Below are 54,898 nucleotides of genomic sequence, written 5' to 3'. Positions count from 1 at the left end.
TTCACCCGTCGCGGCCAGCCGCGCCGTCGGGTCGGGGTCGGTGAGGATCGTGGCGGTCCAGGCGCGGAACGCGGCCCTGTCCAGCATCGGCACGCCGAGCAACTCGCAGATCACCGAGATCGGCAGCGGAAACGAGAGTGCCTCGACCAGTTCGGCCCGCCCTTCCGGAAGCGCCACCATCGCGTCGAGCAACTCGTCGGTGATCTGCCGCACGCGCGGCGCGAGCTGCTCTATCCGGCGCGGAGTGAACTCGCGGACGACCAACTTCCGCAGCCGCTCATGGTCCGGCGGGTCGGAGTTGAGCATGTGTGGCCCCGCAGACGGACTGGGGATCGGAAAGGAGGGAGAAGCGTTCTTCCACTGCTTGGACAATCGCGGATCCACGAGCGCGGCCCGCCCGGCCTCGTACCCGACGACGAGCCAGGCCTCCGCACCCTCCGGAATCCGTACCTTGTGCACGGGTCCGCGCTCGCGCAGCGCCGCGTAAACCGGATACGGATCGCGGACGAAGTCCTCGCCCATCGCCACCAGATCGATCACCTCGGCTGCCGCCATCGCCTGCCCCCTGTCTCCCGGTTCGCCCCGACGCTAGCGGTGGGCGGCGTCTCGGCGAAGGACGCATCCAGCCGAACCGGGCGGGGAAATCCGGCCCGACGCGGACGACGAAGGCGAGCACGGCGACCGTCATGAGCCCGAAGACCACGGTGGCCGAGTGGGGCAGCGGCGGCTGGGTGTCGGTGGGTGATGAGACAGCAGGCGAGTTAAAGGATCGTGTGACCACTCGAGGTGAAAACCGTCCGCGTTTCCGTATGAGCTCACCGAGTGGGGAAGGTGAGCCGCAGAACGATCTCGCCGTCGTCGATCTCCCCGGTGGGCTCGAACCCGAACTTACGGTAGAAGGGCCAGGGTTCGCCGTCGCCGGGCTCGTAGCTGGTCAGTAGCTCGGTGGCGCCGTCCGCGCGAACCAGGGCGGCGATTTGTGTGAGCGCCTCCCGGCCGATCCCTCGCCCCTGGTACCGCTTGTCGACGAGGAGGCGCCAGAGGAAGTGCCGCCCCTTGTAAGGACCAGCCGGCGGTTTCCACGACAGCATCACGAAGCCGACTGGCTCGTCGCCGCGGTACACGGCGCGGTACCAGGGATTGGCCTTCGGTTTCTTTGCCGCCTCCTTGAGCGACGTGGACACGGAGGCGACGAACTGCTTCTGGTCACCTCGGACGCGGAGGGCACGAACGGCTTCCCGGTTGTCGTCGGTGATCTCCCGTAGGTGCACGCCTGGGGATCTCATGTCACGCCCCTTCCGCATCCGGCAGCTGCGCCATCCGGGCCTACGTGGAGAGCCGCCACCGGGCGGCATTCCCATGCGTAAGCGCTATCGAAGATGTCAGGTTCGACGTCTTCGCAGCGTATTCGACAAGGGGAATCTGGAGCGGGACTGGCACGCCGGTCTGTGACCGCGCCCGAGGCAGCTCCTAGTGAAGGGACATTCGGCCTGAGGTGGCGATGCACATGCTGAGAGCCCAAAGTGCCAGGAGTCAGGAACGTCGGTTGCTTGATCATCTGAGCTGAGAAGGGGTCGCAGGCCCATTCGTCAGCTACTTGGGCCGACCTGGCAAACGCCCCAAGATCCTGGGTGCCCCCGAACCCGGCCGGCGCCACGGACCTGGCCGAGATCGCGGCGACCGCGAGCACCACGATGCCGATCACGTTCCAGCCGAGGGCGGCGTACTCCAGGGCGAAGCCGCGGCGCATAAGCGTCTGGTGGGCGGTGTCATCAGTGCTGGTCACGGCGAGATCTTTCCAGACCTGCCCGTCGGCCTGGAAGGCGCATGGGGCAGTGTCGAAAAGGGTTGCGTTGCTCTCAGACGACGCGGTGCGGTCGGCGATGGGCGACCTTCAGGCGGGTATGGGTGGATAGCCGGTCCCAGCCGGTTGTTCGGCAGGCTCGCTCCACGGGTCCGTCGTACAGCTTGCCCATCACGAGGCTGGGGGTGCTGTCGGGGGTGAGAGTGAGAATGATGCGGGCCTCTGGACGAGCGGCCCGGCCGACCATGTGTGCCCTGGCTCTCTGAACCTCGGGCAGGCGACCGGCATCGGCCGACAGGGCGTCGCTCACCGCGTGGTCACGGAGTTCGACGTTTTCAACGGGGGACGTTCCGCCAACAGGCATGCCGCCGGGGTGGTATCGCCGCAGCTGCGCCAGGAGCCACGCCAGGGCGAGTAGGGCGATGAGAGTCAGAGCGGCGATGACAGCAGGCCACAACCACCAGCCCAGGCCGGACCAAGTCGTGAGGTCGTGGTGGGTGAACAGCGTGTGGTGCGGGGTGGTCAGCGGCCAGCCATCGGGTGGGGTGAGGTTCCACCTCCGGTACACGTCCGCACCGGCGGCGAGCACCAAGAGGCTGCCGCCGAGCACCACCGCTCCGACCGTGGCCAGCAGGATTCGATTGGCCTTTGCCAGTGCCTCCATCGCGTTCCTCCACTTTTCGCCGATGTCCGTCTGGCGGCTATGTCGAGCGCCGCACTCGGACTGTCAATCTCGGGGAGTGGGCCAGAGCAAGTCGGTCGCGTTCCGCGTCCGTGATGGCAGTGACGAGTTCGCCCTTCACCTCACGGAGGTCACGGAAGCGCACGTCGGCCTGCACTTTGACCCGGCGTCGGCGCACACGGACCTTTGCTCGGCCAACTCCAGGGATGCGCATGGCAGTATCGCGTAGCAGTTGTGCCGCGCCGTCGCGGTCCAACCCGGCGCGTATTGCGCTGCGGTCGGCTGCGGGAATGCGCATGGGCAGCAGACGACGCATGCCGGGGGTGAGGGCCAACACGATCAGCCACAGGCCGAGGACTGCGGCAACAGCAGCGCCCGTGAGCATCCACACGTCGTCCAGCGGACGGCTTGCCAGTTCCTCGAAGAGGCCTTTGCGCCAGGCCGCTGCCTCGTATCCGGCCCGTACCCGGACGACATCGAACAGCAACATTCCGGCGCAGAACAGCACCACCAGTGCGACGATCGCGGAAGGTATCCGGCGCGAGGACCACAGTCTGCGCGATGAACGCTGCTTTCCCTCGCTCGCCAAGGCGCCGTGCCCGGGTTCGGGGACAGGCCTCGCGGGCCCTTGGTGGCTGTTCATAACTCTCCAGACAGAGCGGATGCCGCGCACGGTCATCGGACTCTCTTGCGCTCGCCCTCGATGAGCACAAGCCGCTGTACGGCCAGAGTGACTTCACTGACTTTCATCCCGGTCAACCGGGCAACGCGCTCGGCGATGTCGTGCTGTACCTGACGCGAAGTCCGAGCGATGTCGAAGGGATAGGGCAGTTCCAGTGACAGGGCCAGTCGCACTGACCCTTCGTGGACCGCAGCCGAGGCGCTGGGAGTGGCCAGGGCCCGGCCGGTGTGCGCCTCGGCTACGAGCCGTGTCAAGGACTCGCGCGCTGCCCTGGCCGCGATCCGGGCCACCACTTTGTCGGCGACCTCGGTCGCACCGCGCTCAGCCGGCGGCAGGAGCGCGGCGCCCGCCTCCGCTGCGCCGTGGGACGGTCGAGCCCCACGGACGGGAAGAGGTGGTTGGACGGTCATCGCACCCGACTCCGAGGAGGCTCCGAGTAACCGCGGGGGCGCTTGGTTTCCTGCTGCCCACCGAGGTCTTCCCGGGACCGGTCGCCCTCTTCCCGGCGGCGTACGAGATCGCCGACAACGAGGTCACCTTGCAGGAAGCAGCCGATGATCAAGCCCAGAGCTCCCAAGACCGCCACCACGAGGAACGCCCCGAAACCGCCGAAGTAGCCGGCGAACCCCAGGGTCATGCCTGTCACCAGGCCTGCTGTCGTTGTGCGCATTTCTCACTCACTGCCTCATGTCAGACGCTTCCAGAGCCCGGCGCGGGCCGGCTGGCGAGTTCACGTCACGCGGCCTTCGGCCGCCCCCGTCTCGTCTTCTTCGTCGGGCAGGTGGACGTCGTCGACGGCGATGTTCACCTCGACCACCTCCAGCCCGGTCATGCGCTCCACGGCGCCGATGACCTCGGTCCGGACCTCTGCGGCTACGTCCACGATGCAGACGCCGTACTCAACGACGACGTCGAGGTCCACGGCAGCCTGGCGTTCGCCCACTTCGACCGTCACACCCCGGCCGATTCCGGGGCGTCCACCGGGGACCCGGTCGCGGACGGCCCCGAGGGCCCTGGCCATCCCGGTCCCGAGGCTGTGGATGCCCGGAACCTCACGAGTGGCGATTGCGGCGATCTTCTCCACCACACTGTCGGCGATGGTGGTCCGCCCGCGGCTGTCGGCCGGAACGTCGGCGCCCCTGCCTCCGCCCTGCAGTGCTTGTCCGGCCTCGCTCGACTGGTCCTTGCCGATGGAAGGGCGGCTGGTCATGTCCGTCATGAGGATCTCCTCATTGATCCGCGCGGACACTGCACAGTGCCCGTCGAAAGCTTGGACACAACCCAGCCGCAATCGTCACGAAAAATTCGTGCTTTATACCATATAGAATTGTTTGTGCGGCGCTGAGGCTGGATACGCGCCTCGTAATCGGTGAGAGATCATCGACCGCTGTCCCTGTCCTGGGCCGCGCGACAGCTCCAAGCGCAATGCGAGCGGCTGATGCACAACGAACGCGGATCTCCGTCATACCTGCGGGCCGCCGACCATCCACCTGGTGGCCTGAGCCCGGCAACTGGCGGGAAATCGGCCGTCTCATCGGTCAGAGCGGTGGGGTGGGACGTCCTCGAAGGCCTGGAGGACACGCTACTGGCGGTGCGGGCCAGTGAGGGGGACGATGATGCCTTCGCCGTCCTGGTTCACCGCCACAGCGCTTCACTGCTCGCGCTGGCCCTCCATTTGCTCGAAAACTCCGTGGACGCGGAGGATGCCGTCCAGGATGCCTTTCTCAGTGCCTGGCGGCGTCTGCCGGAGTTTCGCGGTGACGCCGCCTTCCGTACCTGGATGTACCGCATCGTTACCAACCGATGTCTCAACATCATGCGCCGCCGCACCACGTGCCTGTCCCTGGACGCCGTCTCGGAGCCCGCAGCGCAAAGTGCCGACAGTGCGCCCGAGCGCGCTGCCGAGAGCGACGCCGCCACTGTCGCCCTGGCCCGGGCGCTCAGTGGGCTGAGCCCCGACCTGCGCGCCTGCTGGGTGCTACGCGAACTGCACGGCCTGCATTACGGGGAGATCTCACAGGTCGTAGGCGTCAATGAACAGACCGTGCGCGGCAGGCTCTTTCGGGCCAGGCGCTATCTGATGAAGGAGATGGGTCCATGGCGCTAGACGACCCGCATCTGCAGCCTTCCGGTGATGGGCCGCGGCCACAGGCGGGCGCCAAGCCGGTCGACTCGCGTCCTCTTGCTGACGCTCCGCTGCTCACCGGCGACCAGCTGCTTCCGTGCGGGCGTGCGCTCAGCCGTGTTTGGGAACACGCCCGCGACCTCAACGTCACCCCCGACCCGCACGCCGCCGGCTGCCGGTATTGCACGCAGGCTCTCGAGGGCCTGGTGGCTCTGGACGCAGCTGTCCTTGGTCTTCGCGCTCAGGAACGCCCCAGTGCCCAGGCTCTGGCCGACCGGGTGATGCGCGTGGTTCGCGCTGAAATGCGACTCGGCCAGATGCTGCCGCTGGATGACACCGCACAGAACTTGCAGATCGCCGAGACCGCCGCCGCGAAAGTCCTGCGCCGGACTGCCGACACCGTCCCAGGCGCCGCGGTCGGCAGTCTTCGGATAACCCCAACCGGCGACGGTCAAGCAGTACACATCGCTCTTACCCTGGCTGCCTCACTCGACCGGCCCCTGCCCGACCGAGCCGATCACGTGCGCCGAGTCATTCTCGACGCCGCAACCCGGGTGATCGGCCTGGCCGTCACCGACGTCGACATCGCGATCGTCGACACGCTGGAGCCGGCGCAGCCCACAGAAGCCGAAGTCGAATCCGAGGAAGGCGAAGTCCGATGACACTCGTGAGGACGGAGGACGATATTCGCCAAGTCGCGGCCCACGCCGCCCTCGCGGTCCCCGGTGTGGCTGGGCTGCAGCCCAGCTTCAGTCACCGCCTCGCCCGCGCCGCCGCTCGTGTGCAGCAGGCCGTCGGCATCGCGGCCGAGCCCCCCGAATCCGGCATCCGAGTCGAACACCCGTCGCAGGCCCCCGGGTGGCATGTGGAAGTGCGCTGCATGCTGCACGAGGACCGCCGCGTTGTGGATACCGCCCGCGATGTTTGTCAACAGGTCCGGTCCGCAGTCAGTGCTCATCTGTGCCGGGAGGGCGCTCCTGAACCCGTCACCATCCTGGTGGTGATTACCCAAACCTTGAGCCGTACGACCCGCAGCACCCGTGCCCTCGGCTGAGCGCATTCCCTGGAAACCGACCCGTGGACGGCTCGGCCAGGGGACCTGAGAAAAGAGCCGCCTCGCGCGGCACTGCTGGCAAGGCATTCTCACGGCACCCGCTCTTCCGGTATGGAGCTGTCCCGGGGAGCCGATACAACGAGGCCCGTGCGCGGGTCGTGGTCGAGCTGACTCGTGGCCCGCCCGCTATGGCGCGACACGCCCCTGATCTTATGGGCTCGCCCCATGGTGGCGACCCGGAGTCTCGAAGCAGGCAGTCTCGAAGCAGGCCCCAGTCACCGTCGCCCCAGGTTGGAAGAGTACGGCTGTGGACAGGGGGACCGAGAGGGCGCTCCGTCCCCCGATGCCTTGACACGTCATCGCTTGAAGGGGGTCTTAGGGGGTCTTTGGTCTTCGGCGCCCATCCGCACGGCGCCCGGCCCGCGCTCAGAGGGTTCCGGGGAAGCGGGCCCGGCCCGCCCGTCACCGGGACGACGAGAGTCGTGGGCCGGTCCCGAGGAGGGCTGACGCGCCGCCGTCCTGCGGGGTCGGCGGGCGTTTCAGCTCATAGCGGCCAGGTCTGCAGCGGGTACGCGCTTGGCTGCCCCGCTGTGAGTTCCACGAGGGTGGCCCGGTAGGAAAGAGGCATGGACAATGTCATAGACCTGCGTAGCGACACCGTCACCCGCCCGACCGATGCGATGCGTACCGCCCTGGCACGGGCCGAGGTGGGCGACGACGTGTTCGGCGACGATCCCGCCGTGAACGCTCTCCAGGAGCGGGTGGCGCAGTTGCTCGGTTTCCCCGCCGGACTGTTCGTCTCGTCCGGAACGCAGAGCAACCTGTGCGCACTGCTCAGTCACTGCGGGCGGGGCGAGGAGTACATCGCGGGGTCGAACGCCCACCTCTACAGCCATGAGGGTGGCGGGGCGGCCGCACTCGGGGGAATCCAGCCGCAGCCGTTGCCACACCAAGAGGACGGGACGCTCGACCTGACGGACATCGAGGCGGCCGTCAAGCCGGACGATCCGCATTTCGCGCGAAGTCGGCTGCTGTGTCTGGAGAACACGTTCGGCGGCACGGTGATCGCCCCCGAGTACCTTCAGACGGCCACGGCCTTGGCCCGCAAGCATCGCCTGGCGACGCACCTGGACGGGGCCCGGCTGTTCAACGCCGCGGTCGCCGGCGGCGGCGATCCCTACGACGGGGCACGGAAGATAGCGGAGCATTTCGACAGCGTGTCGGTGTGCTTCAGCAAGGGCTTGGGGGCGCCGGTGGGCTCGATGCTGCTCGGTTCACGGGAGTTCATCGGCGAGGCCAGGCGATGGCGCAAGGCCCTGGGCGGCGGCATGCGGCAGGCGGGCGTCCTGGCGGCGGCCGCCTCCTACGCGCTGGACCACCATGTCCGGCGGCTGGCCGAGGACCACGCGAACGCCGCACTGTTCGCCGAGATCCTCGACGGCGTGCCGGGACTGGAGGTCGGCGCGGCGCGCACCAACATGGTGTTCGCGCGGTCCGTTGCGGGTGTCACGCCACCGGACCTGGGGGAGCGGCTGGCGGCCCAGGGAGTGCTGTGCACGGGCGACCGGTCCACCTTCCGGTTCGTCTTTCATCTCGACGTCTCCAGGCCGGATGTGGAACGTGCGGCACGCGTGGTACGGGAGACCCTGGACGCAAGCACCGCCTGACCATCGCCGGCCGGCGGGAAACGCTGTTCTGCGACGATGCCGTCGACCTGATCCGCCTCGTCAACCGCAGATCCTCTGCCGTCAGCGAGGACAACGATCTGATGCCCTCCGCCGCGAGGGCATCGGCACCGTCTTGCTCACGGTCAATCACGCGTCGACCTCCTGCACCTGAGCCTCCAGACCGCGCAAGTCCGCGGTCGAGAGCACGATCGGTCCTGCGCTGGTGATCACATCCTCAATGACCAGCACCTGGTGCCCCCCGATGTCGGCGCCGTCGGCGAGGCGGCAGCTGCCCTACGGCTCGGCCTGCTTGCGCACCAACGCGCAGGGCAGACCCGTGTGACGGCCGAGCGCGGTCACCACGGGGTGCCGTCCATCTCCAGACCGCCGATACTCGGTGCGAGAGGGCACCAGCGGAGCCATCTGCCGGGGCGATCTCATCCAGCAGACCGGGTCCCCCGCCAGTTGCCCTTTGTGGCCAAGGCATCGCCTCCCCCACGAGCCTCAAGCGATGGGCCGTCGCTCTCCACGGTGACACCGTGAACAGGTCACAAGGCATCTTGTGCGTTCCAGGCCCTGCCTCCGTCTGTCAGTGGGTACGGTCGGGACTGGCTCAGGGGGAGGGATGCGCTTTCTCGGCCAGGTCGAGGCGGCGCATCAGAAAGCTGGCGAACATCAGCATTTCGAGGGTCTCTTGGGGATCTTCCTCCCGGTGCGGTCCGTGTCCGCGGGGATTGCGTAGGGCGGTCATGGCTCCCTTGTAGAGATCCCGCATCCCCCTTCGGGTCTTAGGAGAGTGGCCAGTTGCGCAGGGCGGCATCGGCCATCTCTTGGAGTTCGTCGCGGCCCACACCGCTCGCGGCTTGTACGGCGATGCCGTAGGCGAAGGTGGTGACATAGCGGGCCAGTAGCCCCGGATCGGCCTCGGGGGGCAGGTCGCCCTCGTCGACGGCGCGCTGGAACCGTTCATGGATGCAGGAGTAACCGTTGTTGCGCCAGGCGACGAGGAGGTCACGGACTTCCTGCCCGGAGTTGCTGGTGGTCAGGGCGCCCTGGACGCCCAGACACCCGTGGGGGTGGTCCGGGCGGGTGGTGGTCCGGACGGTGCCGGCCAGGATCGCGGTGGCGACGCCGAGGGCGGTTGGCTCCTCCAAGGCCTGGGCCAGGTATGCGCTCGGGCCTTCGGTGTAGCGCTCCAGGACCTTGCGGAACAGCTCCTCCTTGTTGCCGAAGGCTGCGTACATGCTGGTGGTGGAGATGCCCATCGCGTCGGTGAGGCCGGACAGGCTGGCCCCCTCGTAGCCGTGCTCCCAGAAGACCAGCATGGCGCGCTCGAGAGCTTCGTCGGCGTCGAATCCTCGCGGTCGGCCGATGGGGCCGCTCTGTTTGGTCTCCACCCCCACAGCCTACCCTTTCCGCATCGATCGCTGCAGAAGTGCTACCGTTCGACTTCCGCAGCGATCGCTGCAGAAATCGAAAGGGGCTGTGCAGATACTCGCTTGCGGCGAAGCCCGCCAAAGGCGCCCCGTTTCGACACACGCCGTTGACGAACTGCGCACGAACGCATGTGTCCTCGAACGCGCTTGAGGGATGCCGATCGGCGGGGCAGCGTGCGGGGAGATGGCGCCGCGGGCGGGCCGACTGCCTGGAGCGGAGAACCTTCGTTCCGCTGTGGCGCCAGGCACGGCGCCATCGCTCCACCGAACCGGCAGCACGACCGGCAGGCTCATCGATGCCGTCCCTGCCGCGGCGCCGGCAGTACTGAGCGGGTGACCCCTTGGAGCGGGGCCACCCGTCGATCTTGGGACCTGTGGCCGAGCGATGAGCCCTCCGTGCCCCGGGCCGCCTCGCGCGCTCAGCCCTCCGTGCGGGCGGGCAGCCGCCATCCCGGGCGCGGGAAGTGGCAGGTGTAGCCGTCGGGGTAACGCTCCAGGTAGTCCTGGTGCTCGGGCTCGGCCTCCCAGAAGGGGCCGACCGGCTCGACCTCGGTGACGACCTTGCCCGGCCACAGTCCGGAGGCGTCCACATCCTCGATGGTGTCCTCGGCGATCCGCTTCTGCTCGTCGTCCACGTAGTAGATCGCCGAGCGGTAGCTGAGACCGATGTCGTTGCCCTGGCGGTTCTTCGTGCTCGGGTCGTGGATCTGGAAGAAGAACTCCAAGATCGCGCGGTAGTCGGTCTTCTCGGGGTCGAAAAGGATCTCGATGGCTTCCGCGTGGGTCCCGTGGTTACGGTACGTCGCGTTCGGCACGTCACCCCCGGTGTATCCGACCCGGGTCGCCGTCACGCCCGGGAGCCGGCGGATCAAGTCCTGCATCCCCCAGAAGCATCCGCCCGCCAGCACGGCCCTCTGAGTCTGCGCTGCCATTTCGGCCCTCCAATATCTGTCGTTTCGGTCACTCGGGCTGCTCGGCTCGCACACTGGTGGCAACCCGCGCCTTCGCACCTCATCAGCGCGTAAGGGTTCCAAACAATTCCGTGCCCGCCCAAACGGCCCCGCGGTCGCCGGCCGTAGAGTGGGCGGCTCGTCGCCGGCCCCGGCTGCCCTGCCCACCTCCAGGCGCCGACGTTGGACCTGGAGCACTGCGGCCGTATGGCGTTCCGTCCGTGACCTGCGGCTGCGCGGAGTATCAAGGCCACCGGCCGTGACACGCACTCGGGGCGGGAGCGGGACATCCTCTGATGCGCCCGCCGGTCGCCGGCAGGCGCCCCACGTATGTGCACACCCGGGCTACGCCAGCACCGCGTACGTCTCGGCGGCGGTGTCGTGCAGTTGCCAGAGGCGGTCGGCGACGTTGTCCGGCTCGTGTTTCCGACCTGTGCCCACTGCGCCGACGACCACCAGGTGGGCTACGTGCAGCGGGGTGTCGGCGAGGGCCTGGGACAGCAGCGCCGCGTACGTCTGCGCGCTCGCGCGCGCCGGCGCGCGCATCGCGTGGAGCGGCGAGCATCCACGCTGGGCGTGGACTGCCAACGCTGCCCCGTCCGTTGTTGGCGGTGATGTCGGACGCCGCGCGGGTTCGCCTTGCCCTGCGCCTGCCGGGGCGTCAGCTGACCCGGCGGCAGCAGGTGGTCGGGGGCGCCGCCCGACACGGGGTGCACCTCGTGGATGGGGCAGGGTTCGACCGCAGTGTAGGCGCCTGTCACGGGTGGGTCTAAGGTCTGAATCACCGGACCAGAACGATGGGGGGCGGTCGGCAATGGCGCAGGACGAGGCCGTGATCGGCTGCACGGGGGAACTGCTCGTCGGCACGCGTGGATCCGCCGGTCCCGGCGAGATCCTGGTGCGGGTCAGGGGCGGCTCCGAGACCTTCCTCGCCTGGTCGCAAGAGCCCCTGCCGACCGGGGCCACAGTGCTCGTGATCGATTCCCGTGGATGCCGTGAAGTGGACGTCATCGAATGGGGCGATCCGTTGGACACGTTGCGCGGCGATGCCGCCGACGCCGGCTAAGGAGAAGAGGATGTTCGGTTACCGCGTTCCCGCCCCCGATGAGGCGATGCTGATCTCGGGAGGACGGCGGGGACTGGGGGGCGCGCCGTTCCGGGTGGTGACGGGGCACGGCAAGTTCGTGCTCCCCGTCTTTCGCAAGGTCCGCTTCCTCACCCTTTCGATGTGCGAGGCCGAGGTCACCGAGACCTGCGTGACGAGGCAGGGCATCGCGTTGCACGTCCGCGCCGTGATCGCGTTCAAGGTCGGGAACGACACAGAGAGCGTCGTCAACGCCGGGCAGCGGTTCCTCTCCGACCAGGATCAGATGTCGGTCCTGACCGGCCGGATCTTCGCCGGCCATCTGCGTGCCATCATCGGCTCGATGACGGTCGAGGAGATCGTCACCGAACGGCAGAAGCTCGCAGCCGAGGTGCTGGACACGTCCAAGACCGAGATGGCGAAGATCGGCCTCATCGTGGACTCGCTGCAGATCCAGTCGATCGACGACGGCGACACCGGCTACATCGACGCGATGTCCGCGCCGCACAAGGCGGCCATCCAGAGGCAGGCCCAGATCGCCCAGGCTCAGGCCAACCAGGCCGCGGCCGAGGCGGAGCAGGACGCGGCGCGCAAGCAGGCCGAGTACGCCCGGCAGACCGCGGTGGTGAAGGCGGAGTACTCGGCCGAGGTGGATCGCGCTCAGGCACACGCCGCCCAGGCCGGACCGCTGGCGCAGGCGCACGCCCAGCAGGAGGTGTTGGCCGCCCAGACCGAACTGGCCCAGCGTCAGGCCAAGCTGCGCCAGCAGCAGTTGGTCGCCGAGGTCGTGAAGCCCGCAGAGGCCGAGGCAGAGCGGGTCAGGATCCTCGCCATCGCCGAGGCGGAGCGCATGAGGATCCAGGCCGAGGCGGCGGCCTCGCACGACCGTGTCGCCCTCGACCGGATGCTGATCGACCAGCTCCCGCAGATCGTGAAGGAGGCCGCGGGGGGCCTCTCCGGTGCCAATGTCAACGTCCTGAACGGAGCGGACGGTCTCGGCGAGATAGCGGCCGGCCTGGTCGCCCAGGGCCTGACGATCCTGGACTCGGTCCGGCAGAACCTGAACGGCCAGAACAGCGGCGGCCGCCCCGAGCAGGGCAACGGTCGGCTCGAACTGCACGGCCCGCGTACGCCGGAGCAGGACACCGGCGAGGAGAGGTAGTCCCGACGGCATACGGCAGGCTCGGCCCGGGTGCCCGGGCCGAGCCACCGCGGTGCTGCTCTGTGTCCACTGGACACGCCGGACGTCTGGTGCGGCTGCGGCGGATCCGCCGGGGAGGCCGCCAAGCGTCTGTACGTTCACCCCAACACGGTGCGCATGCCGCCTGCGCCGCATCGCCGGGCGTACCGGACGCTCCCTTGCCGATCCCTGCGGCGTCCCCCAACTCTCCCTCGCGCGGCGTGCAGTGGGTCAGACACGGGGCCGCGGGCCCGAGTTGAACCCGCGCCTGACAACGCCGGCTGGACATCCGCACCATCAACGACAGGCTGCTCAGCCCTCAAGCCGACGTTCACGTCGTCCGCGGCTCCCGGACTCGAGTTGCGGGTTCACAGCAGGTTAAATAACGTTACATTCAGTCACGATGTCGCTGAATGCGAAGTCGGCATCTCATTGTTTTCTGTCTCCGGCTCGGATCTGGGTGGAGTTCGCCGGGTTGTAGGAATTGTGTGCTGGATTTCCGCTGTTGTTGAGGAATTTGAGTTTCAGTGAAGGGTTATTCCTCGAAAACGCATGGCGAAAACACGTGGCGAAAACACATGGAATGACTTCAAGGAGATCTGCCATGTCCGAAATTCCCCAGCGGCACTCTCGTCGGGAGTTCCTCTCCGTCTCGGCCGCCGCGATGACCGTGGCAACCACTGGGGCTTTCGGTCTGCACTCCGGAACCACCGAGGCTTTCGGTCTGCACTCCGGGAGGCAGGCCGCGACGACCGGGAGTGCGAGCATCCGCCCCTTCCACGTCAACGTTCCGGAGCAGGATCTGGCCGAACTCCGTCGACGCATCATCGCGACCCGGTGGCCCGACCGTGAGACTGTCCGCGACCAGTCCCAGGGCGTCCAGTTGGCGAAAATTCAAGAACTCGCACGCCACTGGGGAACGGCCTACAGTTGGCGGAACGTCGAGGCGAGGCTGAATTCCTTGCCGCAGTTCCTCACCGAGATCGACGGGCTCGATATTCATTTCATCCACGTCCGCTCTCGCCATGCGAACGCCTTGCCGATGATCCTGACCCATGGCTGGCCGGGCTCAGTCCTGGAATTTCTCAATGTGATCGACCCACTCACCAACCCCACGGCCTTTGGGGGACGCGCGGAGGACGCGTTCCATCTCGTCATACCCTCGATGCCCGGCTACGGTTTTTCGGAAAGGCCGACGAGTACCGGCTGGGGCCCCGACCGGATCGCGCGCGCCTGGGCCGTACTGATGGAGCGCCTGGAATACAAGCGCTATGTGTCCCAGGGTGGCGACTGGGGTGCGGTGATCTCGGACAAGATGGCGGTGCAGCAACCCGCGGGACTGCTCGGTGTCCACGTCAACTTCCCCGCCACCGTCCCCGCGCACATCGCCAAGAAACTCGAATGCGGCGATCCGGCCCCAGCCGGCCTGTCCGTCGACGAGAAAGCTGCATACGACAAACTGGCCGCCTTCTACAAGACGGGCTCGGGCTACTCCGCCATGATGGTCACTCGCCCGCAGACTGTGGGATACGGACTGTCGGACTCGCCCGTCGGACTGGCCGCCTGGATGTACGACAAGTTCGCCGCGTGGACCTACAGCGGCGGTGATCCCGAGCGGGTACTCACCAAGGATGAAATGCTCGATGACATCACGCTCTACTGGGTCACGAACACCGCGGTTTCTTCCGCTCGCCTCTACTGGGAGAACAACGCCAACAACTTCAACGCTGTCTCGGTTTCCATACCGGCCGCTGTCACAGTATTTCCTGGTGAAATCTACCAGGCGCCGCTGAGTTGGACCGAGCGCAGCTACCACAAGCTCGTCTACTTCAATAAGGCCCACAACGGCGGTCACTTCGCAGCCTGGGAAGTCCCGGATATCTTTACCGACGAACTCCGAGCCGCGTTCAGGTGGCTGCGCTAGCCGAAGGTCGGGTTGTACGCCGCGATCCCGAGCTGCCACCGGGGTGGCATGAAGATGCGGGAGCGGAGGGGGCCGAGTCTGCTCGCCCCCTCGACTTCGGATCGTCACTCCAGGCCCACCATGCCGTGGCCCGCGGGAGGTGGCATCGGTTCGCCCGACGCCACCTCGCACCTGTGGACGCGGAGGCGATGCTCCTGTCGGTCAGCCGCCGGCCGTGAGTTCGCCGGAGAAGGCGGCGGCCATGCGCAGCCACGGCTCGGCCTCGTCGTGGCGTCCCTGTCGTTGCAGGGTGCGGCCCAGCATGAGGTGGGCGTAGTGCTCGACCGGCTCGCGGTCGATGATCTCGCGCAACTCTTCCTCGGCGCGCCGCAGTTGCGCCGAGTGGTAGTAGGCGCGGGCCAGCAACAGCCGTGGCCCGGTCTGGTTCGGGGCCTCCTCGACGACGGCGGTGAGCAGCTTCGCGGCTTTGATGTAGTCCTTGGCCGCGAAGAGCAACTGGGCCCGCTCCCAGCGCTCGGCGGTGGTCTCCTCGTGCGGGACGCCGACGCCGTTGTCGAACAGGTGCAGGGCCGTCGCCCAGCGGTCGGCCGCGACCTCGCCGTTCGCCTGGTAGTCGTTGAAGTTGTCGATCACGAGATCTCCTCTCCCGGTGTCGTGTGCGGCATCCGTCCGGCGTTCTCGAACCCGAGCCGGCCGCTGTTGAAGTCCTCGATCGCCTGCATGACCTCGGCCTTGGTGTTCATCACGAACGGCCCCCAGTGCGCGATCGGTTCGCGGATCGGCAGGCCGCCCAGGATGAGCACGTCCAGGTTCGGTGTGCGGGTGTCGGGCTTCGCGGTCGCCTCGACGGTCAGGGCCTCTCCATGCCCGAAGACGGCCAGGTTGTGGGCGGCCAGGGGGCGCTGTTCGGCGCCGACCGTGCCGTGCCCGGACAGGCCGTAGACGAGGGCGTTGAAGTCCGGCCGCCAGGGCAGGACCAGTTGCGCACCGGGACTGAGCGTGGCATGCACCATGGTGATCGGCGTGAAGGTGCTGCCCGGGCCGCGGTGCCCGGCGACGTCTCCCGCGATGAGACGTACCAGGGCGCCGCCGTCCGGTGAGGACAGGAGTGTCGCCTGGGGACCCTCGATGCTCTGGTAGCGGGGAGGGTTCCACTTGTTGGCGCGGGGCAGGTTGACCCACAGCTGGATGCCGTGGAAAAGGCCTCCGGAGACCACGAGGTCCTCGGGCGGCGCCTCGATGTGCAGGATGCCGCTGCCGGCTGTCATCCACTGAGTGGCGCCGTCGGTGATCACGCCTCCGCCGCCGTGCGAGTCCTGGTGCTCCATCCGGCCGTCGATGATGTACGTGACGGTCTCGAAGCCGCGGTGGGGGTGCCAGGAGGTGCCCTTGGGCTCGCCGGGCGCGTACTCGACCTCGCCCATCTGATCCATGTGGATGAACGGGTCCAGCTCGCGCAGCGAAACGCCCGCGAAGGCGCGGTACACCGGGAACCCCTCGCCCTCGAAGCCCTGTGGCGCGGCGGTCACCGAGCGGACGGCCCGCTGTTCGGTCGCCTGCGGATCTAGCTCGGGGATGCGGGGCAGCCGCAGCGGACTCTCCACGGTCACGGCGGGCATGTCATCCTCCTCGGGTGCGGTGGCCGATCCGGATGCTGCACATCCCTCGGCAGGCCTTGTCGTGCATGTACTCCAACATTCAACCATCCGGGATCATTCCGCGCCGCGCCCCCGGCTCAGGCATCACACCCTCCGGCCGTTCCGGTCCACCGTGCGAGTTCACCAGCAGGGCGCCGACGGCCCGGACGGCGGGGGTCGTGGACAGCTCCTGACAGTCCACGACCACGGCTCGCTGCCCTTGGCTTCGCGGCGTCTCCGGACCCGTTGGGCCAGCCCGAGCAGTTCGCCCGGGCTCCGGGCGCGAACCGTTCGAGGACCCGGCGGGGATGACCTTGTCGGGGCCTTACCGGTAGTCGTCGGGGTGGGACTGCATCCAGGTGTTGACCTTGTCCCGGGTGCCCAGCAGGAGCTTCTGGTGCCGTTTGAGGTTCGGGAAGGAGAAGTCGCCCTCGAGGGTGTCCTGCATCGCGTGGATCCAGGTGAGGGGACCGGCGAAGTGCCCGCTTCCCTTCGGGCTGGCTTTCATCGAGTTGTACAGGTCGTCGAGGTTGGTCAGCACCCGGGTGAGGAAGTACTCGCAGTTCCCCGGGGTGGTGCAGCCGTCGTTGTAGGTGGCCTGGAGCACGGCGAAGGCGTCCCGGACCTGCGGCACCGCCGCTCCCGGCGCGGCCTCCGTGGTCGGGGAGTCCGCCCCGGAAGGGCTCGCCGGCGACGAGCCGGGACTCGACGGGTCGCTGCTCGCAGTGGGGCTCGGCGCGGTCGAGGACGGGGCACCACCGAGGGGCGCGGCCGTAGCGCTGTCGTGTCCGGAAGCGCTGTCGTGCCCGGACGAGCACGCCGCCAGCAGGACCGCCGCCAGCAGTATCGGCGCTGCGCGACGCGCGGCTGAGTACACGAGTGTCCCCCGGTGATCGACTTCCTGTGATCACTTCTCTAACAGTCCGGGCAGTGAATTGTCCACCTGTTCTGCCGCATCACCCGGTCCGGTGTCGATGTGAGCTTCACGCGAAGCCGGCGTGCTACAGAACCCACGCGACCCAGGCGGCTCCTCCGTCCGGTTCGGCGTCCGCGAACACCACGCCCATGATCGCCGTCATTCCGAGGAAGACGACCGGCACCAGCCGGCCGAGGCTGACCCGGACTTCGCGAGCCGGACGGAGCTGGGCTCCGCCAGTGGTCTTCGTGAGGCTGACCTTCGGGCGCGATTCCGTGCTGCGGGGCCGTTCGTGGCTGCTGCGTGGCTGACACCGAATGCTGCCGTGCAGGGGCCCGTCCAGGTCCCCCAGATCTTTCGGTACGCTTCCTGATACCCGACCGGATCCCAAGCCGTGGCCCCACCCGTGTTCTCCGCGGTAGCGACATGCACCGGTGCCACATATCCACTCGCCGGCTCCCCCGCGAACGCCCGGTTGAACTCGTCGATCATCTGCCAGCCCTGCTGGATCAGCGGCTCAGGGACCGTCGCCGACTGGTACTGGCGGCTGTTGATGCGTTGGAAGGCCGACAGGTCGCCGTCGCCCGCGCCGACGTTGAACGGGGGGCCGGCTCCGGGCTTCCCCCTGGCGCGCAGGGCCGGGGCCGCGTCGCCGAAATACAGGTCGTTGATGGCCGCGGAGTAGGTCCAGGTGTCACCCAGGCGGGACAGCAGGGAGGAGACCTGCTGGGGGGTGCGGGTGCTCGCGTCCGGGAGGGAGATCGGCGACGGCGGCGAGACGGACTCCGGGCAAGCGGTGCGCGAGGGTCTCGGCATGGAAGGAGCCCATGCGTCCGGCGCCGACGAGGCCGATGGCGAGGGTGTGCTGGGTGGTCATGCGGGTTCTCCGTACGTCCGTGGGTGACCGCGGTTCGAAGCGCGAACGCCGAGCGGAAACGCTCCAGGGCGCGCTCGCTGTCGCCCCCGGAGGCCCAGGCCTCCATGGCGACCGTGCCGTCGTAGCCGAGCTCCGCCAGGGCGCGGGCCACGGCCGGGTGGCGGATCTCGCCGGTGCCCGGCTCGTGGCGGCCGGGTACGTCGGCCACCTGGATCTCGCCGATCAGCCCGAGCCCGTGCGCCCGGCGGACCAGTTCGATCAGGTTCCCCTCGCCGATCTGGGCGTGGTACAGGTCCAGGTTCGTCCGCAGTCCGGGGCGGTCCACCGCCGCGACCAGGGCGAGGGCGTCGGCGGCCGTCGCGAACGGCACACCCGGGTGGTCGACCGCCGTGTTGAGGTTCTCGAGGGTGAAGGTGACGCCGGCGCTCTCGCCCAACTCGGCGAGCCGGGTGAGCGTGCGACGGGCGGCGACCCACATCGGACCCGTGACCTCGCCGGTCACCGGCACCACCGGCAGCCGTCGGCCTGTACGGCACGGTGGGCGTCACCGCCGACCTGGCGCCGTATGTGCGCGGCGAGGCGTCGGCGACCGCGACCGGCCACCGTGGGCTCGGGCGCGCAGCCGACGGCCGCCGTGGCCGGGTCATGGGCCGTCTACGGCGGTTCGACCTGGCGCCTTGCAGGTGCAGTTGTCGATCCACTCCCGGTGCAGCGTCGCCAACGGAATGGTGCGCCGGGAGTTGAGGGCGCGCGCCCGTCCCATGGGACATCCCGCTCATCCCTGGAACGACGGAACGGCATTCCCGGCCCTCGGCATGGAAACGCTGGGCGACGTGAGATCACGCTTCGTGATCGGCACTGTCAGCACGGAGGTTTCCATGATTCGTCGGACACTGCAGAGCGGCCTGGTGGCCGCGATCGCGATGTTCGCGCTCGTGCCCACGGCGGCCGTGGCCGTCGAGGGCGACCACGCCACCCCGGCGGCGCCGGTTGTGGCGACGGTCCCGCACCGCCTGCACCCGCTGCTTCCCGTCCCCGCCCGGCACACGCCCGTCCGTCACCGTGTGCACCACTCCACGCGGTGCCACCACCACGCGCGTCACGTGCGTCATGCTCGTCACATCCGACACGTCAGTCATATTCGGCACATGGGTCACGCCGGTCGTGTCCACCACGTCACATGGACGGCGTACCACCACCGTTCCGCCCGTGTCGTCGGGCGTGTCGCCACGCGCCACACCCCGCTGAACGTCCGCTCCGGCCCCGGCCTCGGCTACCGCGTGGTCGGCCACCGCCATGTCCAGGGCCGGCTGCTGCTGGTCTGCAAGAAGCACGGCTCGTACGTCTTCGGGAACCGGCACTGGTACAAGCTCGCCGGCAGCAAGGGATACGTATCCGCCCACTACGTCCGTACGCGGAGCGCCGTGTCCTGGTGCTGACGCGCCCCACCTCACCTCTCCCGAAGGAACGCCCTGCCCGGTCACCCGTGTGCCCGGGCAGGCCGTCGGTGTGCCCGTGTCCCGGTGACTCACCTATCTCCTGCCGATATCTCCTGCCGATATCGATGTGTGGCGGCACCACAGCGACGGGAACACATTCCGACAACAAGGGCGAACTGCCCAAAATGGAATCAGCGTTGAGGGACAGGTCATGCGACAGCCCCAGGGATCCAGACCGTGAAAGCAGGCGCAGCGCGAACGGCGGCGTTCTCCCGGCCGGCGGCCGCCCCGCCCACGCAGACCGACGGGCCGTTCGTGACGGAACTGCGCGATCTGAAGGAACGTACCGGGCTCAGCCTCGCGGCCCTGGCCGCGCGCACCCCGTACAGCAAATCCGCCTGGCACCGGTATCTCAACGGTGTTCAGCGGCCTCCCAGCTCGGCGGTGGAGGCGCTGGCGCGGCTCGCCAACGCCGACCCCGCCCCCGTACTGGCGCTGTGGGAGACGGCCGAACGCCCACCGGCCGTGGGCGCGTCCTCGTACGACGACGGACCCGCGCGGCGGCCTGTCCGGCTCCGCCGGCTGCCGCTGTCGGCGCTCGTCCTGATCGTCACCGTGACCGCCGTGGCCGTCACCCTCGTCACGGCCCACCGCTCCGGTGCGCCCGCCGGGCGGCAGGTGACGGCATCCCCCCGGTGCCGGGGCGCCTCCTGCCAGGGGCAGCTGCCCGACGTCTCCGCCTGCGACCGGGACGCGCAGACCAAGAACACGGTCCGGGCCGCCTCCTATGCGGTGCGGCTGGAGTACTCCCCGTCCTGCGGCGCGGCCTGGGCCGAGGTCGAGGCGCGAGCGTCGGACGCCCGCGTCATCTCCGTCCGCTCGGGGCGGGACGTGCTGTCCGCGGCGTACCCGGGAGACGGTTCCGACGGCACGGCGAGCCCCATGCTCGCCGTGTCCTCGCCCGAAGGTGTGGAGGCGTGTGCCGAGGTGGACGGCAAGCTGGCGTGCACCGGCCTGGACGTGCGGTCGGCCGGGGAGCGCTGAGCGGATGATCTCACCGGGGGCGGTCGACCGGAGTGCTCCACGTCAGCACTCTTCACCTGACGAATGTCCTACATGTTGTAGGGTTTGGCTCGTCCGTCCGCCGGTCGGTATCGGCCGGCGCATCGTCGCCCATCGGGGGAGCTGTGCAGGAGTCGGACGAGCCGTCACCAGAGAGCGGCCCGGTCTTCGAGCGGACGGTGGACCGGGCCCTGGACCTTCCGCGGGTCGCCGCCGCGATCGGTACCGCCGGCGCGGGCCTCCCGCGCGAGCGGCTGCGCGCACAGGCTCTTGAGGCGCGCGACCACCTCGTCGGCGTCGCGGCCGAGGAGTACCGCCACTACCTCGCGCGGCGTGCCGCCGCTCGTGACGAGCGGCCTTCACGCGGCGAGGGCGGGACCGAGGGCGGGTTGCTGCCCGTGCTCGCGGTGCTGGTGCCGAGCCTCGGGGCCGCTGCCACCGGTGTGTTCCTGCTGTGCGGGTTCGGTCTGCGTGCCTTCGCCGTGCGCCCGCACATCGGCGACGGGCTCGTGATGGCCGGGGTGATCGCCGCCGCCGTGACGGCGGGAGCGGCCCTGGGGGACCTCGCCTGGCTCCTGGTGGCCCGCGCGCGAGGCCGCTGCGGACGCGGCGGCGATGATCCCGCCGACCGCGATCCCGAGGTGCGCCGCGCCCGTGAGGACTGGGAGCGTGCCGTACTGGAGCGGGGGCTGGTGCCGTTCCTGCTCGAGCGCGTCGGCTCCGAGCGAGCGGACGGCGGGCGCGGGGACCAGGACCGCGTCGTGGGGGCGGAGGAGAGGACCTAGCCGCCGCGGCTTCCCGTACGGGTGAACGGTCCGCAGCCCCCGAGGCGACTCGTCTTTGCCGGACTCCTACCTTGGTGAGGCCCCCGTTACCCCTACGAAATGTAGGGTGTCGGCGTGTGGGAGAACTGAGGGCAGACTGTCCAGCCGCCCATGTCAGCTTCCGTCCACGCCGGTCGCTCCGGCCTCTCGTTAAGGTGAGTCATCGCGGTGCCCGCACAGCAACAACCACCGATCCGCCAGCAGCGCGACCGGCGCCCGCAGGATCCGGCCGGGGAACGCCCGGCCCCGCTCGCGCGCCTGCGCCCGGCGGCGGCCGTCGCCACGGTCTGGTACCTGAGGCTGCAGGCCGTGCTGAACATCGTGGCGGTCCTCTCGCTGCCCTTCCGTGAAGAGGTCCACGAGCACAACGTCGGTGAGTTCTTCACTCCCTACCTGGCCACCGCCGGACTCGTCTCGGCGGCCCTCGCGCTGTTCCTCGCCCTGGTGATGCGCCGCCGCAAACGGGCCGCGTGGATCTTCAACATGCTGCTGGCGGGTCCGCTGTTCGCGCTCTACGTGCTCGCACTGACCCAGGACGCCTACCGCCGGCACGCCTTCAACTGGATCTCGGCCCTGCTCACCGGCCTGTTCGTGGCCGCGCTGCTGCTCGGCCGCAAGGAGTTCCGGGCCGTGGGCGACCGCTCCAACCCGCGGCTCGCGCTCATCGTCGGGGCGGCGGGAATCCTGGTCAGCGGTGGCATCGGCACGCTGCTGGTGGACGCCACCAACAAGGTCTCCGGAGCCACCCTGACGGACAAGATCGCGTACACGCTGTTGCGCGGCGTCAGTGTCGGCCCGCTCGCCGACCGCATCGACGCCGTGCACGCGCCGCGCTGGGTGGACATCACCATCAACGTCCTGATCGCGATCGCCTTCCTCCTGGTCCTGTACGCCTGCTTCCGTGCGCCCCGCGGCCGGGAACTCCTCGGCGAGGACGACGAACGCAGGCTGCGCGCCCTGCTCGCCAAACACGGTGAGCGGGACTCCCTCGGCTACTTCGCGCTGCGCCGCGACAAGGCCGTCATCTGGTCCCCGAGCGGCAAGGCCGCCATCACCTACCGCGTGGTCGGCGGCGTCACCCTGGCCGCCGGTGACCCGATCGGCGACCCCGAGGCCTGGCCCGGAGCCATCGAGGAGTGGCTTGAGGAGGCCCGGCGCCACGCCTGGACGCCCGCCGTCATGGGTGCCGGCGAGGAGGCCGGGACCATTTACGCCCGCCATGGCCTGGACGCCCTCGAACTGGGCGACGAGGCGATCGTGGAGGTCGCCGACTTCAGCCTGGAGGGCCGGGCGATGCGGGTCGTGCGCCAGGCGCACAACCGTGTCCGCCGAGCCGGGTACACGGTGCGGATCCGCCGCCACGGGGACATCCCCGAGTCCGAGATGGCCACTCTGATAGAGAAGGCCGACCACTGGCGCGACGGCGGCAGCGAGCGCGGCTTCTCCATGGCGCTGGGCCGCCTCGGCGACCCCGCCGACGACTGCTGCATGATGCTGGAGTGCCGTGACAGCGACCGCGAACCCCGGGCCCTGCTCAGCTTCGTCCCCTGGGGTGAGAAGGGCCTCTCCCTCGACCTGATGCGGCGCGACCGCGGCTGCGAGAACGGCCTGATGGAGTTCATGGTCATCGAGCTGCTGCTGCGCGCCCGCGAACTCGGCATCGAGCGGGTGTCGCTCAACTTCGCCATGTTCCGTGCCGTCTTCGAACGTGGCTCGCGCCTGGGTGCCGGCCCCGTCCTGCGGCTGTGGCGCTCGGTGCTGACCTTCTTCTCCCGCTGGTGGCAGATCGAGTCGCTCTACCGCGCCAACGCCAAGTACCGGCCCGTGTGGGAGCCGCGCTTCCTGCTGTTCGAAAAGAGCAGCGACATCCCGCGCATCGGGATCGCCAGCGCCCGCGCCGAGGGCTTCCTGACCGTCCCGAGGCTGCCGTCCCTCTTCGGACGGCGGCACACCCCGGCCGCGCAGGGGCCGCCGCGCCTGGCGTACGGGAAGAGTCAATGAGCGGGTACCGCAAGAGTCATTGAGCGGCAAAGTCCCGGGTCCGTGGTGAGACATCGCACCCGGGACGACGTAGAGGAGAGGGAAGCCCCCTGCGCCGCCCCTCCCGGAGGTACCCGCCCGTGACGATCGTCAAAGCACCCCCGGCCCCGGCCGACCGGCGCCACGGCGACGAGGAGGCCGAGCAGGGCCGGCAGTTCACCTCCTCCCATGGCCTGATCCTGCTGCTGCTTCTGCTGGTCGTCGGACAGGGACCGATTCGGCGGGCGCTGGGCGCGCCGGTGATGCAGAGCTGGATGACCGTCTTCCTCGCCGTGGTCGTCCAGGCCCTGCCCTTCCTCGTTTTTGGCGTCCTGCTCTCGGCGGCCCTCGCGGTGTTCGTCCCGCCGTCGTTCTTCGCCCGTGCGCTGCCGAAGCGGCCCGCCCTCGCGGTGCCGGTCGCAGGGGTGGCCGGGGCGGTTCTGCCCGGCTGTGAATGTGCATCGGTGCCCGTCGCCGGGGCTCTGGTGCGCCGGGGCGTCACGCCCGCGGCGGCGCTGGCCTTCCTGTTGTCCGCTCCCGCGATCAACCCGATCGTGCTGACCGCCACGGCAGTCGCGTTCCCGCGCAACCCGGAGATGGTCCTCGGCCGGTTCGTGGCGAGCCTGCTGGTGGCGTGCGCGATGGGCTGGCTGTGGCAGCGTCTCGGCCGCACCGACTGGCTCCGGCCACCGGCCCGCGCCTCGTACGAGGGCCAGAGCAAGGGCGCCGCGTTCTGGGACTCCGTACGGCACGACGTGATGCACGCGGGAGGCTTCCTGGTCGTCGGCGCCATGGCCGCGGCCACCCTCAAGGCCGTGACGCCGGCGAGCTGGCTGCGTACGGCGGCCGGCAATCCGGCGGTCGCGATCCTCGCGCTGTCGGTCCTCGCGGTGCTGCTGTCGATCTGCTCCGAGGCGGACGCGTTCGTGGCCGCGTCGCTGTCGCAGTTCTCGCTCACGGCCCGGCTGGCGTTCCTGGTGGTGGGACCGATGATCGACCTGAAGCTGTTCGCGATGCAGGCCGGCACGTTCGGCCGTTCCTTCGCGCTGCGGTTCGCGCCCGCCACGTTCGTGCTCGCGATCCTGGTGTCGGTCCTGGTCGGGGCGGTGCTGGTGTGAACCGTCAGGCACAAGCGGCCGTGCTGTTCCTGGTGGGCGGGGCGATGCTGCACGCCGGCACCACCAGCCTGTACCTGCGCTATGTCAAGGCCGGCCTGCAGCCGCTGCTCCTGGCCGCCGGTACCGTACTGGTCATGGCGGCCGCCGCCACCGCCTGGTACGAACTGCGCAGGGCGCGGGCGGTCCGGCGGCAGCGAGGCGCGGGGGAGACGCGCGACGGGCACGGCGACGACCATGGCGCTGTCCCGGGTGGGCACGACGGTCACGGTCACCGCGAGCCCCGTATCTCCTGGCTCCTCGTGCTGCCCCTGTTCGCCCTCATCCTGGTCGCCCCGCCCGCGCTCGGCTCCTACAGCGCCCTGCGCACCGGCACGGCGCTCCAGCCGCCACTGGCCTATCCGGCCCTGCCGCCCGGCGATCCGGTCCGGCTCAGCCTGGTGGACTACGCGGGCCGCGCGGCGTACGGGCACGGGCGCTCCCTCGGCGACCGCAAGGTCGAGATCACGGGGTTCGTCGCCCTCGACCACGGCGGTACGCCCTACCTCGTGCGCATGGCCCTCAACTGCTGCGCCGCCGACGCCCAGCCGGTCAAGATCGGCCTGGCCGGAAAGCTGCCGCCCGTCCTGCAGCCCGACTCCTGGCTCGACGTCACCGGCACCTTCACCGGCAGGCGCGTCAAGGACCCGGTCAACGGCGGGATCATCCCGTTCATCGACGTCGCCCAGGCCAAGCCGGTCCCGACCCCCAAGGACCCGTACGACGAGAGCTGGAACCAGTAAGGGCGGGCCCACGCGGCCCATGGAGCGTGCCCGGCAGACCGGCGGCGCCCGGAGCGGGTCAGTGGCCGGGTGCCCGCACCCCGTCCAGTGCCACGTTCAGCACCCGGTCCCGCTGCGCGTCGTCGAGGAAGTTCGTCGCCGTGATCCCGGCGACCATGCGCAGCAGGTCGTCGAAGCCGATGTCCGTACGGGCCTCGCCCGCCTTCTGAGCCCGCTCGAACAAGGGGCCGCCCGCCTGGTACATGGACTCCCGGCAGGCCAGGAAGATGTCCGACTCGTCGTCCAACGCCTCGCGGATCGCCCGCTTGGTCACCGTGTAGTCCACGAAGCGGCGCAGCCATGAGGTGAGCGCCTCCCACGGCTCCAGTTCCGCGACCTCCCGGGCCACCCGGCACAGATCGTTCACCTCTCCCGCGTACACGCTCTCGAAGAGATGGCGGCGGGTGGGGAAGTTCCGGTACAGCGTGCCGATACCGACGCCGGCGCGGCGGGCGATGTCCTCCAGGGAGGCCTCAGCGCCGTGCTCCGCGAAGGCCTCGCGCGCCGCGGTGATGAGGGCGTCGTAGTTGCGGGCGGCGTCCTTCCGGTGCGGCCGCTGGGACGCGACGATCTCGCTGACGGGGAACGGCTGAGCCGTCACTACTGCCTCCCTGGCCGGAACGAGGTTGAAGCGGAGGTTCACCTCCGGTACAGTGGAGGCGTACCTCCACTTTAGCAGTCGGGGTGCGCTCGCCGTGGACGCGTGGGGCCACACGCGTCGCCGACGGCCTCGTACCACCTTCGACCCGACCACGGGCCCCGCGCAGTCCGCATCTCCCGTTCCCCCATCCGCTTCGCGACCGCTCGCCGCGGTCGTCGGCGTGCTTCGCGCTGCCCGCAGCGCGACCGAGTCCGTACGACCTCGGCCGGATGACCTCGGCCGCACCCTGTTCGCATTCTGTTCGGAGAGGCTTTTGATGCCCCGGAAGTCCACCCGCCTCACCTTCGCGGTCCTCGCGACCGGTGCGGGCGTGTTCGCCATGCTGCAGTCGCTGATCGCGCCGGCCCTGCCGACCGTCCAGCACGCGCTGCACACCTCGCAGTCCACCGCGACCTGGGTGATGACGGCCTATCTGCTGTCCGCCTCGGTCTTCACGCCGATTCTCGGCCGGGTCGGCGACGTCGTCGGCAGGAAGCGCACCCTCGTGGCCGTACTCCTGACCGTGCTGGCCGGCTGTCTGCTCGCCGCGCTCGCGCCGAGCATCGCGGTGCTGATCGTCGCCCGGGTGATCCAGGGGGCCGGCGGAGCGTTGTTCCCGCTGTCCTTCGGCATCATCCGGGACGAGTTCGCCCCGGCCGAGGTGAGCGGCAGCATCAGCAACCTGTCCGCCGTGATCGCCGCCGGCGGCGGCGTCGGCATCGTGGCGGCCGGCCCCATCGTGTCCGCCCTCGACTACCGCTGGCTGTTCTGGATCCCCGTCGCCGTCGTCGCGGTCACCACACTGATCGCCTTCCGGTTCGTGCCCGAGTCGCCGCACCGGGCCGATGGACGTGTCAACTGGCTCGGTGCCGTGCTGCTTTCGGCATGGCTGGTGGCCCTGCTGCTTCCGCTCAGCCAGGCGACGCAATGGGGCTGGGGATCGGCCCGGGTGATAGGCCTGTTCGTCGCCGCGGTGGTGCTCTTCGTGCTGTGGCTGCTGGCCGAGGCGCGCTCCCGCAACCCGCTGATCGACCTGCGCGTGATGCGGCTGCCCGCCGTGTGGACGACCAACGCCGCCGCCCTGCTCTTCGGCGCGGGCATGTACTCCATCTGGTCCTTCCTGCCCGGCTTCGTGCAGACGCCCCGCGCCGCCGGCTACGGCTTCGGCGCGTCCGTCACCGCCTCCGGACTGCTCATGCTGCCGATGCTGGCCGCCATGTTCATCTCGGGTGTCCTCAGCGGTCGTCTGGAGCCTGTGCTGGGAGCCAAGACGCTGCTCACGGCCGGCGCCGCACTCGGCGCCGTGGCGCTGGGCATCCTCACCCTCTGGCACGACCAGCAGTGGCAGGTGGCCCTCGTCGCGGGCGTGTTCGGCTTCGGGATCGGACTGGCCTTCGCCTCGATGGCCAACTTGATCGTCGGCAGCGTCCCGGCCGAGCAGACCGGTGCCGCGACCGGCATGAACGCCAACATCCGGACGATCGGCGGCTCCATCGGCGCCGCGGTCACCAGCGTCCTGGTGACCGGCCGGTTGCAGCCCTCGGGCCTGCCCTACGACTCCGGCTACACGCACGGCTTCGGTCTGCTGGCCCTGCTCTGCCTCGGTGCGGCGCTGGCCGCGCTGCTCGTCCCGGCCCGGGGTGCGGGCCGTGTGACCGGCGTGCCGCGCGCCTCGGACGCTCCGGCCCGCCCGGAGCCGGAGGCCGCTGCGCCGGCGGTGCGGGGCTGACCGGCCCCGTTGTCGCAGGCGGACGACGGCGGGTGCCGGTGCCTTGACGGCGCAAGGCGCTCGGCCGTGCCAACTGGAGCCGGAGTCCTGACCGCCGTCACGGCCGCACAGCCGTGGCGGCGGTCAGGGCTTGGTGCCAGGGCGACCGTGTCAGGAGGCCGGTTCGCGGGGCACCGGTGAGCCGCGTGCCGTCGAGGCTCCGGCCGACGCGGAGTCGGTGGCTGCCGTCACGGGGGTGCGGGGCTGAGGTCCCGCGGCTGTCGGAAGCGGACGACGGCGGGTGTCGGGGTCCCCGAGGGCGGGTGGCCGCGTCAGGCGGCCCGTTCGGGCGGCTGGTCCCGGCCCGGGGTGCGGGCGCGCCCCCGGCCTGGCGGTCCGTGTGCCGTCGAGGCTCCTGGCCCGTGCGGGGTCGGAGGGACGACGGTGGGTGTCGGTGTCCTTACGGTGGATGGTGTTGGGCCGACGACGTGCCCGGAGGTGGAGCCCTGACAGCCGTGGCGGCGGTCAGGGCTCGGTGTCAGGCGGCCAGTTCGCGTGCGTGTTCGACCGCGGCGCCGGCGGCCGTGTGGAGCACCGGGCCGTGGCCGGGGAGAAGGATGTCGGCGTCCAGCTTTTCGAGGGCGGTCAGGGAGCCGAGGGCACGGGCCCGGTCGCGGTGGAACATCCGGGGCAGCAGCTGCGGCCCGCGCCGACGGGACGTCGGATGCCCGCTGACCAGCGCGTCGCCCGTGATCAGGATTCCCGCGTCGGGCAGGTGGTAGGCGCAGTGCCCGTCCGTGTGACCGGGAGTGAGGACCGGAACCGGACGGCCGGGGACGTCGAGCGGGCCCTCCTCGGCGAAGGACTGCGGTTCGACGACCGGGACGTGCGCCGTTCCGCCCGCGCGCAGGGCGTGCACGGCCCAGGGGAGGACCCCGGGACGCCAGCCGTTGGCCAGGACCTGGCCGACCGAGACCTGGTGCAGGAACTCCCGCCGTGCGTGCGGCAGTTCCGCCTTGTGCATCAGGACGGGCGTCCCGTGGGTGCGGCGCAGATGCTCCGCCGCGCCTATGTGGTCGTTGTGCGCGTGCGTGATCAGCACGGCCGTCACCGCGCCCGGGGCGACACCGACCGAAGCCAGTGACGCGAGGAGGCGTTCGCGGTCCCTGGGATAGCCCGTGTCGACGAGGGTCGCGGTGTCGCCCTCCTTGACGATCACCCAGTTGGTGCTGCTCCCCGGCACGAGGTACACATCGGAGCCGACCTCGACGATGCTGTCGTTGGGCATGGATCACCGGATCTTCTTCAGGGCCTCGAAGGGCGGAACGCTCTCAGCACTCGGTGCGGACGCCTCTCACGGCGTCGCCGGGCCCATCTTCTCGCAACCGTGTGCCGAGCCCGTCCGGGCCCCCTGGGAAACCGGTCACCCCGCCACGTGCCGAGCGGGACGTTCGCGCACGACCTCGCTGGCGCTCTTGTCGTCCCGCAGCCCGAGGAAGCGCGGATGGCGCAGCATGCCGTCCTTGGTCCACTCCGTGAACGCGATCTGTGCCACCGGTTCGGGCCGCACCCAGTGAGCGCCCCTCTCGCGTACCGGTTCGGCGAAGGGCGAAGTGACGGTCGCCAGTTCGTCGAGACGGGCGCGGAGGCCGAGCAGGGTGCGGCGGTCGAAACCGGTGCCGACCTTGCCGGCGTAGCGGAGCCGGCCGTCCTCGTAGTAGCCCACCAGCAGGGCACCGAACCCGACGCGGCTGCCGGCCGGTTCGGTGAAGCCGCCGATGACGAACTCCTGGCTCAGCGAGCACTTGAGCTTGAGCCAGTCCGTGGAACGGCGTGGCTGGTACGTGCTCCCGGCACGCTTGGCGATCAGCCCCTCCCAGCCGCGGGCGCAGGACTGGGCCAGCAGTTCGGCGCCGCCCTCATTGCGGTGGGTCGTCAGCCGTAGCGGGGCCCGGTAGGTGAGGGCGCGGCGCAGCAGCGACTTGCGCGTGCGCAGCGGCAGTCGCCGGGTGTCCGTACCCTCCAGTCGCAGCAGGTCGAAGAGGTAGTACGTCACGGCGACCCCGCTCGCCTCGATGTCCCGGAGCCGGGTCAGCCCCATGCGCTGCTGGAGCCGGGAAAAGTCGGTGCGGCCCTCGGAGAACGCGACGATCTCGCCGTCGACGGTGAAATCCGTGCAGTCCTGGGCGGTGAGCGCGTCGACGATTTCCGGATAGGTGTCGTTCATGCGCCGCCCCGAGCGGGAGAGCAGGACCACCCGGTCGCCCTCGCGCACCGCCAGCGCACGGATGCCGTCCAGCTTCCGCTCGAAGATCCACTCGCCGCCACGGGAGAAGTCCCGTCTGTCGCTCAGTGTGGCCAGCATGGGGCGCGCGGCGAGTTCCACGCCCGGACGCGCCGCGACGAGGAGCCGGCGCTGCTCGGCGGGGAGCGTGTCCAGAAGACCGCTCATCGGCCGCTCACCCCTCGCGGCCGTCCGAGGCGACCTGGGCAAGGGTGCGTCCGCTGGACACCGACCGGGCACGGCGGGGGTCCGGTGTCCCGTGCCCGCCGGACCGGGCGTGGCCCGTCTTCACCAGCAGCCAGGCCTCGTCCTCGCCGCTCCCCCTCCCGTCCCGGAAGCGGGTGAGGGCGTACTCCCCGCGCAGCTTCGACCCGTTCAGCCGGAACGTGGCGTGCCCGCGCTCCAGCGCCTCCTCGAAGGGCACGGGCCGCCCGCGCCGGTCGTGGCTCAGCGGTCGGTACGTGCCGCGGTCCCAGACGATCACGGTGCCGCCCCCGTACTCGCCCTGAGGAATGACGCCCTCGAAGTCCGAGTACTCCAGGGGGTGGTCCTCGGTGGGCACGGCGAGCCGCTTGTCACCGGGATCGGTGGAGGGGCCCTTGGGGATGGACCAGGACTTGAGCACGTCGCCGACCTGGAGCCGGAAGTCGAAGTGCAGGGTGCTCGCGTCGTGGATCTGCACCACGAAACGGGGCTCCGAGTCGGCGGACACCCCCGTGCCCCGGGGCTCGCCGGTCCGGTCGAAGTCCCGTTTGCCGCGATACTCCCGCAGTCGATCGCTGCCACCCACGTCCGGCTCCTTTCCGCCGACCGGTCGTCACGGTTCCCGCCGTCTTCTGCGGCACGGGTACCCCATCGGCCGTGATGACCACGCGCACGGCACGGCACGGCGCGGGGTGGGCCGGTCCGGACGTCCGTCACGCGGGTGAGGCGTCCCGGTCGGCGCCCGGCCCGGTCCCGGTGGCGATGTGCTGCAGAGCGGCGGTGAGCCGGGCCAGGTCATGGGCGGTCACTCTCCGGGCCATGACGCGGCGACGGACGAACAGGCGGTGGAGGAGTTCTGGCCCTACTACCAGAGCACCATCCGGAAGGTGGCCGGGCAACGCGGATTCCGCGTCCCCACCTTCGACCAGTTCATGCAGGACGTCGGCCCCGACGGTGCCCTGTACGTAGGATCGCCCGACACCGTGGCGCGGAAGATCGCCGCCACGCTCCGGACACTGGGCGCGACCCGCTTCGACCTGAAGTACGGGATGAACGGGCTGCCGCACGAGGCACTCATGGACTGCATCGAACTCTTCGGCACGAAGGTGGCGCCTCAGGTGCGCGACATGATGGCCGCCTGAGGACTCGGGGGGCTCGCGCGCAGAGCGGGTAGGCTCGCGAGCATGCGGATCTCCGTTTCCTCGGACATGGACGAGCCCGTCGCCCGGAGCCTCGTCGCCCAACTGCGCGGCCGCGGCCACGAGGTGGTGACGCACGGCGCGCTGCGTCCCGGGGACGACCCCCAATGGGCGGCGTGCTCGGAGGCCGCCGCCCGCGAGGTCGCCGAGGGCAGGTCGGACCAGGCGGTCGTGTGCTGCTGGACCGGCACGGGCGCTTCGATCGCCGCCAACAAGGTGCCCGGTGTACGGGCGGCCCTGTGCACGGACGCGTACACGGCGGACGGCGCACGTCGCTGGAACGACGCCAACGTACTGGCACTCAGCCTGCGGCTGACATCCGAGCCACTGCTGAACGAGATCCTCGACGCCTGGTTCGCCGCCGAGGCCAGCGAGGACCCCGAGGACCGGCAGAACGTGACCCGTGTCGGTCGGCTGGACCTCGGCAGGACGGTTCCGTAGGCCGCGCCGGACGTCTCGTCCGGCGAGCTCCCGGTCAGTGGCCCGCCACCAGCTCCGCGACCGGCTCCAGCACCTCATTGCGGGCCGGCGCCGCCGCACGGTCCCGAACGCTCCACAGCCACAGCACGTCCCGCCCGAACGACCACACCAGGGACGCCAGCGCCAGCGCGACGATCCCCGCCGTGGTCGCGTACGGCAGCAACCCGGACCCGGCCACCAGCAGGGCTATGCCCTGCAACGCGGCCACCGTCTTGCGCGCCATGCTGGGCGGCAGCTCGCCGTTCAGCCACGGCAGCACCTTGGCCGCCGCCACGAACACGTATCGCATCCCGCCGATCAGCAGCACCCAAGGGCCCAGCGACATCGACACGTACACGCTCAGCACCAGAATCAGGAACGCGTCGACCTCCATGTCGAAGCGTGCGCCCAGCGCGGTCGAGGTGCCCGTGCGGCGCGCCACCTTGCCGTCCACGCCGTCCAGTATCAGCGCCACCGCCGTCAGCCCCACGAAGACCGTCACCGGCGGCGAGCTCTCGAAGGAGTCCGCGACCAGCGCAGTGACGCCGCCCACCAGGATCGCCCGCCCCAGCGTCACCCGGTTGGCCGGGCCGAAGGAGCGCAATCGGGAGCGGAGCACAGCGCGGGTGAGAACGGCCCAGGTGGCGAGTGCGAACGCCAGACCCGTCAGCCAGCCGGCCGGGCCCATGCCGATCGCCGTGCCCAGCAAGGTCAGCAGCAGCACCTGCACGCCCGCCCCCACGGTCGTCTCCTGCTGCAACAGCCTCGCGTCGTATGTGTGGTTCAGGGCCACCGCTCACCCTCCGGCCGAGTGACAGATTCGATCTTCGCGCGTACCTTGTGCGCGACTTCTCGTAGCTGCGTACGTGAAGAGTCGGCAGATCGTTCAGGAGGACGCATATGAACCTCACAGCTCGCGCCTTCTGGCTGCGCTCGCCGGGCCACGGGGAGCTGCGCGACGTGGAGCTGCCGAAGCCCGGCGAGGGCGAGGTGCTCGTGCGCGCGCTGTACTCGGGTGTCAGCCGCGGCACGGAGACCCTCGTCTTCCGCGGCGGCGTACCGGAGAGTCAGCACGCCGTGATGCGCGCCCCCTTCCAGGAGGGCGACTTCCCCGCACCCGTCAAGTACGGCTACCTGAGTGTCGGACGAGTGGAGCAGGGGCCCGCCGAGCTGGCCGGACGGACGGTCTTCTGCCTGTATCCGCATCAGAGCCGGTACGTCGTCCCGGCCTCGGCCGTCACCGTCGTACCGGACACCGTGCCTGCCGGGCGCGCCATCCTCGCCGGCACCGTCGAGACCGCGGTGAACGCGCTGTGGGACGCCGGCCCCCTCCTCGGGGACCGGGTCGCGGTCGTCGGGGGCGGGATGGTCGGGTGTTCCGTCGCCGCCCTCCTCGCCCGCCACCCCGGCGTCCGCGTCCAGCTCGTCGACGCCGATTCCGCGCGCGCCGAGACCGCCCGCGCGCTCGGCGTGGACTTCGCCCTGCCCGAGGAGGCCCTCGGTGAGTGCGACCTCGTCGTGCACGCCAGCGCGACCGAACAGGGGCTCGTACGCTCCCTGGAACTGCTCGCGCCGGAGGGCACCGTCGTCGAACTCAGCTGGTACGGCGACCGCCGCGTCACCCTGCCGCTCGGCGAGGCCTTCCACTCGCGCCGCCTCACCGTCCGCAGCAGCCAGGTCGGCACCGTCTCGCCGCGCGCCCGCGCCCGACGCACGTACGCCGACCGGCTCGCCCTCGCCCTCGATCTGCTCGCCGAACCCGCGTTCGACGCGCTCATCACCGGCGAGTCCGCCTTCGAAGACCTCCCCGACGTGCTGCCACGCCTTGCCCGTGGTGAGCTCAAGGGGTTGTGCCACCGAGTTCAGTACGCCGCCGGCTGAGCCCGCCGCCCGAGTTGCCCGGACTCTGGGGAAACTCCCGAAGGACACTCAAGAAACCTCGGCACAAGGAGAACGGGCAGCTGAACAACGGGCAGGGGGCAGCCGTACTACACGGCATCCCCCCGGCAGGGGACCAGACGCACCGCACCTGGAGGGTCGTCCGTTGTTCAGCATCACCGTCCGCGATCACCTGATGGTCGCCCACAGCTTCCGCGGCGAGGTTTTCGGACCCGCGCAGCGCCTGCACGGAGCGACGTTCCTCGTGGACGCCACCTTCCGCCGCGCCGAGCTGGACGACGACAACATCGTCGTCGACATCGGACTGGCCACGCAGGAGCTCGGGGCGGTGGTGAGCGAGCTCAACTACCGCAACCTCGACAACGAACCGGACTTCGCGAACACCAACACCTCGACGGAGTTCCTGGCCAAGGTGATCGCCGACCGCCTCGCCGAGCGCATCCACAAGGGCGCACTGGGCGAGAGCGCCCGTGACATCGCAGGCATCAGCGTCACGCTGCACGAGTCGCACATCGCCTGGGCGAGTTACGAGCGTGCCCTGTGACCGACACGACCATCGACCACGCGTCGCCGAACGCCGTCGGCCGGACGGCCGGACGGCAGACCCCCGACCGGGTGTCCCTGAACTTCGTGCCCGTGCAGAACGCGGCCTTGAGGAACGCCGACATCATTCCCATGTCCCTGCGCACCGTGCACTTCGTCATGCCGGGCGGCGTCGACGACCCGGCCGCCCCCAGCGGCGGCAACGCCTACGACCGCCGTATCTGCCTCGACCTGCCCGGCTTCGGCTGGCAGGTCCGCCGGCACACCGCCGAGGGCTCCTGGCCCCGGCCCGGTGCGGCGGCCCGGGCGGAACTCGCCCGGACGCTGCGGGAACTGCCGGACGGCACGGTCGTCCTGCTCGACGGCCTGGTCGCCTGCGGCGTCCCCGAGATCGTGGTCCCGGAGGTCGAACGCCTGTGCCTCGCCGTCCTGGTGCACCTGCCGCTCGGCGATGAGACGGGCCTCGACCCGCGGACCGCGGCCGACCTCGACGCCAAGGAGCGCGCCACCCTGCGGGCCGTGTCCGCCGTCGTGGCCACCAGCGACTGGGCCGTGCGCCGGCTCGTCTCGCACCACGGTCTCGCCCCCGAGCGCGTCCATGTCGCCGCCCCCGGCGCCGACATCGCGCCGCTCGCGCCCGGCACCGACGGGGTCTCACGGCTGCTGTGCGTCGCCGCGGTCACGCCGCGCAAGGGGCAGCACCGGCTGATCGAGGCCCTCGCCACCGTCACCGACCTGCCGTGGACCTGCTCTCTCGTCGGCGGGCTCGGCCACGACCCCGAGTACGTGGCACGCCTGCGTGCCCTCATCGACGAGCACGGCCTCGGCGACCGGCTGCACCTGGCCGGACCCCGGTCCGGCGCCGAACTCGACGCCAGCTACGCAACCGCCGACCTCATGGTCCTCACCTCGTACGCCGAGACGTACGGCATGGCCGTCACCGAGGCACTCGCGCGCGGCATCCCGGTCCTCGCCACCGACGTCGGCGGCCTCCCGGAGGCGGTCGGCCGCGCGCCCGACGGAGGGGTGCCCGGCATCCTCGTACCGCCGGAGGATCCCGCGGCGCTCGCCGCGGAGCTGCGCGGCTGGTTCGGCGAGGCCGACGTACGGCGCCGGCTCAAGGCCGCGGCCCGTGGCCGCCGCGCCGCGCTGGACGGCTGGGCCACCACGGCCCGCAGCCTCGCGGGCGTCCTGGGGCGGATGGGCCACGACCCTCGGAGGGCGGCATGAGCATGAGCACGACTCCGTCGGGGCCCGAAGCGCACACGGCGGCCCCGGGCGTCCCGGAACCCGGGGTCCTCTTCGAGATACCCACGCCCGGCACGGGCGGGCCCGAAGTCCCGCGGTACGCACCGCAGTGGCTCCGGTTGCGCGAACCCGCCGATGCCGCGGCGCGAGCGCACGAACTGCTGGACCCGTTGCGTATACGGCTCGCCAACCGGTCCGGACGCACCACCGACCTCGTCGTGCACGACCTGGGCTGCGGCACCGGTTCGATGGGCCGCTGGCTCGCCCCTCTCCTCGACGGCTCCCAGCACTGGGTCCTGCACGACCGGGACCCGTATCTGCTGCACTTCGCCACGGTGGGGGCGCCCCGCGCGGCGGCCGACGGCAGCCGGGTGACCGTCACCACGCAGCGCGGCGACATCGGCCGGCTCACCCCCGACGCCCTGACGGGGGCCTCACTGGTGACCGCCTCCGCGCTCCTCGACGTCCTCACCGCCGAAGAGATCGACACGCTCGCCGCCGCCGTCGTCGGTGCGGGCTGCCCGGCACTGCTGACGCTCTCCGTCGTCGGACGCGTGGAACTGACGCCCGAGCACCCCATGGACGAGGAGATCGGCGACGCGTTCAACGCGCACCAGCGCCGCGGCGAACTCCTCGGACCCGACGCGGTGGGCGTGGCCTGCGAGGCCTTCGACCGGCTGGGCGCGAGCGTACGGGTGCATCCGAGCCCCTGGCAGCTCGGCGCCGAACAGGCGGAACTGACCGCGGAGTGGCTGCGCGGCTGGGTCGCCGCCGCCGTGGAGCAACGTCCGGAGCTCGCGGTCCGTGCGGATATTTGTCTGCGCGAGCGTCTGGCCGCCTGCGCGGCGGGCGAACTGCGGGTGCTGGTGCACCACAGCGACGTCCTGGTCCTGCCGCGGCCGACGGGAGGGGAGGCATGACGGCGCGTACGGTCGCCCCGCCGGAGGCGGGGGAGGAGCTGCGAGGGGCCGCGGCCACCGCGGTTCTGGCCACGGAGGCCGCTGTTCCGAAGACCGCGCGGACGAAGGGCGCGGACGTGGCGTCCGTCCCGGCCCCGCGGGAGGCCGCCGTGGCCACTGCGCCCACCGGTACGGGCACCGACCCTGCCACGGAGGGGGCGCCGCCCACCCGCCGCCCCTCCTTGCGCGCCCTGCGCACACACCTCGGCACGATCGCCGGGGCCGTCATCCTCGGTGTGCTCCTGTGGCGGCTCGGCACCGGGGTGTTCCTCGACGGGCTGCGACGGATCGATGGCGCGACCCTGCTCGCGGGGCTCGCGATCGGCGTGCTGACCACCGTGTTCAGCGCCTGGCGCTGGTGCCGTGTCGCCCGTGCGCTCGACATCCGGCTGCCGTTCGGTGCCGCCGTCGCCGACTACTACCGTGCGCTGTTCCTCAACGCGGCGCTCCCCGGCGGCGTGCTCGGCGATGTGCACCGCGCGGTGCGGCACGGGCAGAGCGCCGGTGACATCGGCCGCGGCGTCCGCGCCGTGGTCCTGGAGCGGACCGCCGGGCAGGTGGCCCTCGTGGCCGTCGGAGTTCCGGTCCTGCTCCTGCTGCCCTCGCCGGTGCTGGTCCAGGCCCGCCACCTCGCCGGTCTGCTGGCTCTCGCCGCGCTCGGCGCGCTCGCCATCGTGGTGGCCGTGCGGATGGGCCGGGCGTCCCGCCCCTCGCGCCGGCGCCGTGCGCTCCGCGCCGCGCTCGCCGAGGCGCGAACCGCCCTGCTCGCCCGGGGCAGTTGGCCGGCCGTGCTGTTGTCGTCCGTCGTCGTGCTGGCCGGACATCTGCTGATGTTCCTGGTGGCCGCACGGGTCGCCGGATCGCACGCGTCCCCGGTCACGCTCCTGCCGCTGGCCCTGCTCGCGCTCATCGCCATGGGCCTCCCGCTCAACGTCGGCGGCTGGGGCCCCCGGGAGGGCGTCACCGCCTGGGCCTTCGGCGCCGCCGGCCTCGGGGCGGACACGGGGCTGGGTGTCGCGGTCGTGTACGGCGTTCTCAGCTTCATCGCGAGCCTGCCCGGGATCCTCGTCCTCCTCGCCCGGTGGTGCACGGGACTGCGGCGCCCCCGGACGGAGGCGGAACCGGAGACGGCCGAGGGCGCCGAAGGAACCCCGGCGGCGGACGCGGGCACCGCGGAGGAAGCCTCGGTGGCGCAACCGGAGTCGAGGCCCCACGTACCGGGCGGCCCGGAGCGCACCCCCCACGCGCTCCGTGCCCCCGTGCCGTACTCCCCCTACCCGCGCTCACCTCCGGCGCCGCGCGCACCGTCCCTGGCGCGGCGTCACAAGCGGTGCGTGCCTTCGGGACCGGCCGTTCCCGGCCCGCCGCCGACGGACTCGTCCGAGGCGACCAGGGAGAAATACGCCTCGAAGGAGTCGGCGAGCGTCGCGAGCAACTGCTTCCCCTTCTCCGCGGAAGCGAGCGAAGGACGCCCGATGACACCGGACTCCGTATAGGCCGACATGCCGAGGGTGAGCAGATGTCTGCGGTCGTCGGCGATGAAATCCGTGGTCTCGTAACCGGGCCTGACCAATTCAGGATGACAGTGCAGAAGAATGGAGGTCTCGATTTCCCCGGCATGCATGTCGCTGAGCAGCGAGGTGCGCACACCGGCCCGCTCCCGGGCGGCCTCCCAGTCCTCCGGGGCTGGGAAAAGCGCCATCCGCACACCGCTGCCCGCGGATTCCTGGACGACATTGCCGAGGACGTAATTCCCGCCGTGACCGTTGACCAGTACCAGGGCCTCGACGCCGGAGCGGCGGAGCGATTCCGCGATGTCCCGTACCACCGCATGGAGGGTGACGGAGGAGATGCTCACGGTTCCCGGCCAGGCCGCGTGCTCGTGCGAGCAGGACATCGTCACCGGAGGAAGGAGGTGAACCGGATACGCTGCGGCGATCTCGCGGGCGATCGCGCAGGCGACCAGGGTGTCGGTCGCCAGCGGAAGGTACGGACCGTGCTGCTCGAAACTGCCCACGGGCAACACGGCGACCTGATGGTACGGGCCGGCCGCCCGCGCCCGTACGTCCTGCATCGTGTCCGACGGCAGCACACCCGCAACGTGCACGGGCGGGTGCCCGGGGGCGACCGCGCCGTCCGCCGGCCGCGTCCCGGACGTATCCGCAGTCCCCGAATCGCTCATGCTTTTCACGGCCTTTCGTCTCGTACCGCCTGCGCTTACCAGATAGGAACAGATGATGACAGACATTGACGGCGTGCTCGGCGGGAATGCCCATCCCTCGGGAGTCACCCGAATCGCGAACGCCCCGGCCGGGGTCACCCGAGTCGTGAATGCCCCCTTGCCCACCAAGTACGGCGATTTCCAGGCCGTCGGCTACCTCGACCACGACCGTGGTGACGAACAAGTGGCGCTGGTGTACGGCGACATCGAGGAAGAGGGAATGCTCGTCCGCCTCCATTCGGAGTGCCTGACCGGGGACGCCTTCGGATCCACGCACTGCGAGTGCGGGCCCCAACTCTCCACCGCGCTGCGGGAGATCGTGGCCGAGGGGCGCGGCATCCTGGTCTACCTGCGCGGCCACGAGGGCCGGGGGATCGGCCTGCTCGGCAAGCTGCGGGCCATGAAGCTCCAGGCGGAGGGCCTGGACACGGTCGAGGCGAACCTCGCCCTCGGGCTCCCGGTGGACGCGCGCGACTACCGGGTCGCGGCGGAGATCTTGCACGACCTCGGCGTACGGTCCGTACGCCTGCTCTCCAACAACCCGCGCAAGCGGGAGGCGCTGCTGCGGCACGGCATCAAGATCGACGAGCAGGTGTCGCTGCTGATACCGCCGTGCGAGAACAACATCACCTACCTGCGCACCAAGCGGGAACGGCTCGACCACTACCTGCCCCACCTGGACGCGGTGGTGCACTCCTCGTGAGCGGCTGCGCGGCGGCCGTCCGGCGCCGGCCGCCGCGCCCGTGGTGCCGCGGGCCCCGATTCCGTGGTGACGTCCTTGGGCCCGGCCCTGCTCGTCGGCATGTCCGATCCCGACGAAGCGGCCCGGATTCGCCACCGAGCCCCATGACCGCTGGATCCCACGGTTGTGCGCGGCGATGGAACGCCGGGCACCCGCTCTGCTCGAGCTACGGCACACCGGCGGCCGGGCCGGCCTGTACGAGATCACTCCGCACCACAACGCGCTGATCGACGAGGCGGGTTCGCCCTCCTGCTTCCTTTACGCCACCGGTTTCTCCGGCCACGGCCTCCTCCAGGGGCCCGCCGTCGGCGAGGTCCTGAGGGATCTCTGCCTGGGACGCGTACCCTTCGTCGACGTCAGCCCCTGAGCGTCGAATGCTGCCGACGCCCGGACACGCGGCCCTGCTCGGCGTGTGCGTGGAACAGGGGGCTCACTTCGCCTGCTCCAGCCATGTGTCCGACGCGGTCCTCGACCTGGTGCCGGCGGCCCGGGAGTCGGGTCTTGCCCCCTCGATCTCCTGGCAGTCGGGGTCAGCCGGTCACGGCCTCGTGCACGAGCCGCTTCAGTTCCGGGTAGACGGTGTGCGAGCCTGTGGGCCTGAGCTGGGTCAGGAACTGCACCGTCAGATCGTGGTGCGGGTCCACCCAGAACGTGGTGGTGGCCACCCCGCTCCAGCCGAACGCGCCCAGAACCGCGGGCGATCGGGTGAGTTCGGGCTCCGTGACGACGGAGACACCCAGGCCGAAGCCGAGGCCCGCCTTGCCGGGATCGCGGTGGACCTGGCTGCCGTAGGAGCGCATGTCGGCGTCGCCCGGCAGATGGTTCGAGGCCATGGAGGCGACCGTGTCGGCACTCAGCAGCCGGGTGCCGTCCAGTTCGCCGCGGCGGCGGAGGAACTCCATGAAGCGGTGGTAGTCGTGCGCCGTCGCCACCAGGCCGCCGCTGCCGGAGAGGAAACGGGGCCGACCGTGCAGGGGCAGGCCGGGGATCGGTGTGATGCCGCCGTCCTCCGTCTCGCCGTACAACTCCGCGAGCCGGGGCGCCTGGGCCTCGGTGACGCACAGGCCCGCGTCCCTCATGCCCAGCGGAGCGAAGATCCGTTCGGCGAGGAAGTCGTCCAGGTCCTGGCCCGACACCACCTCGACGAGCCGGCCCAGCACATTGGTCGCCACCGAGTAGTTCCACTGGCTGCCCGGTTCGAACTGCAGCGGTAGCCGCGCGTACACCTCGCAGGTCTGCGCCAGGGTCGTGCCGGGCACCACCGACGACTCGATGCCCGCCGCCCGGTACAGGGCGTCGACGGGGTGCGAGTGGTAGAAGTCGAAGGTCAGACCTGCCGTGTGCGTCAGCAGATGGCGGACCAGGATCGGCCGCTCGGCGGGACGGGTCCGGGTGGCCGGGCCCGAGCCGTCGACGTACACCTGTGGATCGGCGAAGGCCGGCAGGAAGTCGGCGACGGGCGTGTCGAGCCCGAAGCGGCCCTCCTCCATGAGGATCAGCGCGGCGACCGACGTCACCGGCTTGGTCATCGAGTACATCCGCCACATCGTGTCGGTCTCGACCGGAAGCCGTTCCCGGACGTCGCGGTGTCCGTACGTGGTGAGGTGGGCGATGCGGCCGTGCCGGGAGACGGCCACCAGGTAGCCGGGCAGCCGGCCGTCGTCGACCTGGTGGGCGAAGTACTGGTCGAGGCGGGCCAGCGCCTTGGGGTCGAGGCCGACCTCGTAGGGCTCCACCTCTTGCCGCAGGTGTCCCATCGTTCTCCTCCGGTCTCTCCCGGTGCCGTCCCGGGGTTCCCGGGTCCAACATTTCATGGTTCGCTACGGAACCCGGGCCGATCCCTCCCTGGTGGTGGCCCGGATCACAGACGGGCCGGGCAGCCTGAGGGCAAGCGGCACGCCGAGCAGGGACACGCAGGCGAGGACCGCGAGCGTGGGCCGAGGCGCCGTGTTCGTGCACGTCATCAGCGTGCTCGCGGCCACGCCCAGCGTGGGGCCCACGTTGAGCGCCGTCTGCTGCAGCCCGCCTGCCACCCCGGCCGACGCGGCGGGCACCTGCCGGACGACGACGGCGGTCGCTGTCACCATCACTGTGCCGAAACCGCCGCCCACCAGCAGGAATCCCATTCCCGCCCAGACGGCCGGGGATGCCTCCCCGAGGCGGGACAGCACGAGCACGCCGAGAGTGAGGAGCACCGCGGCGGTTCCGGCCGTGCGGCGCGGACCGTACCGGCGCATGAGGACGGCCGTCACGGGCGCGCCCAGCACCATGGCCACAGGTCCCGGCAGGGCGCGCGCAGCGCGGTCCGCAGCGGGTCGAGGCCGAGTACCTCCTGCAGCACATAGCTGCACACGAACAGCGCGCCGAGCGTCGCCGCCGACGCGGCCACCAGCAGCCCCAGCGCGGATCCGACGGCCGCCCGGCCGAGTACGTCCGTCGGCAACAGCGGGTCGGCGGTGCGGCGTTCTGGAGGCCGCGCCGAAGCCGACCATGCCCAGGCGAACATTCGTCGGTGGCCGTGGCGGTCACCGAGACGGCCGGCGAAGACCAACAGGCCGGCCACCGCGATGAGATAGCCGGTGCTGGTCCACTGCACCTGGGTGAGCGAGGCGTGCAGATCCCGTTGCAGGGTGGGCTGCGCGACCGTGAGCACGGTGCCGTCCAGGGCGACGATCACCGCGCCGACGACACTGCCCGCGAGCGTCGGTCCCCGGTGGTGCGGGCTCACCGGTCGTCCGGCCCGAGGTGCGCGTCCAGTGCGGTGCGCAGCAGGGGGACGAAGTCGACGGCGCCCGTGGTGAGTTGCAGGCTGCCCCAGGTCCACAGCTGCGCGATGCCGTGGAGGTTCGCCAGCAGGGAGCCCGCGACGAGCGGTGCGTCGTCGTCGGGCCTGGCCCGGCCGACCAGGTCCACCAGCAGGGAGAACAGCGGAAGGCTCGTCTCGCGCAGCCCCAGGTGGCCGCTGTCCAGCAGATCATGACGGAACATCAGTTCGTGCATGCCTCGGTGGGTGAGCGCGAAGTCCAGATAGGCGTGGCCCAGAGCCGTGAGCTGTTCCCGGGGGCTCGCCGCGGCATCGCCGACCACCTCGTCCGCCCGCGCCGCCAGGTCGGTGAAGCCGCGGCGCGCGATGGCCGACAGCAGTTCCAGATGGGTGGGGAAGTAGCGGCGTGGGGCGCCGTGCGAAACCCCCGCCCGCCGGGCGATCTCCCGCAGGGTCAGCGCCTGCACGCCCTCGGCGCTCACCAGATCGACGCCGACGTCGACCAGCCGGGCCCGCAGCCCCGTCTCCTGATCAGTCATAGACAGTGTCTACCAAGCTTGGTAGACACTGTCTACTGGGGAATGTGCGGCGGCTCTGGAGGGGTTGACCGTGTATGACTCAGGACGCCACGCAGAACGCGCTGCTCGCACTGCTCGCCGAGGGCCACGCCGGGGTGCTGGTCACCCTCAAACGCGACGGCCGGCCCCAGTTGTCGAACGTGAGCCACGCCTACGACCCGGATGAGCGCGTCATCCGCGTCTCGATCACGGACGACCGTGCCAAGACCCGCAACCTGCGCCGCGACACTCGGGCCTCGTACCACGTCACCAGCGGCGATCGGTGGGCGTACACGGTCGCCGAGGGCACGGCCGACCTCTCACCGGTCGCGCGGGACCCCTACGACGAGACCGTCGAGGAACTCGTCCGGCTCTACCGCGACGTCCTTGGCGAGCACCCCGACTGGGACGACTACCGCGCCGCCATGGTCCGCGACGGACGCCTGGTGCTGCGGCTGAGGGTGGAGCGGGCGTACGGCATCCCCAAGGGTGCCGACAACGGCTAGCCCGGGAGGCCGTCTGCGGTACGGGCCTCGATCGCGCGCAGGACGGCCACCATGTCCTCACCGCCGTACCCCAGCGTCACGGTCTCCTCGAAGAGGGCGTGGCAGACGTCGAGGAGCGGCGAGGCGACGCCCGTCTTACGGGCGGCCTCGGCGATCAGCCGGTTGTTCTTCAGGACGTCCTGGGCCGCCGCCTGCACCGCGAAGTCGCGTGCGTGCAGCTTGGGGGCCTTCATTCGGGAGACCCCGCTGGCCATGGGCCCCGCGTCCAGGACGTCCAGGAAGAGGCGTCGGTCGAGGCCGTGCCGTTCCGCGAAGTGGTACGCCTCCGAGAGCCCGGTCACCAGTGTGATCAGAAACAGATTGACCGAGAGCTTCATCAGCAGGGCGTTCGGCGCGGGCCCGCAGTGGAACGTCTCGCGGCACATGGGAGCGAGCAGCGGCAGCCTTCCGGCGCAGGGCCGACGGCCGATGCCCGGCGATCACCGCTCTCCTGGGCTGCGGGCGGGGCACCGTCCGCCCTTCGCGCCGTCCGTGAGGAGAAGACCATGCCGGTCGACGGTCACCGTCACATCCGGATCGCCCGCCCGTCGCGGGACCTGGGCGCAGCCGAGCGGTTCTGGACCGCGGGGCTCGGGCTGTCGGTGGTGTACCGCGCCGAAGGCGGTCCGGAACCCGGCGAGCACGACCTGCTGATGCTCGGATGGCCGGAGGCCTCCTGGCACCTGGAACTCGTCCACGAGGCCGCCCGTCCGGTCGCGCCCCGCCTCACCGAGGAAGACGTCCTCGTCCGCTGTCTCGACGAGCCGGTGCCGGAAGAACTGGTCGCCCGGCTGGAGGAGCACGGCGGCAAGCACGTGCTCTCGCCCAACCCCTACTGGAACGAGTGGGGCGTCACGATCGAGAACCCCGACGGCTACCGGCTGGTGCTGTGCCGGCGAGGCTGGTCCAGTGCATAGGCCCGGCGTGCCGTGTCGGGTTGTCCCGTCCGTTGCCGCTAGCCTCCGCTCGTGATCAATGGGGCGCACGTCGTGATCTACTCCCGCGACGCCGAGGCGGACCGGATCTTCTTCCGGAACGTCCTCGGTTGGGCGCATGTCGACGCGGGGCACGGATGGCTAGTCTTCAAGGCCCCGCCGGCCGAGGTCGCGTTCCATCCGGCGGAGGGCGAGCCCGCGCACGAGCTGATGCTGATGTGCGAGGACCTCGACGCCACGATGGCCGAACTCGTCGCGAAAGGCGTCGTGTTCACCCGCCCGGTCACCGAGGCGCGCTGGGGCCGGGTCACCAGCCTGCGGCTCCCCGGCGGAGGCGACATCAGCCTGTACGAGCCGCTCCACCCTGTGGCGCACGACCTTTGACCCGTCGGTGCCGTCGGCACGGTCTGTGCAACCCGCGTTCGGAGCGGCCGGATGCAGAACCGGTCGCCTCAGAGGCATCCGAGTGCGTGATAGGCGGCGCGGGTCGTGGCGGCGACCCGCGGCCAGGTGCGGTCACGGGCGACGGACGCCCGGGCGGCGGTGCCCCACGCATGCCGGCTCTCAGGACTGCGCAGCCGCGAACACATCCAGTACGGCGTGGTAGGACCGCACCTGGCCGTGCGGTACCCGCCCGGTGAACAGGACCGTCCCGTCGGCCAGCCCAGGCGCGCACCGGGCGGCAGGGCCGGCGACGGGACATGGCGCCAGGCTGGGGCGCCCGGATGACGTGAACGCTGCAGGGGTTGCGGCCCCCCGGATGCCGGGCGACGGGCGGGCGCGATGTACGTCGGGCGGGAGACGGACCCGGGCCGCCGAAGAGGCCGGTGGAGTCGGGGACCCGGGTGACGCGGGATCTCAGGCGGTGACCGTCTCCCGGCTCGCGGCCTCGCGGGCGGGGCGCTCGCCGAGCCGCTCGGTGGGCACCCTGTGCGTCTCGCGGGCGGTCAGAGCGGCGACCACCGGCGGCAGGCACAGGGCCGCGCTGAACAGGGCCACCGAGAACCAGTCGTCGCCGTTCGGTCCCGCGATCTGCGCGGCGAACGTGACCGCGAACCCGGCGACCGCGAAGCCGATCTGCGTGCCGATCGCCATACCGGACAGCCGCACCCGGGTGGAGAACATCTCGCCGTAGAAGGACGGCCAGACGCCGTTCGCGGCGCTGTAGACGACGCCGAAGGCGACGATGGCCAGGACCAGGGTCAGCGGGTAGGAGCCGGTCGAGATCGCCCACAGGTACAGGAACATCGCCACGGCGCTGCCGACCGCGCCGATCAGGTACACCGGGCGGCGGCCGATGCGGTCGGAGAGCGTGGCCCACAGGGGGATGGCCGCGAGCGCCACGAGGTTGGCGAGTGCGCTCGCCCACAGCATCGAGGAGCGGGACATGCCGACCGAGTCGCTCGTCGCGTAGGCGAGCGCCCACACGGTGAAGATGGTGCTGACCGAGGCGATGAGGGCGCCTGCGATCACCCGCAGCACATCCGCCCAGTGCTCGCGCAGCAGCACCGCCAGGGGCAGCCGGACGACGCCCTCGGTGGCGGCCTGCCGGGCGAAGGCCGGAGTCTCCTCCAGGCGGCGGCGGATGACGTAGCCGACGACGGCGACCGCGACGCTCAGCCAGAACGGGAACCGCCAGCCCCAGGACAGCAGCCGGTCCTCGGGCAGCGCGGCGATGGGGATGAACACGAGCGTGGCGATGAGCTGACCGCCCTGGGTGCCGCTGAGCGTGAAGCTGGTGAAGAAGCCGCGCCGGTGCGGCGGCGCGTGCTCCAGGCTCATGGAGCTGGCGCTGGCCTGCTCGCCCGCCGCCGAGACGCCCTGCAGGACGCGGCAGAGCACCAGCAGGACCGGCGCGAGGCCGCCGACCTGGGCGCGGGTGGGCAGACAGCCGATGAGGAACGTCGACAGGCCCATCAGGATCAGGGTGAAGACCATGATCTTCTTACGGCCGAGGCGGTCGCCGAAGTGGCCGAGGAAGAGCGCGCCGACCGGGCGGGCCGCATACGCGACGCCGAAGGTGGCCAGGGAGAGCAGGGTCGCGGTGGCCGGGTCGGAGGCGTCGAAGAAGACCTTCGGGAAGATCAGTGCCGCCGCGCTGCCGTAGATGAAGAAGTCGTAGTACTCCAGGGCGCTGCCGATCCAGGCGGCCGTCGCAGCCTTCTTCGGCTGGCCGGGCGGGGCGTCCGGGGGTGCGGCGGGGACAGACACGGCGTGCTCCTTCGAGGGGACTCCAACGTAAGTGGAGTGAGCGGAGGGGAGAAGTGCCGAATCCCTGGGGTGACGGGTCGGCGGCGCCGGGCGCGCAGCTCTTTCGGCTCGCTCGCGTCCGGCTAATTAACCCACTGGATAGTTAGTAGTGGTTTGGCCAGCGATGTTGCGCCGAGGTTTCCCGGGTGTCAAGGGTCCGTGCGGAAGGATCTGCGGGCGAGGGTCCCGCTCAGCCCTCGGTGCGGTCCGCCGTCAGATAGGCGATGACCATGTCGCCGAGCATTCTGCGATAGTGCTCGCGCTGGTCGGCGGCGACCAGGTCGCGGCCGAAGAGCGCGCCGAACGTGTGCCGGTTGGCGACCCGGAAGAAGCAGAACGAGCTGATCAGCGCGTGCAGGTCGACGGCGTCGACGTCGGCCGTGAACAGCCCCGACTTCCGGCCCGCCTCGAGGATGCGGCCGGTCACCTCCAGCGCGGGCGAGCCGATCGAGCCCAGTTCCTCGGAGGCGGCGATGTGCTCGGCGTCGTGGATGTTCTCGATGCTGACGAGCCGGATGAAGTCGGGGTGCGCCTCGTGGTGGTCGAAGGTGACCTCGGCGAGCCGGCGGATGGCCGCCACGGGGTCCAGGTGCTCGACGTCCAGTTCCTGCTCGGCCTGGCGGATCACCCCGTACGCCCGCTCCAGGACGGCCGTGAACAGCTGCTCCTTGCCGCCGAAGTAGTAGTAGATCATCCGCTTCGTGGTGCGGGTGCGGGCGGCGATCTCGTCGACGCGGGCCCCGTCGTACCCGGCACGCGCGAACTCCTGCGTCGCCACGTCGAGGATCTCGGCCTTCGTGCGGGCGGCGTCGCGGATGCGGCCGCCTGGTCGTGCCGGTTCGTCGACGCTGGTCATCGGGTTCCTTCGTGCGAGGGGCGAGTCCATGGGGCGTGCCCGCGATTGTAGAAGGCTGCTCGCCTCGCGGTGCCGAGGAGGTCTTCCCTGGTCGTCGGATTGCTGCTATTACTAACGTACTAGTTCGTACATTACTCAGGAGGACCGTCGTGCCTCAGGACTCGTATCTCGTCGGCCTCATCGGCTCGGGCATCGGTCCCTCGCTCAGCCCCGCCCTCCACGAGCGGGAGGCCGAACGCCAGGGGCTGCGCTGTCTGTACCGGCTGATCGACATCGACCGGCTCGGTGTCGGTCCCGAAGCCGTGGGCGATCTCGTCCGGGCAGCCCGCGATCTCGGCTTCGACGGACTGAACATCACACATCCGTGCAAGCAGCTCGTCATCCCCCATCTCGACGGGCTCGCCCCGCAGGCCGAGGCGCTCGGCGCGGTCAACACCGTCGTCTTCGAGGACGGCCGGGCCGTCGGACACAACACGGATGTCACCGGATTCGCCGCCTCCTTCGCCCGGGGGCTGCCCGACGCCCCCCTCGAGCGGGTGGTGCAGCTGGGCGCGGGCGGTGCGGGAGCCGCCGTCGCGCACGCCCTGCTGACGCTCGGCGCCGGACATGTCACCGTCGTCGACGCACTGCCCGAGCGCGCCGCGGGCCTCGCCGCCTCCCTCGACCGGCACTTCGGGGCCGGCCGTGCGGCCCCGGCCGACCCCCACGCGCTGCCCGCACTGCTGACGGGCGCCGACGGAATCGTGCACGCCACGCCCACCGGCATGGCCGCCCACCCCGGAATGCCGCTCCCCGCCGAGCTGCTGCACCCCGGGCTGTGGGTCGCCGAGGTCGTCTACCGCCCGCTGGAGACCGAACTGCTGCGTACCGCCCGCGCGCTCGGGTGCGCCACGCTCGACGGCGGCGGCATGGCCGCCTTCCAGGCCGTGGACGCGTTCCGTCTGTTCACCGGGCGGGAACCCGACAGCACCCGCATGCTCGCGGACATCGCGGAGCTGGCCGGCGCCGCGGGCGTCCGCAAGTAGCCGCAGACGTCCGCAACCGGAGGAAGGGTCATCGTGCGTACGTCCATCGCCACCGTCTCGCTCAGCGGATCCCTGACCGAGAAGCTCACGGCCGCCTCCCGGGCCGGCTTCGACGGCGTCGAGATCTTCGAGAACGATCTGCTGGCCGGTCCCCTGAGCCCCGAGGAGGTCCGGGCCCGCTGCGCCGACCTCGGTCTGACCATCGACCTCTACCAGCCCATGCGGGACATCGAGGCCGTGCCCGCGGACGAGTTCGAGCGGAATCTGCGCCGGGCCCGGCACAAGTTCGAGTTGATGAACCGGCTCGGCGCGGACACCGTCCTGGTCTGCTCCAGCGTCTGCCCGCTCGCCGAGGACGACGACGCGCTCGCGGCCGAACAGCTGCGTAAACTCGCCGAGCTCGCACAGGACTTCGGGATCCGCGTCGCCTACGAGGCGCTGGCCTGGGGAGGGCACGTCAGCACGTACGACCACGCGTGGCGCATCGTCGAGGCAGCCGACCACCCCGCCCTCGGCACCTGTCTGGACAGCTTCCACATCCTCGCCCGGGGCAGCGACCCCAAGGGCATCGAGGACATACCCGGAGAGAAGATCTTCTTCCTGCAACTGGCCGACGCCCCGCTGATGGCGATGGACGTCCTGCAGTGGAGCCGCCACTACCGCTGCTTCCCAGGGCAGGGCGGTTTCGACGTCGCCGGGCTCCTCGGGTACGTGCTCCGCGCCGGCTACACCGGGCCGCTGTCGCTGGAGGTCTTCAACGACGTCTTCCGGCAGGCCGAGGCGGGACCCACCGCCGTGGACGCCCGCCGCTCCCTCCTCGTCCTCCAGGAGGCGACCGGCCTGACGATCCCGCCCCCGCCCGTCGTGCCGACCGGTGTCGCCTTCGCCGAACTGGTCACCCCGGACGTCGAGCCGGTCTCCGCGGTCCTCGGTGCGCTCGGCTTCGCCCGGACGGCCCGGCACCGCACGAAGCCCGTGGACCTCTGGGAACAGGGTGCGGCCCGCGTCCTGGTGAACACCGGTCCGGGCGCGCGCCGCGACGGGACCGCGCTCGCCGCCATCGGCCTGGAGTCACCGGATCCGGCGGGCGCCGCCCGCCGCGCCGAGGCCCTCCTCGCCCCCGTCCTGCCGCGCCGCCGCGCTCTGGCGGACGCGCCGCTCGACGCGGTGGCCGCGCCCGACGGCACGGAGTTGTTCTTCTGCGCGACCGGCCGCCCCGGACTCCCCAGCTGGCGGGGCGACTTCGAGGACGTCCCGGACAGCACCGCGGCCCCCGGCATCGACCGCATCGACCACCTCGCTCTCACCCAGCCCTGGCACCAGTTCGACGAGGCGGCTCTCTTCCACCGCAGCGTGCTCGGACTGCACGCCCAGGAGAGCGTCGACGTCGCCGACCCGTACGGACTGCACCGCAGCCGTGCCGTCACCAACGCGGACGGCAGCGTGCGCATCGCGCTGGGCGTCGGGCCCGCGCCCACCGACGACGGCGCCCGCGCCCAGCACATCGCGCTCGCCACCGGGGACGTGGTCGCGGCCGCCCGGCGCTTCCGCGAGGCGGGCGGCCGGCTCCTCAAGGTGTCCGCGAACTACTACGACGACCTGGCGGCGCACCACGAGTTCGCCGACGGCGAGCTGGAGACGTACCGCGACCTCGGCATCCTCTACGACCGTGACGCGTACGGCACCTTCCGCCACTGCTACACGCACACCGTCGGCCGCGTCTTCTTCGAACTGGTCCAGCGGGACTGCGGATACCGGGGCTACGGGGCCCGGAACGCGCCGGTGCGGCTCGCGGCGCAGCAGGCGGGGCGGCCCGTGGGCTGACGGCAGGCAGGTACGGCCACCACCGCCGAGGAGTTCACCCCCACGGCTTGCCAGGGCCCCGCGGACCGCTTCACGAGCACTCCTCGGCGTCCGCGGCACCCTGGCGTACCGGACGCCCCTGGAACCGCCCGTTCACGCCGGCGCCCGGAGACAGGCGGAGACGGCGGATCGGGGGTACTGCGACGAGGGCGGCGGCGCAGCCGAGGCCGGTCACCGCGGCGACCAGCAGCAGGGGGTGCACGCCGAAGACCGTACTCGCGGGGCCGGAGACCGTCTGCCCGAGGGGGACGGCGAGGATCGAGCCGGCGACCTCGTAGGCGGCCACCCGGTTCAGCCGGTCCAGTGGGACCTGCGTCTGCACCGCAGTGGCCCACTGGACGCCCCAGAAGGCCCAGCCGATGCCGCTCACCCCGTAGCCGAGCATGAGCAGCGGCAGGGCGGGAACCAGGGCCGCCGACAGCGGCATCAGCGGGAACAGGAACATCGCGAGCCCGCCGCCGAACAACGGCCGGGACGGGCGGATCCGGATCGCCACCAGACCGCCGATGACGCAGCCGGCCCCGAACGCGCCCTCGGCGTAACCGAACGCCGCCTTGCCGTGCTCGGCGATGACGGAGGCCGCGCCGAGCGGGGTGAGCGGCCCCCAGACGAACACGCCGAGCACCCACCAGATCAGGATGACGCCCCACAACCACGACCGGGAGCGGAACTCGACCCAGCCGGCGCGCAGGTTCGCCAGTGTGGAGGCCGACCGGTCCACCGTGAACGGCGGCAGCCGCAGGGCCAGCAGACAGATCCCGCTGACCGCGAAGGTGGCCGCGTCGAGCGAGAACACCCAGGACACGGAGGTGGTGGCGACGAGCAGTCCGGCGAGCGTGGGCCCGGCCATCGTGGCGATCCCCTGGCTCACCCGCAGCACTCCGTTGGCCTGCCGCGGATCGGCGGCGATCTGCGGCACCAGGCTGGTGAGGCCCGGCTGGAACATCGCGGTGGCGATCCCGCCGAGCAGCGATCCGGCGATGATGAACCACAGCGGCGGGTGCCCGAGACCCAGGCAGACCGCGAGCGATACCTGGATCAGGCAGCGCACGACGTCCGAGCCGATCATCATCGGCCTCGGGTGGAACCGGTCCGCGAAGACCCCGCCGAACACGACGAAGAGGGCGAACGCCCCCATCCAGGCCGCGAGCGTGAAGCCGACCCCGCTCACTCCGTACCCGAGGGAGAGCATGGCGACGGCCGTCGCGACCGGGACCATCGCGTCACCGAGCATCGACACGATGCGGGCGGTGAAGTAGAGGGCGAAGTTACGGGTCCAGAGGCGGGCGGGTGCGGTGACGGACACGTCCATGATCGGCCATGGTGACGCCGACGCGGGCCCGTTTCAAGGTCTAGACCACAAGTGCTCGTAACGCCGGTGGGAGCCCGTCACCCGCCCCGTCTCCGCGCCGGGAAGCGGACGGCGTTGTGATGATGTACTCGGCCCGGGCCACTACGCCGGCGCCCTCGCCCCACCGTGGGTGGTCGGCGAGTTCGGCCATGTCCCGTGGCCCGGGCGGAAAGGCGGCCGGTCGAGAGATCTCGGCCGGCGGGCTAGAGGTCGAACTCGTGCGGCGGCAGGTCGAGCGCGAAGCACGCCTCCCGGACGATCGCCTGCTCGTCCTTGTCGAAGTTGCCGTCGGCGCCGCCGATGACGATGCCGATCTGGATCACCGCACGCGCCTCGGCGGGCTTCTTCTTCGCCTTGCCGATCTCCTGGAGCACGCTGACCTTGCCGAAGGCGAAGTCGGCGGTCAGCTTGTTCAGGTTGTCCTCGAAGCGGCGGCGCAGGTCGTCGGCCGGAAAGTTCTGCAACACCTCATTGGTGGCGATGAGTTGGGCCACACGCTGGCGCTCTGACGGGTCCACCGTGCCGTCCGCGGCCGCCACGAGCGCGCACATCGCCATGCTCGCGTCGCGGAACGCCCCGCTCTTCAGATCGTTCTTCTTCGCCACGAGCTGGGTCTGCATCGTCGAGGCGGATTCCTTGATGCGGTCCCACAGGGCCATGAGAACTCCCAACGTTGTCGAGGGCGGCCCGCCCCGATGGGCGGGCCGTGACCTCTCTCGTTTCTACAGCAAGGTAGAAGGAACTAGCGGGGAGCAGCAGAAGTTCCGGCCGTGTTCCATTCCGCGACCACGGGCCGGCCGTGCTCGGTGGAGAGCCGGCTGACCGTGCCCGTCGCGAGCTGGAACAGCCGACCCTCGGCGGCCGTGAGTCCGAGGTGCCGGGCGGTGAGCACGCGCAGGAAGTGGGCGTGGGCCACCAGGATCACGTCTCCTTCGGCGAGGGCGGGTGCGATACGGGCCAACACCCGGTCGGCGCGCGCCCCCACCTCGTCCGGCGACTCGCCCGGATGTCCGGGCGGGCCCGGCGCCACCCCGTCGGTCCACAGGTACCAGTCGGGCCGAGTGCGGTGAATCTCGGCGGTGGTGATCCCCTCGTAGCCGCCGTAGTCCCACTCGTGCAGCTCGGGGTCGGGGACCCCGGACAGACCGGCGAGTTCCGCGGTGCGTATCGCGCGGTCGAGGGGGCTGGTGAGGGTGAGAGCGAAGGTGCGTCCGGCGAGCAGAGGGGCGAGGGACTTTGCCTGTTCCTCGCCCCGCTGGGTGAGCGGGAGATCGGTCCGGCTGGTGTGCTGACCCGACACGCTCCATTCGGTTTCGCCGTGGCGGACCAGCAGGAGGTCGCCCACGGCTCACTACTCCTTGGCCGACTCGACGGCGTGGCCGCCGAACTGGTTGCGCAGCGCCGCGATCATCTTCATCTGCGGCGAGTCGTCCTGCCGGGACGCGAACCGCGCGAAGAGCGACGCGGTGATCGCGGGCAGCGGCACCGCGTTGTCGATGGCGGCCTCGACGGTCCAGCGGCCCTCGCCGGAGTCCTCGGCGTAGCCGCGCAGCTTGTCCAGGTGCTCGTCCTCGTCGAGGGCGTTGACCGCGAGGTCCAGCAGCCAGGAGCGGATGACGGTGCCCTCCTGCCAGGAGCGGAAGACCTCGCGGACGTTCTCCACCGACTTGACCTTCTCCAGCAGCTCCCAGCCCTCGGCGTAGGCCTGCATCATCGCGTACTCGATGCCGTTGTGGACCATCTTGGAGAAGTGACCGGCGCCGACCCGGCCGGCGTGGACGTACCCGTACGGGCCTTCCGGCTTGAGCGCCTCGAAGATCGGCTGGAGACGTCCGACGTGCTCTTTGTCGCCGCCGACCATCAGTGCGTAGCCGTTCTGCAGGCCCCACACGCCGCCGGAGACGCCGGCGTCGACGAAGCCGATGCCCTTGATGCCGAGCTCGGCGGCGTGCTTCTCGTCGTCGGTCCAGCGGGAGTTGCCCCCGTCGACGACGATGTCACCGGGGGACAGCAGGTCCTTGAGTTCGTCGACGACGGACTGGGTGGGGCCGCCGGCCGGAACCATCACCCAGACCACGCGCGGTGCTTCGAGGCTCTCGACCAGTTCGGGCAGGTGCTTGACATCGGAGATGTCCGGGTTGTGGTCGTAGCCGATGACGGTGTGGCCCGCGCGGCGGATCCGCTCGCGCATGTTGCCGCCCATCTTGCCGAGACCGATGAGTCCGATCTGCATATCAGTTCACTTCTTCCTGAGCGTGCGGTATGCGGCCACGAGGGCGGCGGTGGAGGGATCGAGACCGGGCACGTCCGCGCCTTCGGTCAGGGCGGGTTCTACGCGCTTGGCGAGGACCTTGCCGAGTTCGACGCCCCACTGGTCGAAGGAGTCGATGTTCCAGACGGCGCCCTGGACGAACACCTTGTGCTCGTAGAGGGCGATGAGCTGGCCGAGCACCGACGGGGTCAGCTCGGTGGCCAGGATCGTGGTGGTGGGGCGGTTGCCCTTGAAGGTGCGGTGCGGCACCTGCTCTTGGGGGACACCCTCTGCGCGGACCTCGTCGGCGGTCTTGCCGAAGGCCAGCGCCTGGCCCTGCGCGAACAGGTTGGCCATCAACAGGTCGTGCTGCGCCTTGAGTTCGTCGCTCAGCTCGTCGACGGGGTTGGCGAAGCCGATCAGATCGGCCGGGATCAGCTTGGTGCCCTGGTGCAGCAACTGGTAGTAGGCGTGCTGCCCGTTGGTGCCCGGGGTGCCCCACACCACCGGCCCGGTCTGCCATTCCACCGGGTTGCCGCCGCGGTCCACGGACTTGCCGTTGGACTCCATGTCGAGTTGCTGGAGGTAGGCGGTGAACTTGGACAGGTAGTGCGAGTACGGCAGCACGGCGTGCGACTGGGCGTCGAAGAAGTTGCCGTACCAGATGCCCAGCAGACCCAGAATCAACGGGGCGTTGGCCTCGGCGGGCGCGGTCCTGAAGTGCTCGTCGACGATGCGGAAGCCGTCGAGCATCTCCCGGAAGCGCTCCGGGCCGATGGCGATCATCAGGGACAGGCCGATCGCCGAGTCGTACGAGTAGCGGCCGCCGACCCAGTCCCAGAACTCGAACATGTTGTCCGGGTCGATGCCGAACTCGGTGACCTTGCCGGCGTTCGTGGACAGGGCGACGAAGTGCTTGGCGACCGCCTTTTCTCCCCCACTCTCGACTTCGCTCGAGCGGGAGGTGCCCCCGTCCCCCAGGCCCTTCAGCAGCCAGGACCTGGCCGAGGTCGCGTTGGTGATCGTCTCGATGGTGGTGAACGTCTTGGAGGCGACGATGAACAGCGTCTCCGCCGGGTCCAGATCCCGCGTGGCCT

Annotated in this window: 56 protein-coding genes and 6 pseudogenes (1 of these 62 cut by a window edge); 29 read left to right on the top strand and 33 right to left on the bottom strand. The window is 70.6% G+C overall.

Annotation, left to right across the window (positions count from 1 at the left end; all coding sequences use genetic code 11):
- The 7 genes from ACZ3TS_RS21715 to ACZ3TS_RS21685 all read right to left on the bottom strand — a co-directional run.
- Window positions 1-555 carry the 5' end (the start) of a cytochrome P450 family protein gene (locus ACZ3TS_RS21715; RefSeq protein ID WP_467620206.1) on the bottom strand. 648 nt of this gene lie to the left of the window's left edge, so only the first 555 of its 1,203 coding nucleotides appear in the window; it begins with the start codon at window positions 553-555; the stop codon falls past the left edge of the window.
- Between the two features lie 260 nt (window positions 556-815).
- Window positions 816-1,286 (bottom strand): GNAT family N-acetyltransferase, encoded by a 471-nt coding sequence (locus ACZ3TS_RS21710; RefSeq protein WP_467620205.1) that lies wholly within the window; start codon window positions 1,284-1,286, stop codon window positions 816-818.
- Between the two features lie 573 nt (window positions 1,287-1,859).
- Window positions 1,860-2,468 (bottom strand): alkaline shock response membrane anchor protein AmaP, encoded by a 609-nt coding sequence (locus ACZ3TS_RS21705; RefSeq protein WP_467620203.1) that lies wholly within the window; start codon window positions 2,466-2,468, stop codon window positions 1,860-1,862.
- A 37-nt stretch (window positions 2,469-2,505) separates the two neighbouring features.
- Complete coding sequence (locus tag ACZ3TS_RS21700; RefSeq protein WP_467620201.1) at window positions 2,506-2,997, bottom strand: DUF6286 domain-containing protein; 492 nt, start codon at window positions 2,995-2,997, stop codon at window positions 2,506-2,508.
- A gap of 164 nt (window positions 2,998-3,161) precedes the next feature.
- The gene (locus ACZ3TS_RS21695; RefSeq protein WP_467620199.1) at window positions 3,162-3,578 is read right to left on the bottom strand and encodes an Asp23/Gls24 family envelope stress response protein; all 417 of its coding nucleotides are present in this window, start codon (window positions 3,576-3,578) and stop codon (window positions 3,162-3,164) included.
- Window positions 3,575-3,838, bottom strand: coding sequence for a hypothetical protein (locus tag ACZ3TS_RS21690; RefSeq protein ID WP_467620197.1), 264 nt, complete (start codon window positions 3,836-3,838; stop codon window positions 3,575-3,577). Before ACZ3TS_RS21690 ends, ACZ3TS_RS21695 begins: the two co-directional genes overlap by 4 nt.
- Window positions 3,839-3,898: 60 nt before the next feature.
- Window positions 3,899-4,387: an Asp23/Gls24 family envelope stress response protein gene (locus ACZ3TS_RS21685; RefSeq protein WP_467620196.1), complete on the bottom strand. Its 489-nt coding sequence runs from the start codon at window positions 4,385-4,387 to the stop codon at window positions 3,899-3,901.
- 372 nt (window positions 4,388-4,759) lie between these two features.
- Here ACZ3TS_RS21685 and ACZ3TS_RS21680 point away from each other — a divergent pair, with 372 nt between their 5' ends.
- From ACZ3TS_RS21680 to ltaE, 4 genes are all read left to right on the top strand, one after another.
- Entirely contained in the window at window positions 4,760-5,275 is a 516-nt protein-coding gene (locus tag ACZ3TS_RS21680) for an RNA polymerase sigma factor (protein ID WP_467620194.1), read from the top strand.
- Entirely contained in the window at window positions 5,266-5,955 is a 690-nt protein-coding gene (locus tag ACZ3TS_RS21675; RefSeq protein WP_467620193.1) for a hypothetical protein, read from the top strand. Before ACZ3TS_RS21680 ends, ACZ3TS_RS21675 begins: the two co-directional genes overlap by 10 nt.
- Before the next feature lie 5 nt (window positions 5,956-5,960).
- On the top strand, window positions 5,961-6,347 hold the full coding sequence (locus ACZ3TS_RS21670; protein ID WP_467620191.1) for an Asp23/Gls24 family envelope stress response protein: 387 nt from the start codon (window positions 5,961-5,963) through the stop codon (window positions 6,345-6,347).
- 626 nt (window positions 6,348-6,973) lie between these two features.
- Window positions 6,974-8,014: a low-specificity L-threonine aldolase gene (gene ltaE / locus ACZ3TS_RS21665; protein ID WP_467620190.1), complete on the top strand. Its 1,041-nt coding sequence runs from the start codon at window positions 6,974-6,976 to the stop codon at window positions 8,012-8,014.
- Window positions 8,015-8,627: 613 nt separating this feature from the next.
- Here ltaE and ACZ3TS_RS21660 read toward each other — a convergent pair.
- The 4 genes from ACZ3TS_RS21660 to ACZ3TS_RS21645 all read right to left on the bottom strand — a co-directional run bounded on the left by ACZ3TS_RS21660 (window position 8,628) and on the right by ACZ3TS_RS21645 (window position 10,946).
- Window positions 8,628-8,789, bottom strand: a complete 162-nt coding sequence (locus ACZ3TS_RS21660; protein ID WP_467620187.1) for a TIGR02391 family protein — start codon at window positions 8,787-8,789, stop codon at window positions 8,628-8,630.
- Window positions 8,790-8,802: 13 nt separating this feature from the next.
- Window positions 8,803-9,411 (bottom strand): TetR/AcrR family transcriptional regulator, encoded by a 609-nt coding sequence (locus ACZ3TS_RS21655; RefSeq protein WP_467620185.1) that lies wholly within the window; start codon window positions 9,409-9,411, stop codon window positions 8,803-8,805.
- Between the two features lie 458 nt (window positions 9,412-9,869).
- Window positions 9,870-10,382, bottom strand: a complete 513-nt coding sequence (gene msrA, locus ACZ3TS_RS21650) for a peptide-methionine (S)-S-oxide reductase MsrA (protein ID WP_467620184.1) — start codon at window positions 10,380-10,382, stop codon at window positions 9,870-9,872.
- Between the two features lie 363 nt (window positions 10,383-10,745).
- On the bottom strand, window positions 10,746-10,946 hold the full coding sequence (locus ACZ3TS_RS21645; RefSeq protein ID WP_467620182.1) for a hypothetical protein: 201 nt from the start codon (window positions 10,944-10,946) through the stop codon (window positions 10,746-10,748).
- Between the two features lie 268 nt (window positions 10,947-11,214).
- Between ACZ3TS_RS21645 and ACZ3TS_RS21640 the strand changes: the two genes are divergently transcribed.
- The 4 genes from ACZ3TS_RS21640 to ACZ3TS_RS21625 all read left to right on the top strand — a co-directional run bounded on the left by ACZ3TS_RS21640 (window position 11,215) and on the right by ACZ3TS_RS21625 (window position 14,588).
- Window positions 11,215-11,466: a hypothetical protein gene (locus tag ACZ3TS_RS21640; RefSeq protein ID WP_467620180.1), complete on the top strand. Its 252-nt coding sequence runs from the start codon at window positions 11,215-11,217 to the stop codon at window positions 11,464-11,466.
- 10 nt (window positions 11,467-11,476) lie between these two features.
- Window positions 11,477-12,646, top strand: coding sequence for a flotillin family protein (locus ACZ3TS_RS21635; RefSeq protein ID WP_467620178.1), 1,170 nt, complete (start codon window positions 11,477-11,479; stop codon window positions 12,644-12,646).
- A 30-nt stretch (window positions 12,647-12,676) separates the two neighbouring features.
- Entirely contained in the window at window positions 12,677-13,195 is a 519-nt protein-coding gene (locus ACZ3TS_RS21630) for a helix-turn-helix domain-containing protein (RefSeq protein WP_467620176.1), read from the top strand.
- Between the two features lie 73 nt (window positions 13,196-13,268).
- Window positions 13,269-14,588: an epoxide hydrolase family protein gene (locus ACZ3TS_RS21625; protein ID WP_467620175.1), complete on the top strand. Its 1,320-nt coding sequence runs from the start codon at window positions 13,269-13,271 to the stop codon at window positions 14,586-14,588.
- Window positions 14,589-14,789: 201 nt separating this feature from the next.
- Here the strand turns inward: ACZ3TS_RS21625 and ACZ3TS_RS21620 are convergent, their stop codons facing one another.
- From ACZ3TS_RS21620 to ACZ3TS_RS21600, 5 genes and pseudogenes are all read right to left on the bottom strand, one after another.
- A complete protein-coding gene (locus tag ACZ3TS_RS21620) occupies window positions 14,790-15,221 on the bottom strand; it encodes a tetratricopeptide repeat protein (protein WP_467620174.1) in 432 nt (143 codons plus the stop codon).
- Window positions 15,218-16,207, bottom strand: a complete 990-nt coding sequence (locus tag ACZ3TS_RS21615; protein WP_467620172.1) for a pirin family protein — start codon at window positions 16,205-16,207, stop codon at window positions 15,218-15,220. The genes ACZ3TS_RS21620 and ACZ3TS_RS21615 overlap by 4 nt, the downstream gene beginning before the upstream one ends.
- A 343-nt stretch (window positions 16,208-16,550) precedes the next feature.
- Window positions 16,551-17,102, bottom strand: a complete 552-nt coding sequence (locus ACZ3TS_RS21610) for a hypothetical protein (protein WP_467620170.1) — start codon at window positions 17,100-17,102, stop codon at window positions 16,551-16,553.
- 384 nt (window positions 17,103-17,486) lie between these two features.
- Window positions 17,487-17,903: pseudogene (locus ACZ3TS_RS21605) on the bottom strand (type 1 periplasmic-binding domain-containing protein); the annotation flags it as partial.
- Between the two features lie 179 nt (window positions 17,904-18,082).
- Window positions 18,083-18,496, bottom strand: a pseudogene (locus tag ACZ3TS_RS21600) (TIM barrel protein); the annotation flags it as partial.
- 400 nt (window positions 18,497-18,896) lie between these two features.
- Between ACZ3TS_RS21600 and ACZ3TS_RS21595 the strand changes: the two are divergent.
- The 6 genes from ACZ3TS_RS21595 to ACZ3TS_RS21570 all read left to right on the top strand — a co-directional run bounded on the left by ACZ3TS_RS21595 (window position 18,897) and on the right by ACZ3TS_RS21570 (window position 25,259).
- Entirely contained in the window at window positions 18,897-19,457 is a 561-nt protein-coding gene (locus ACZ3TS_RS21595; RefSeq protein ID WP_467620168.1) for a hypothetical protein, read from the top strand.
- Between the two features lie 237 nt (window positions 19,458-19,694).
- Window positions 19,695-20,501, top strand: a complete 807-nt coding sequence (locus tag ACZ3TS_RS21590) for a helix-turn-helix domain-containing protein (RefSeq protein ID WP_467620167.1) — start codon at window positions 19,695-19,697, stop codon at window positions 20,499-20,501.
- 143 nt (window positions 20,502-20,644) lie between these two features.
- On the top strand, window positions 20,645-21,304 hold the full coding sequence (locus ACZ3TS_RS21585) for a hypothetical protein (RefSeq protein WP_467620165.1): 660 nt from the start codon (window positions 20,645-20,647) through the stop codon (window positions 21,302-21,304).
- A 207-nt stretch (window positions 21,305-21,511) separates the two neighbouring features.
- Complete coding sequence (locus ACZ3TS_RS21580; protein WP_467620162.1) at window positions 21,512-23,344, top strand: phosphatidylglycerol lysyltransferase domain-containing protein; 1,833 nt, start codon at window positions 21,512-21,514, stop codon at window positions 23,342-23,344.
- 119 nt (window positions 23,345-23,463) lie between these two features.
- The gene (locus tag ACZ3TS_RS21575) at window positions 23,464-24,480 is read left to right on the top strand and encodes a permease (RefSeq protein ID WP_467620160.1); all 1,017 of its coding nucleotides are present in this window, start codon (window positions 23,464-23,466) and stop codon (window positions 24,478-24,480) included.
- Window positions 24,477-25,259 carry a TIGR03943 family putative permease subunit gene (locus ACZ3TS_RS21570; protein ID WP_467620159.1) on the top strand — a complete coding sequence of 261 codons (783 nt, stop codon included), beginning with the start codon at window positions 24,477-24,479 and terminating at the stop codon, window positions 25,257-25,259. Before ACZ3TS_RS21575 ends, ACZ3TS_RS21570 begins: the two co-directional genes overlap by 4 nt.
- Window positions 25,260-25,317: 58 nt before the next feature.
- Here the strand turns inward: ACZ3TS_RS21570 and ACZ3TS_RS21565 are convergent, their stop codons facing one another.
- On the bottom strand, window positions 25,318-25,899 hold the full coding sequence (locus tag ACZ3TS_RS21565) for a TetR/AcrR family transcriptional regulator (RefSeq protein ID WP_467620156.1): 582 nt from the start codon (window positions 25,897-25,899) through the stop codon (window positions 25,318-25,320).
- Window positions 25,900-26,215: 316 nt separating this feature from the next.
- On the opposite strand from ACZ3TS_RS21565, the gene ACZ3TS_RS21560 reads away from it, so the two are divergent.
- The gene (locus ACZ3TS_RS21560) at window positions 26,216-27,667 is read left to right on the top strand and encodes an MFS transporter (RefSeq protein WP_467620154.1); all 1,452 of its coding nucleotides are present in this window, start codon (window positions 26,216-26,218) and stop codon (window positions 27,665-27,667) included.
- Between the two features lie 517 nt (window positions 27,668-28,184).
- Here the strand turns inward: ACZ3TS_RS21560 and ACZ3TS_RS21555 are convergent.
- From ACZ3TS_RS21555 to ACZ3TS_RS21545, 3 genes are all read right to left on the bottom strand, one after another.
- The gene (locus ACZ3TS_RS21555) at window positions 28,185-28,934 is read right to left on the bottom strand and encodes an MBL fold metallo-hydrolase (protein ID WP_467620152.1); all 750 of its coding nucleotides are present in this window, start codon (window positions 28,932-28,934) and stop codon (window positions 28,185-28,187) included.
- Between the two features lie 135 nt (window positions 28,935-29,069).
- Window positions 29,070-30,098 (bottom strand): non-homologous end-joining DNA ligase, encoded by a 1,029-nt coding sequence (gene ligD / locus ACZ3TS_RS21550; RefSeq protein ID WP_467620150.1) that lies wholly within the window; start codon window positions 30,096-30,098, stop codon window positions 29,070-29,072.
- A gap of 7 nt (window positions 30,099-30,105) precedes the next feature.
- Window positions 30,106-30,720, bottom strand: coding sequence for a DNA polymerase ligase N-terminal domain-containing protein (locus tag ACZ3TS_RS21545; RefSeq protein WP_467620149.1), 615 nt, complete (start codon window positions 30,718-30,720; stop codon window positions 30,106-30,108).
- 178 nt (window positions 30,721-30,898) lie between these two features.
- Here ACZ3TS_RS21545 and ACZ3TS_RS21540 point away from each other — a divergent pair, with 178 nt between their 5' ends.
- Both ACZ3TS_RS21540 and ACZ3TS_RS21535 read left to right on the top strand, forming a co-directional pair.
- A complete protein-coding gene (locus ACZ3TS_RS21540; RefSeq protein ID WP_467620147.1) occupies window positions 30,899-31,276 on the top strand; it encodes a hypothetical protein in 378 nt (125 codons plus the stop codon).
- 42 nt (window positions 31,277-31,318) lie between these two features.
- On the top strand, window positions 31,319-31,774 hold the full coding sequence (locus ACZ3TS_RS21535) for an RpiB/LacA/LacB family sugar-phosphate isomerase (RefSeq protein ID WP_467620146.1): 456 nt from the start codon (window positions 31,319-31,321) through the stop codon (window positions 31,772-31,774).
- A 34-nt stretch (window positions 31,775-31,808) separates the two neighbouring features.
- Here the strand turns inward: ACZ3TS_RS21535 and ACZ3TS_RS21530 are convergent, their stop codons facing one another.
- Window positions 31,809-32,585, bottom strand: a complete 777-nt coding sequence (locus ACZ3TS_RS21530; protein ID WP_467620145.1) for a CDP-alcohol phosphatidyltransferase family protein — start codon at window positions 32,583-32,585, stop codon at window positions 31,809-31,811.
- Window positions 32,586-32,692: 107 nt separating this feature from the next.
- On the opposite strand from ACZ3TS_RS21530, the gene ACZ3TS_RS21525 reads away from it, so the two are divergent.
- The 5 genes and pseudogenes from ACZ3TS_RS21525 to ACZ3TS_RS21505 all read left to right on the top strand — a co-directional run.
- Window positions 32,693-33,673, top strand: a complete 981-nt coding sequence (locus ACZ3TS_RS21525) for a zinc-dependent alcohol dehydrogenase (protein ID WP_467620143.1) — start codon at window positions 32,693-32,695, stop codon at window positions 33,671-33,673.
- Between the two features lie 163 nt (window positions 33,674-33,836).
- Complete coding sequence (locus ACZ3TS_RS21520) at window positions 33,837-34,235, top strand: 6-pyruvoyl trahydropterin synthase family protein (protein ID WP_467620141.1); 399 nt, start codon at window positions 33,837-33,839, stop codon at window positions 34,233-34,235.
- Window positions 34,232-35,464 carry a glycosyltransferase family 4 protein gene (locus ACZ3TS_RS21515; RefSeq protein WP_467620140.1) on the top strand — a complete coding sequence of 411 codons (1,233 nt, stop codon included), beginning with the start codon at window positions 34,232-34,234 and terminating at the stop codon, window positions 35,462-35,464. The genes ACZ3TS_RS21520 and ACZ3TS_RS21515 overlap by 4 nt, the downstream gene beginning before the upstream one ends.
- Window positions 35,461-36,402: a class I SAM-dependent methyltransferase gene (locus ACZ3TS_RS21510; protein WP_467620139.1), complete on the top strand. Its 942-nt coding sequence runs from the start codon at window positions 35,461-35,463 to the stop codon at window positions 36,400-36,402. Before ACZ3TS_RS21515 ends, ACZ3TS_RS21510 begins: the two co-directional genes overlap by 4 nt.
- Window positions 36,399-37,436 (top strand): annotated as a pseudogene (locus ACZ3TS_RS21505) (lysylphosphatidylglycerol synthase transmembrane domain-containing protein); the annotation flags it as partial. The gene ACZ3TS_RS21510 and the pseudogene ACZ3TS_RS21505, both read left to right, overlap by 4 nt.
- A 326-nt stretch (window positions 37,437-37,762) precedes the next feature.
- Here ACZ3TS_RS21505 and ACZ3TS_RS21500 read toward each other — a convergent pair.
- The gene (locus ACZ3TS_RS21500) at window positions 37,763-38,515 is read right to left on the bottom strand and encodes a creatininase family protein (RefSeq protein ID WP_467620267.1); all 753 of its coding nucleotides are present in this window, start codon (window positions 38,513-38,515) and stop codon (window positions 37,763-37,765) included.
- Window positions 38,516-38,678: 163 nt separating this feature from the next.
- Here ACZ3TS_RS21500 and ribA point away from each other — a divergent pair, with 163 nt between their 5' ends.
- The gene (ribA, locus tag ACZ3TS_RS21495; RefSeq protein ID WP_467620136.1) at window positions 38,679-39,365 is read left to right on the top strand and encodes a GTP cyclohydrolase II; all 687 of its coding nucleotides are present in this window, start codon (window positions 38,679-38,681) and stop codon (window positions 39,363-39,365) included.
- A gap of 78 nt (window positions 39,366-39,443) precedes the next feature.
- Window positions 39,444-39,771, top strand: a pseudogene (locus ACZ3TS_RS21490) (FAD-dependent oxidoreductase); the annotation flags it as partial.
- Between the two features lie 163 nt (window positions 39,772-39,934).
- Here ACZ3TS_RS21490 and ACZ3TS_RS21485 read toward each other — a convergent pair.
- The 3 genes and pseudogenes from ACZ3TS_RS21485 to ACZ3TS_RS21475 form a co-directional block, all read right to left on the bottom strand.
- Entirely contained in the window at window positions 39,935-41,161 is a 1,227-nt protein-coding gene (locus tag ACZ3TS_RS21485) for a serine hydrolase domain-containing protein (protein ID WP_467620135.1), read from the bottom strand.
- A 63-nt stretch (window positions 41,162-41,224) separates the two neighbouring features.
- Window positions 41,225-42,132 (bottom strand): annotated as a pseudogene (locus ACZ3TS_RS21480) (MFS transporter).
- Entirely contained in the window at window positions 42,129-42,707 is a 579-nt protein-coding gene (locus ACZ3TS_RS21475; RefSeq protein ID WP_467620133.1) for a TetR/AcrR family transcriptional regulator, read from the bottom strand. The pseudogene ACZ3TS_RS21480 and the gene ACZ3TS_RS21475 overlap by 4 nt, the downstream one beginning before the upstream one ends.
- A gap of 74 nt (window positions 42,708-42,781) precedes the next feature.
- On the opposite strand from ACZ3TS_RS21475, the gene ACZ3TS_RS21470 reads away from it, so the two are divergent.
- Window positions 42,782-43,231, top strand: a complete 450-nt coding sequence (locus tag ACZ3TS_RS21470; RefSeq protein WP_467620132.1) for a PPOX class F420-dependent oxidoreductase — start codon at window positions 42,782-42,784, stop codon at window positions 43,229-43,231.
- Here ACZ3TS_RS21470 and ACZ3TS_RS21465 read toward each other — a convergent pair.
- Window positions 43,228-43,671: pseudogene (locus tag ACZ3TS_RS21465) on the bottom strand (NAD-binding protein); the annotation flags it as partial. The gene ACZ3TS_RS21470 and the pseudogene ACZ3TS_RS21465 overlap by 4 nt on opposite strands.
- Window positions 43,672-43,776: 105 nt before the next feature.
- Between ACZ3TS_RS21465 and ACZ3TS_RS21460 the strand changes: the two are divergent.
- Together ACZ3TS_RS21460 and ACZ3TS_RS21455 are read left to right on the top strand one after the other, a co-directional pair.
- A complete protein-coding gene (locus tag ACZ3TS_RS21460) occupies window positions 43,777-44,187 on the top strand; it encodes a VOC family protein (RefSeq protein ID WP_467620131.1) in 411 nt (136 codons plus the stop codon).
- A 51-nt stretch (window positions 44,188-44,238) separates the two neighbouring features.
- On the top strand, window positions 44,239-44,589 hold the full coding sequence (locus tag ACZ3TS_RS21455) for a VOC family protein (RefSeq protein ID WP_467620129.1): 351 nt from the start codon (window positions 44,239-44,241) through the stop codon (window positions 44,587-44,589).
- A 474-nt stretch (window positions 44,590-45,063) separates the two neighbouring features.
- Here ACZ3TS_RS21455 and ACZ3TS_RS21450 read toward each other — a convergent pair whose 3' ends face one another.
- Together ACZ3TS_RS21450 and ACZ3TS_RS21445 are read right to left on the bottom strand one after the other, a co-directional pair.
- Window positions 45,064-46,416: an MFS transporter gene (locus ACZ3TS_RS21450; protein ID WP_467620127.1), complete on the bottom strand. Its 1,353-nt coding sequence runs from the start codon at window positions 46,414-46,416 to the stop codon at window positions 45,064-45,066.
- A gap of 229 nt (window positions 46,417-46,645) precedes the next feature.
- Window positions 46,646-47,311 (bottom strand): TetR/AcrR family transcriptional regulator, encoded by a 666-nt coding sequence (locus ACZ3TS_RS21445; RefSeq protein WP_467620124.1) that lies wholly within the window; start codon window positions 47,309-47,311, stop codon window positions 46,646-46,648.
- A gap of 149 nt (window positions 47,312-47,460) precedes the next feature.
- Between ACZ3TS_RS21445 and ACZ3TS_RS21440 the strand changes: the two genes are divergently transcribed.
- Both ACZ3TS_RS21440 and ACZ3TS_RS21435 read left to right on the top strand, forming a co-directional pair.
- Window positions 47,461-48,336 (top strand): shikimate dehydrogenase, encoded by an 876-nt coding sequence (locus ACZ3TS_RS21440; RefSeq protein ID WP_467620122.1) that lies wholly within the window; start codon window positions 47,461-47,463, stop codon window positions 48,334-48,336.
- A gap of 33 nt (window positions 48,337-48,369) precedes the next feature.
- Window positions 48,370-50,160, top strand: coding sequence for a bifunctional sugar phosphate isomerase/epimerase/4-hydroxyphenylpyruvate dioxygenase family protein (locus ACZ3TS_RS21435; RefSeq protein WP_467620120.1), 1,791 nt, complete (start codon window positions 48,370-48,372; stop codon window positions 50,158-50,160).
- 70 nt (window positions 50,161-50,230) lie between these two features.
- Here ACZ3TS_RS21435 and ACZ3TS_RS21430 read toward each other — a convergent pair whose 3' ends face one another.
- From ACZ3TS_RS21430 to pgi, 5 genes are all read right to left on the bottom strand, one after another.
- The gene (locus ACZ3TS_RS21430) at window positions 50,231-51,511 is read right to left on the bottom strand and encodes an MFS transporter (RefSeq protein WP_467620118.1); all 1,281 of its coding nucleotides are present in this window, start codon (window positions 51,509-51,511) and stop codon (window positions 50,231-50,233) included.
- A gap of 242 nt (window positions 51,512-51,753) precedes the next feature.
- Window positions 51,754-52,209, bottom strand: coding sequence for a tellurite resistance TerB family protein (locus tag ACZ3TS_RS21425; RefSeq protein ID WP_467620116.1), 456 nt, complete (start codon window positions 52,207-52,209; stop codon window positions 51,754-51,756).
- Window positions 52,210-52,292: 83 nt separating this feature from the next.
- Window positions 52,293-52,895: a histidine phosphatase family protein gene (locus ACZ3TS_RS21420; RefSeq protein WP_467620113.1), complete on the bottom strand. Its 603-nt coding sequence runs from the start codon at window positions 52,893-52,895 to the stop codon at window positions 52,293-52,295.
- Window positions 52,896-52,901: 6 nt separating this feature from the next.
- Complete coding sequence (gene gnd, locus ACZ3TS_RS21415; RefSeq protein WP_467620112.1) at window positions 52,902-53,783, bottom strand: phosphogluconate dehydrogenase (NAD(+)-dependent, decarboxylating); 882 nt, start codon at window positions 53,781-53,783, stop codon at window positions 52,902-52,904.
- Between the two features lie 6 nt (window positions 53,784-53,789).
- Window positions 53,790-54,898 (bottom strand): glucose-6-phosphate isomerase (gene pgi, locus ACZ3TS_RS21410; RefSeq protein ID WP_467620109.1); only part of this gene is annotated, 1,109 nt, incomplete at its 5' end.

It is taken from the genome of Streptomyces sp. NPDC022910, assembly GCF_055561075.1.
Note: the sequence above shows the minus strand (reverse complement) of the source record. Positions and strands in the feature narration are given on the sequence as shown.

Bases quoted from the DNA above. Each gene is read 5' to 3' on its own strand.
- ACZ3TS_RS21445 (WP_467620124.1), bottom strand. From the start codon at position 47,311: ATGACCAGCGTCGACGAACCGGCACGACCAGGCGGCCGCATCCGCGAC.
- ACZ3TS_RS21695 (WP_467620199.1), bottom strand. From the start codon at position 3,578: ATGACCGTCCAACCACCTCTTCCCGTCCGTGGGGCTCGACCGTCCCAC.
- ACZ3TS_RS21470 (WP_467620132.1), top strand. From the start codon at position 42,782: ATGACTCAGGACGCCACGCAGAACGCGCTGCTCGCACTGCTCGCCGAG.
- ACZ3TS_RS21625 (WP_467620175.1), top strand. From the start codon at position 13,269: ATGTCCGAAATTCCCCAGCGGCACTCTCGTCGGGAGTTCCTCTCCGTC.
- ACZ3TS_RS21535 (WP_467620146.1), top strand. From the start codon at position 31,319: ATGCGGATCTCCGTTTCCTCGGACATGGACGAGCCCGTCGCCCGGAGC.
- ACZ3TS_RS21510 (WP_467620139.1), top strand. From the start codon at position 35,461: ATGAGCATGAGCACGACTCCGTCGGGGCCCGAAGCGCACACGGCGGCC.
- ligD (WP_467620150.1), bottom strand. From the start codon at position 30,098: ATGAGCGGTCTTCTGGACACGCTCCCCGCCGAGCAGCGCCGGCTCCTC.
- ACZ3TS_RS21560 (WP_467620154.1), top strand. From the start codon at position 26,216: ATGCCCCGGAAGTCCACCCGCCTCACCTTCGCGGTCCTCGCGACCGGT.
- ACZ3TS_RS21675 (WP_467620193.1), top strand. From the start codon at position 5,266: ATGGCGCTAGACGACCCGCATCTGCAGCCTTCCGGTGATGGGCCGCGG.
- ltaE (WP_467620190.1), top strand. From the start codon at position 6,974: ATGGACAATGTCATAGACCTGCGTAGCGACACCGTCACCCGCCCGACC.
- ACZ3TS_RS21460 (WP_467620131.1), top strand. From the start codon at position 43,777: ATGCCGGTCGACGGTCACCGTCACATCCGGATCGCCCGCCCGTCGCGG.
- ACZ3TS_RS21595 (WP_467620168.1), top strand. From the start codon at position 18,897: ATGATTCGTCGGACACTGCAGAGCGGCCTGGTGGCCGCGATCGCGATG.
- ACZ3TS_RS21705 (WP_467620203.1), bottom strand. From the start codon at position 2,468: ATGGAGGCACTGGCAAAGGCCAATCGAATCCTGCTGGCCACGGTCGGA.
- ACZ3TS_RS21615 (WP_467620172.1), bottom strand. From the start codon at position 16,207: ATGCCCGCCGTGACCGTGGAGAGTCCGCTGCGGCTGCCCCGCATCCCC.
- ACZ3TS_RS21430 (WP_467620118.1), bottom strand. From the start codon at position 51,511: ATGGACGTGTCCGTCACCGCACCCGCCCGCCTCTGGACCCGTAACTTC.
- ACZ3TS_RS21645 (WP_467620182.1), bottom strand. From the start codon at position 10,946: ATGCGCGCGCCGGCGCGCGCGAGCGCGCAGACGTACGCGGCGCTGCTG.
- ribA (WP_467620136.1), top strand. From the start codon at position 38,679: ATGACAGACATTGACGGCGTGCTCGGCGGGAATGCCCATCCCTCGGGA.
- msrA (WP_467620184.1), bottom strand. From the start codon at position 10,382: ATGGCAGCGCAGACTCAGAGGGCCGTGCTGGCGGGCGGATGCTTCTGG.
- ACZ3TS_RS21425 (WP_467620116.1), bottom strand. From the start codon at position 52,209: ATGGCCCTGTGGGACCGCATCAAGGAATCCGCCTCGACGATGCAGACC.
- ACZ3TS_RS21485 (WP_467620135.1), bottom strand. From the start codon at position 41,161: ATGGGACACCTGCGGCAAGAGGTGGAGCCCTACGAGGTCGGCCTCGAC.
- ACZ3TS_RS21710 (WP_467620205.1), bottom strand. From the start codon at position 1,286: ATGAGATCCCCAGGCGTGCACCTACGGGAGATCACCGACGACAACCGG.
- ACZ3TS_RS21635 (WP_467620178.1), top strand. From the start codon at position 11,477: ATGTTCGGTTACCGCGTTCCCGCCCCCGATGAGGCGATGCTGATCTCG.
- ACZ3TS_RS21640 (WP_467620180.1), top strand. From the start codon at position 11,215: ATGGCGCAGGACGAGGCCGTGATCGGCTGCACGGGGGAACTGCTCGTC.
- gnd (WP_467620112.1), bottom strand. From the start codon at position 53,783: ATGCAGATCGGACTCATCGGTCTCGGCAAGATGGGCGGCAACATGCGC.
- ACZ3TS_RS21660 (WP_467620187.1), bottom strand. From the start codon at position 8,789: ATGCGGGATCTCTACAAGGGAGCCATGACCGCCCTACGCAATCCCCGC.
- ACZ3TS_RS21500 (WP_467620267.1), bottom strand. From the start codon at position 38,515: ATGCAGGACGTACGGGCGCGGGCGGCCGGCCCGTACCATCAGGTCGCC.
- ACZ3TS_RS21475 (WP_467620133.1), bottom strand. From the start codon at position 42,707: ATGACTGATCAGGAGACGGGGCTGCGGGCCCGGCTGGTCGACGTCGGC.
- ACZ3TS_RS21685 (WP_467620196.1), bottom strand. From the start codon at position 4,387: ATGACGGACATGACCAGCCGCCCTTCCATCGGCAAGGACCAGTCGAGC.
- ACZ3TS_RS21525 (WP_467620143.1), top strand. From the start codon at position 32,693: ATGAACCTCACAGCTCGCGCCTTCTGGCTGCGCTCGCCGGGCCACGGG.
- ACZ3TS_RS21690 (WP_467620197.1), bottom strand. From the start codon at position 3,838: ATGCGCACAACGACAGCAGGCCTGGTGACAGGCATGACCCTGGGGTTC.
- ACZ3TS_RS21555 (WP_467620152.1), bottom strand. From the start codon at position 28,934: ATGCCCAACGACAGCATCGTCGAGGTCGGCTCCGATGTGTACCTCGTG.